The organism is Klebsiella sp. CN_Kp091, from assembly GCF_040065095.1.
In the GTDB taxonomy this organism is placed as follows: domain Bacteria; phylum Pseudomonadota; class Gammaproteobacteria; order Enterobacterales; family Enterobacteriaceae; genus Klebsiella; species Klebsiella aerogenes.
The window spans coordinates 171,750-229,420 of sequence record NZ_JBEAIO010000005.1 but is presented as its reverse complement, the minus strand read 5'-3'; the positions used below and the strand labels follow the sequence as shown (position 1 = coordinate 229,420).

55 protein-coding genes (2 of these 55 cut by a window edge) are annotated in these 57,671 nt (G+C 49.7%); 20 read left to right on the top strand and 35 right to left on the bottom strand.

Annotated features, from left to right (window positions below):
- Positions 1–301 carry the 5' portion of an Lrp/AsnC family transcriptional regulator gene (locus tag ABLV17_RS05625; protein ID WP_015367940.1) on the bottom strand. Its footprint begins 158 nt before the window's first position, so 301 of the gene's 459 nt are visible here — the first part of the coding sequence; its start codon is at positions 299–301; its stop codon lies beyond the left edge, outside the window.
- Positions 302–416: 115 nt separating this feature from the next.
- Between ABLV17_RS05625 and ABLV17_RS05620 the strand changes: the two genes are divergently transcribed.
- On the top strand, positions 417–1,469 hold the full coding sequence (locus ABLV17_RS05620) for a PLP-dependent cysteine synthase family protein (protein WP_316424351.1): 1,053 nt from the start codon (positions 417–419) through the stop codon (positions 1,467–1,469).
- A 44-nt stretch (positions 1,470–1,513) separates the two neighbouring features.
- On the opposite strand, the gene cof is transcribed toward ABLV17_RS05620, so the two are convergent.
- Positions 1,514–2,332, bottom strand: coding sequence for an HMP-PP phosphatase (gene cof / locus ABLV17_RS05615; protein WP_213317109.1), 819 nt, complete (start codon positions 2,330–2,332; stop codon positions 1,514–1,516).
- A 107-nt stretch (positions 2,333–2,439) separates the two neighbouring features.
- On the opposite strand from cof, the gene ABLV17_RS05610 reads away from it, so the two are divergent.
- A complete protein-coding gene (locus tag ABLV17_RS05610; RefSeq protein ID WP_308959033.1) occupies positions 2,440–4,140 on the top strand; it encodes an SgrR family transcriptional regulator in 1,701 nt (566 codons plus the stop codon).
- A 66-nt stretch (positions 4,141–4,206) separates the two neighbouring features.
- Entirely contained in the window at positions 4,207–4,917 is a 711-nt protein-coding gene (gene queC, locus ABLV17_RS05605) for a 7-cyano-7-deazaguanine synthase QueC (RefSeq protein WP_308959032.1), read from the top strand.
- A gap of 291 nt (positions 4,918–5,208) precedes the next feature.
- Here the strand turns inward: queC and ABLV17_RS05600 are convergent, their stop codons facing one another.
- From ABLV17_RS05600 to bolA, 9 genes are all read right to left on the bottom strand, one after another.
- Positions 5,209–5,610: a YbgC/FadM family acyl-CoA thioesterase gene (locus ABLV17_RS05600; protein ID WP_020079469.1), complete on the bottom strand. Its 402-nt coding sequence runs from the start codon at positions 5,608–5,610 to the stop codon at positions 5,209–5,211.
- A 110-nt stretch (positions 5,611–5,720) separates the two neighbouring features.
- Complete coding sequence (locus ABLV17_RS05595) at positions 5,721–6,086, bottom strand: helix-hairpin-helix domain-containing protein (RefSeq protein WP_162750174.1); 366 nt, start codon at positions 6,084–6,086, stop codon at positions 5,721–5,723.
- A gap of 148 nt (positions 6,087–6,234) precedes the next feature.
- Positions 6,235–8,109 (bottom strand): peptidylprolyl isomerase, encoded by a 1,875-nt coding sequence (gene ppiD / locus ABLV17_RS05590; RefSeq protein ID WP_087860375.1) that lies wholly within the window; start codon positions 8,107–8,109, stop codon positions 6,235–6,237.
- A gap of 214 nt (positions 8,110–8,323) precedes the next feature.
- Positions 8,324–8,596, bottom strand: coding sequence for a nucleoid-associated protein HU-beta (gene hupB, locus ABLV17_RS05585; protein WP_002444653.1), 273 nt, complete (start codon positions 8,594–8,596; stop codon positions 8,324–8,326).
- Positions 8,597–8,802: 206 nt separating this feature from the next.
- The gene (gene lon, locus ABLV17_RS05580) at positions 8,803–11,157 is read right to left on the bottom strand and encodes an endopeptidase La (protein WP_015367948.1); all 2,355 of its coding nucleotides are present in this window, start codon (positions 11,155–11,157) and stop codon (positions 8,803–8,805) included.
- Between the two features lie 183 nt (positions 11,158–11,340).
- Positions 11,341–12,615: an ATP-dependent protease ATP-binding subunit ClpX gene (clpX, locus tag ABLV17_RS05575; protein WP_015704591.1), complete on the bottom strand. Its 1,275-nt coding sequence runs from the start codon at positions 12,613–12,615 to the stop codon at positions 11,341–11,343.
- Between the two features lie 134 nt (positions 12,616–12,749).
- The gene (gene clpP, locus ABLV17_RS05570) at positions 12,750–13,373 is read right to left on the bottom strand and encodes an ATP-dependent Clp endopeptidase proteolytic subunit ClpP (protein ID WP_003021624.1); all 624 of its coding nucleotides are present in this window, start codon (positions 13,371–13,373) and stop codon (positions 12,750–12,752) included.
- A gap of 311 nt (positions 13,374–13,684) precedes the next feature.
- A complete protein-coding gene (gene tig, locus ABLV17_RS05565) occupies positions 13,685–14,983 on the bottom strand; it encodes a trigger factor (RefSeq protein WP_015367952.1) in 1,299 nt (432 codons plus the stop codon).
- A 345-nt stretch (positions 14,984–15,328) separates the two neighbouring features.
- Positions 15,329–15,646: a transcriptional regulator BolA gene (gene bolA, locus ABLV17_RS05560; RefSeq protein ID WP_015367954.1), complete on the bottom strand. Its 318-nt coding sequence runs from the start codon at positions 15,644–15,646 to the stop codon at positions 15,329–15,331.
- 370 nt (positions 15,647–16,016) lie between these two features.
- Between bolA and ABLV17_RS05555 the strand changes: the two genes are divergently transcribed.
- The 10 genes from ABLV17_RS05555 (at position 16,017) to ABLV17_RS05510 (ending at position 26,131) form a co-directional block, all read left to right on the top strand.
- Entirely contained in the window at positions 16,017–16,595 is a 579-nt protein-coding gene (locus ABLV17_RS05555; RefSeq protein WP_032705501.1) for a lipoprotein, read from the top strand.
- Between the two features lie 43 nt (positions 16,596–16,638).
- Complete coding sequence (gene ampG / locus ABLV17_RS05550) at positions 16,639–18,114, top strand: muropeptide MFS transporter AmpG (protein WP_087860377.1); 1,476 nt, start codon at positions 16,639–16,641, stop codon at positions 18,112–18,114.
- Between the two features lie 480 nt (positions 18,115–18,594).
- Positions 18,595–19,539 carry a cytochrome o ubiquinol oxidase subunit II gene (gene cyoA, locus ABLV17_RS05545; protein ID WP_015704588.1) on the top strand — a complete coding sequence of 315 codons (945 nt, stop codon included), beginning with the start codon at positions 18,595–18,597 and terminating at the stop codon, positions 19,537–19,539.
- A gap of 19 nt (positions 19,540–19,558) precedes the next feature.
- On the top strand, positions 19,559–21,550 hold the full coding sequence (cyoB, locus tag ABLV17_RS05540; protein ID WP_015704587.1) for a cytochrome o ubiquinol oxidase subunit I: 1,992 nt from the start codon (positions 19,559–19,561) through the stop codon (positions 21,548–21,550).
- Complete coding sequence (locus tag ABLV17_RS05535) at positions 21,540–22,151, top strand: cytochrome o ubiquinol oxidase subunit III (protein WP_087860378.1); 612 nt, start codon at positions 21,540–21,542, stop codon at positions 22,149–22,151. Before cyoB ends, ABLV17_RS05535 begins: the two co-directional genes overlap by 11 nt.
- Positions 22,151–22,480: a cytochrome o ubiquinol oxidase subunit IV gene (locus tag ABLV17_RS05530; RefSeq protein ID WP_015704585.1), complete on the top strand. Its 330-nt coding sequence runs from the start codon at positions 22,151–22,153 to the stop codon at positions 22,478–22,480. The genes ABLV17_RS05535 and ABLV17_RS05530 overlap by 1 nt, the downstream gene beginning before the upstream one ends.
- A gap of 11 nt (positions 22,481–22,491) precedes the next feature.
- Positions 22,492–23,379 carry a heme o synthase gene (cyoE, locus tag ABLV17_RS05525; protein WP_015367961.1) on the top strand — a complete coding sequence of 296 codons (888 nt, stop codon included), beginning with the start codon at positions 22,492–22,494 and terminating at the stop codon, positions 23,377–23,379.
- 260 nt (positions 23,380–23,639) lie between these two features.
- The gene (locus tag ABLV17_RS05520; protein ID WP_047739997.1) at positions 23,640–23,972 is read left to right on the top strand and encodes a hypothetical protein; all 333 of its coding nucleotides are present in this window, start codon (positions 23,640–23,642) and stop codon (positions 23,970–23,972) included.
- A gap of 201 nt (positions 23,973–24,173) precedes the next feature.
- A complete protein-coding gene (locus tag ABLV17_RS05515) occupies positions 24,174–25,541 on the top strand; it encodes an MFS transporter (protein ID WP_271032003.1) in 1,368 nt (455 codons plus the stop codon).
- A 263-nt stretch (positions 25,542–25,804) separates the two neighbouring features.
- Complete coding sequence (locus ABLV17_RS05510; protein WP_087860380.1) at positions 25,805–26,131, top strand: hypothetical protein; 327 nt, start codon at positions 25,805–25,807, stop codon at positions 26,129–26,131.
- A gap of 45 nt (positions 26,132–26,176) precedes the next feature.
- Here the strand turns inward: ABLV17_RS05510 and ABLV17_RS05505 are convergent, their stop codons facing one another.
- The 18 genes from ABLV17_RS05505 to ABLV17_RS05420 form a co-directional block, all read right to left on the bottom strand.
- On the bottom strand, positions 26,177–27,043 hold the full coding sequence (locus ABLV17_RS05505; protein WP_271032053.1) for a hypothetical protein: 867 nt from the start codon (positions 27,041–27,043) through the stop codon (positions 26,177–26,179).
- Between the two features lie 130 nt (positions 27,044–27,173).
- On the bottom strand, positions 27,174–28,103 hold the full coding sequence (locus tag ABLV17_RS05500) for an ACP S-malonyltransferase (protein ID WP_271032002.1): 930 nt from the start codon (positions 28,101–28,103) through the stop codon (positions 27,174–27,176).
- A 13-nt stretch (positions 28,104–28,116) separates the two neighbouring features.
- Positions 28,117–29,448, bottom strand: a complete 1,332-nt coding sequence (locus tag ABLV17_RS05495; protein WP_271032052.1) for a hypothetical protein — start codon at positions 29,446–29,448, stop codon at positions 28,117–28,119.
- A gap of 53 nt (positions 29,449–29,501) precedes the next feature.
- Positions 29,502–30,290: an outer membrane lipoprotein-sorting protein gene (locus ABLV17_RS05490; RefSeq protein ID WP_271032001.1), complete on the bottom strand. Its 789-nt coding sequence runs from the start codon at positions 30,288–30,290 to the stop codon at positions 29,502–29,504.
- Between the two features lie 8 nt (positions 30,291–30,298).
- Positions 30,299–31,609, bottom strand: coding sequence for an ABC transporter permease (locus ABLV17_RS05485; RefSeq protein ID WP_348854123.1), 1,311 nt, complete (start codon positions 31,607–31,609; stop codon positions 30,299–30,301).
- Complete coding sequence (locus ABLV17_RS05480; RefSeq protein WP_228302394.1) at positions 31,610–32,260, bottom strand: hypothetical protein; 651 nt, start codon at positions 32,258–32,260, stop codon at positions 31,610–31,612.
- Entirely contained in the window at positions 32,235–32,951 is a 717-nt protein-coding gene (locus tag ABLV17_RS05475) for an ABC transporter ATP-binding protein (RefSeq protein ID WP_087860385.1), read from the bottom strand. The genes ABLV17_RS05480 and ABLV17_RS05475 overlap by 26 nt, the downstream gene beginning before the upstream one ends.
- 11 nt (positions 32,952–32,962) lie before the next feature.
- The gene (locus ABLV17_RS05470; RefSeq protein ID WP_348854122.1) at positions 32,963–33,925 is read right to left on the bottom strand and encodes an ATP-binding protein; all 963 of its coding nucleotides are present in this window, start codon (positions 33,923–33,925) and stop codon (positions 32,963–32,965) included.
- Position 33,926: 1 nt separating this feature from the next.
- Complete coding sequence (locus ABLV17_RS05465; protein WP_348854121.1) at positions 33,927–35,147, bottom strand: beta-ketoacyl synthase; 1,221 nt, start codon at positions 35,145–35,147, stop codon at positions 33,927–33,929.
- Between the two features lie 4 nt (positions 35,148–35,151).
- Positions 35,152–37,710: a beta-ketoacyl-[acyl-carrier-protein] synthase family protein gene (locus tag ABLV17_RS05460; protein WP_348854120.1), complete on the bottom strand. Its 2,559-nt coding sequence runs from the start codon at positions 37,708–37,710 to the stop codon at positions 35,152–35,154.
- 71 nt (positions 37,711–37,781) lie between these two features.
- Complete coding sequence (locus ABLV17_RS05455; RefSeq protein ID WP_113373741.1) at positions 37,782–38,951, bottom strand: aminomethyltransferase family protein; 1,170 nt, start codon at positions 38,949–38,951, stop codon at positions 37,782–37,784.
- Between the two features lie 29 nt (positions 38,952–38,980).
- Complete coding sequence (locus ABLV17_RS05450) at positions 38,981–39,262, bottom strand: phosphopantetheine-binding protein (protein WP_087860388.1); 282 nt, start codon at positions 39,260–39,262, stop codon at positions 38,981–38,983.
- Between the two features lie 19 nt (positions 39,263–39,281).
- Positions 39,282–39,830 (bottom strand): 3-hydroxyacyl-ACP dehydratase FabZ family protein, encoded by a 549-nt coding sequence (locus ABLV17_RS05445; RefSeq protein ID WP_087860389.1) that lies wholly within the window; start codon positions 39,828–39,830, stop codon positions 39,282–39,284.
- Between the two features lie 3 nt (positions 39,831–39,833).
- Positions 39,834–40,589, bottom strand: coding sequence for an SDR family NAD(P)-dependent oxidoreductase (locus ABLV17_RS05440; RefSeq protein WP_308958229.1), 756 nt, complete (start codon positions 40,587–40,589; stop codon positions 39,834–39,836).
- A 19-nt stretch (positions 40,590–40,608) separates the two neighbouring features.
- The gene (gene acpS, locus ABLV17_RS05435; protein ID WP_308958230.1) at positions 40,609–40,977 is read right to left on the bottom strand and encodes a holo-ACP synthase; all 369 of its coding nucleotides are present in this window, start codon (positions 40,975–40,977) and stop codon (positions 40,609–40,611) included.
- Between the two features lie 18 nt (positions 40,978–40,995).
- Entirely contained in the window at positions 40,996–42,642 is a 1,647-nt protein-coding gene (locus ABLV17_RS05430; RefSeq protein ID WP_308958231.1) for a ShlB/FhaC/HecB family hemolysin secretion/activation protein, read from the bottom strand.
- Between the two features lie 58 nt (positions 42,643–42,700).
- Positions 42,701–45,400 (bottom strand): filamentous hemagglutinin N-terminal domain-containing protein, encoded by a 2,700-nt coding sequence (locus ABLV17_RS05425; protein WP_308958232.1) that lies wholly within the window; start codon positions 45,398–45,400, stop codon positions 42,701–42,703.
- A 735-nt stretch (positions 45,401–46,135) separates the two neighbouring features.
- A complete protein-coding gene (locus ABLV17_RS05420) occupies positions 46,136–46,627 on the bottom strand; it encodes a YajQ family cyclic di-GMP-binding protein (protein ID WP_087860394.1) in 492 nt (163 codons plus the stop codon).
- A 138-nt stretch (positions 46,628–46,765) separates the two neighbouring features.
- Between ABLV17_RS05420 and panE the strand changes: the two genes are divergently transcribed.
- Genes panE through ABLV17_RS05405 form a run of 3 tightly spaced genes read left to right on the top strand, consistent with a single transcriptional unit; the run spans position 46,766 to position 48,762 of the window.
- Positions 46,766–47,677 (top strand): 2-dehydropantoate 2-reductase, encoded by a 912-nt coding sequence (gene panE, locus ABLV17_RS05415; RefSeq protein ID WP_308958233.1) that lies wholly within the window; start codon positions 46,766–46,768, stop codon positions 47,675–47,677.
- Positions 47,640–48,233, top strand: coding sequence for a protein deglycase YajL (gene yajL, locus ABLV17_RS05410; protein WP_308958234.1), 594 nt, complete (start codon positions 47,640–47,642; stop codon positions 48,231–48,233). The genes panE and yajL overlap by 38 nt, the downstream gene beginning before the upstream one ends.
- A gap of 52 nt (positions 48,234–48,285) precedes the next feature.
- Positions 48,286–48,762 (top strand): SRPBCC family protein, encoded by a 477-nt coding sequence (locus tag ABLV17_RS05405; protein WP_308958235.1) that lies wholly within the window; start codon positions 48,286–48,288, stop codon positions 48,760–48,762.
- A gap of 57 nt (positions 48,763–48,819) precedes the next feature.
- Here the strand turns inward: ABLV17_RS05405 and thiI are convergent, their stop codons facing one another.
- Positions 48,820–50,268 carry a tRNA uracil 4-sulfurtransferase ThiI gene (thiI, locus tag ABLV17_RS05400; RefSeq protein ID WP_087860398.1) on the bottom strand — a complete coding sequence of 483 codons (1,449 nt, stop codon included), beginning with the start codon at positions 50,266–50,268 and terminating at the stop codon, positions 48,820–48,822.
- Between the two features lie 234 nt (positions 50,269–50,502).
- Here thiI and xseB point away from each other — a divergent pair, with 234 nt between their 5' ends.
- Genes xseB through ABLV17_RS05380 form a run of 4 tightly spaced genes read left to right on the top strand, consistent with a single transcriptional unit; the run spans position 50,503 to position 54,560 of the window.
- A complete protein-coding gene (xseB, locus tag ABLV17_RS05395; protein WP_015367987.1) occupies positions 50,503–50,745 on the top strand; it encodes an exodeoxyribonuclease VII small subunit in 243 nt (80 codons plus the stop codon).
- Entirely contained in the window at positions 50,746–51,645 is a 900-nt protein-coding gene (gene ispA / locus ABLV17_RS05390; RefSeq protein ID WP_087860399.1) for a (2E,6E)-farnesyl diphosphate synthase, read from the top strand.
- Positions 51,646–51,663: 18 nt separating this feature from the next.
- Positions 51,664–53,526: a 1-deoxy-D-xylulose-5-phosphate synthase gene (gene dxs, locus ABLV17_RS05385; RefSeq protein WP_308958236.1), complete on the top strand. Its 1,863-nt coding sequence runs from the start codon at positions 51,664–51,666 to the stop codon at positions 53,524–53,526.
- Between the two features lie 59 nt (positions 53,527–53,585).
- On the top strand, positions 53,586–54,560 hold the full coding sequence (locus tag ABLV17_RS05380) for an aldo/keto reductase (RefSeq protein ID WP_045381017.1): 975 nt from the start codon (positions 53,586–53,588) through the stop codon (positions 54,558–54,560).
- Positions 54,561–54,598: 38 nt separating this feature from the next.
- Here the strand turns inward: ABLV17_RS05380 and pgpA are convergent, their stop codons facing one another.
- From pgpA to ribD, 5 genes are all read right to left on the bottom strand, one after another.
- Positions 54,599–55,111, bottom strand: coding sequence for a phosphatidylglycerophosphatase A (gene pgpA / locus ABLV17_RS05375; RefSeq protein WP_259678433.1), 513 nt, complete (start codon positions 55,109–55,111; stop codon positions 54,599–54,601).
- On the bottom strand, positions 55,092–56,069 hold the full coding sequence (thiL, locus tag ABLV17_RS05370) for a thiamine-phosphate kinase (RefSeq protein ID WP_087860403.1): 978 nt from the start codon (positions 56,067–56,069) through the stop codon (positions 55,092–55,094). Before thiL ends, pgpA begins: the two co-directional genes overlap by 20 nt.
- A gap of 73 nt (positions 56,070–56,142) precedes the next feature.
- Positions 56,143–56,562, bottom strand: a complete 420-nt coding sequence (nusB, locus tag ABLV17_RS05365) for a transcription antitermination factor NusB (RefSeq protein ID WP_015367993.1) — start codon at positions 56,560–56,562, stop codon at positions 56,143–56,145.
- A 20-nt stretch (positions 56,563–56,582) separates the two neighbouring features.
- Positions 56,583–57,053: a 6,7-dimethyl-8-ribityllumazine synthase gene (gene ribE / locus ABLV17_RS05360; protein WP_001021161.1), complete on the bottom strand. Its 471-nt coding sequence runs from the start codon at positions 57,051–57,053 to the stop codon at positions 56,583–56,585.
- Positions 57,054–57,139: 86 nt separating this feature from the next.
- Positions 57,140–57,671 carry the 3' portion of a bifunctional diaminohydroxyphosphoribosylaminopyrimidine deaminase/5-amino-6-(5-phosphoribosylamino)uracil reductase RibD gene (gene ribD, locus ABLV17_RS05355; RefSeq protein WP_087860404.1) on the bottom strand. It continues 572 nt past the right edge of the window, so only the last 532 of its 1,104 coding nucleotides appear in the window; its start codon lies beyond the right edge, outside the window — the gene reads right to left on this strand; the stop codon is at positions 57,140–57,142.

Here is a 57,671-nt window from a genome sequence, read left to right as displayed (position 1 = left end):
CAGCCATACGCCAGAAACCCAGCACTTCCGCCATTTGCGACACTTCGCTGACAAAACGGCAGTACCAGTCACTGCTGTGGTGCTGGGTTTTTATCAACACAAAGGCGGTTAACCCGAGCCCCAGCTTTTCCGCATCCAGGATGGCCACGCGCTCGCGCAGGATGCCTTCGTCCTCAAGACGCTTGAGCCGTTTCCAGCAGGGCGTGGTGGTCAGATTAACGGCATCCGCCAGCGCCTGCAAAGAGAGGGTGCAGTCAGTTTGCAGCAATGAGAGCAGCTTACGGTCAATTTTATCTAGCATAAGGCCACCAGAGAGAATAATTTACTCCCGTAATTGTAATTGAAAGGCCAAATAGCAACAATTTTTCCCGCACAATCCGCTAAGCTGGGCACAAAATGACAAACAGGAATCCGAGATGAACAGCGCCTGGGTAAAACATGCCATTAGTGAAATTAACGCCGACTATCAGCGTTCCGCCGATACACACCTGATCCGCCTGGCGCTGCCTGGTTTTCCGGGGATCCCTATTTATCTGAAGGATGAAAGTACGCATCCAACCGGTAGCCTTAAGCACCGTCTGGCGCGCTCGCTGTTTCTCTATGGCCTGTGCAACGGATGGATCAAAGAAGGCACCACGATTATCGAATCGTCTTCGGGTTCGACGGCGGTCTCAGAAGCCTATTTTGCTCGCCTGCTGGGCCTGCCGTTTATCGCCGTGATGCCCTCCTGCACGGCGAAGCGTAAAATCGAACAGATTGAATTTTATGGCGGACGCTGTCATTTCGTCGACAACGCCTGCGAAATCTACGCCGCTTCTGAAATGCTGGCGCGCGAGTTGAATGGCCACTATATGGATCAGTTCACCTTCGCCGAGCGCGCCACCGACTGGCGCGGCAATAACAATATCGCCGACAGCATTTTCCGCCAGATGACCCATGAGCCGTATCCGCAGCCGTCGTGGATCGTCATGAGCGCCGGTACCGGCGGTACTTCTGCGACCATCGGCCGCTATATTCGCTGCCAGGGCTACGAAACGCAACTGATGGTCGTCGACCCGCAGAATTCGGTATTCCTTGATTACTGGCAAAGCCGCGACGCCAGCCTGCGCAGCCCGGTCGGCAGCAAGATCGAAGGGATTGGCCGTCCGCGCGTCGAGCCATCGTTTATTCCCGACGTCGTCGATGAGATGCTGCGCGTTCCGGATGCCGCCAGCGTCGCTACCGCCTTGTGGCTGGAAACGCAGCTTGGAAGAAAAGTCGGCGCCTCCACCGGTACCAATATGTGGGGCGTACTGCAGCTGGCCGCACGGATGCGCGATGAAGGACGCAAGGGTTCCATCGTTACCCTGTTGTGCGACAGCGGCGAACGTTACCTCGAAAGCTATTACAGCCCGCAGTGGGTCGCGGCGAATATCGGCGATATTACCCCATGGCAGACGCAGATTATGCAACTGAGCGGCGCACAATAAAAAAAGCCGGATAGAACGCTATCCGGCTTGCTGGTAGGGTCTCTCTATTCGGGGGAATAAGGAAGATCAGGATTATCCAGCCAATGTGTTAAAAAATGGGAAACAGCCTGATGACGGCAGTCTCCGATGATCGGTAGATGCGGCAGTTCAGCTTTGAGCTGCGGCATCGCGTTGCCCATAATGAACCCTCGCCCTACGCTACCAAGCATCTCGCGATCGTTCATTGCATCACCAAATGCCATGCAATCCTGCAACGTAAAACCTAAGTGCTGGCTCAGCACCGCCAGCGCGGCCCCTTTATTACAGCCGACCGGCAGCACCTCCAGACAATCCATCGCCGAGAAACAAAGAAACGCGCGATCGCCTAGCGCTTCATTTAGCTGGATCCGCAGACGGCGCAGATCGTCATGATCGCCGCAGAAACAGATCTTGGTGACGTGATGCGCCGGCATCCGTTTCGGATCGCGCAGTTGATAATGAAAGCCGCTGAAGGCGTGAGCTCGGAGTAGTTCCGGCCTTGCCTGGCCGGTAAACCAGCCGCCATCATTGAAAACGTGCATACTCGCCTGAGTATCCCACACGCTGTGCAGCACCTCTTCCGCCACTTCCGGATTTAGATCCTGGCGATACAGCTCTTCACCTTCCAGTGAATGGATGCGCGTGCCGTTACCGGTAATCAGAAAAGCATCAAGGGAAAACTCGCCGATCACATGGTGCATTTCCAGAGCATGGCGACCGGTGGCAAAGGTCAGGGCGATATCGCGTTCACGCAGCCGTCTCAGCGCCGTCAGAGTCTGTTCTCCGAGACGATGGTCCGGCATCAGCAGGGTGCCGTCCATATCAAATGCCGCTAATTTTGCCATGGTATTTTCCCCGATGTGTGATGGGTTTCGCTTGTGTTGCAGTATCGCCTGAGATATACGGAAGTAATAGTGAATAGATATTTTTTATTGTTCCGGGTTTTCGGCAAATGAGATTATTAAACCGATTAAATCAGTACCAGCGGCTATGGCTGCCGTCGTCCGGCGCACCGCAGCAGGTGACCGTGGGCGAGTTGGCTGAACGCTGCTTTTGCAGCGAGCGTCATATCCGTACGCTGCTGCGTCAGGCTCAGGAGGCCGGTTGGTTAAGCTGGCAGGCCAGCTCCGGGCGCGGTAAGCGCGGGCAACTCAGTTTCCACAAGACCCCGGAAAGCCTGCGTAACGAAATGATGGAACAGGCGCTAAATAAGGGTCAGCAGCAAAACGCGCTGGAGCTGGCGCAGCTGGCGCCGGTTGAGCTGAAAGCGTTGTTGCACCCCTTCCTCGGCGGACAGTGGCAAAACAATACCCCGACGCTGCGTATTCCCTACTATCGTCCACTGGAACCGCTGCGCCCCGGTTTTCTCCCCGGGCGTGCGGAACAACATTTGGCCGGGCAGATCTATTCCGGCCTGACGCGTTTTGACGATAGCGACAGTACGCCGGTGGGCGATCTGGCGCACCACTGGCAGGTATCACCCGATGGACTGCGCTGGCACTTTTATATCCGCTCTACCCTGTGCTGGCATAACGGCGATACCGTGGAAACCTCACAGCTGCGGCAAAGACTACTGTTGCTACTGGAACTGCCGGCTCTCCGCACCCTTTTTGCCAGCATTAGCCGCATCGATGTCACCCACGCCCAATGTTTGACGATTACGCTGCATCGCCCGGACTACTGGCTACCGTTCCGTTTAGCCAGCTACTGCAGCGTGCTGGCGCATCCTGACGATCCGGCGCTCGGTAGCGGTCCGTTCCGAATAAAGCTTTTTGGCCCGGATCTGGTCCGGCTGGAGAACCATCCCCGCTACCATTTACAGCATCCGCTGATCCAGGCGGTAGAATATTGGATCACGCCGCAGCTATTCGAAAGCGATCTCGGCACCAGCTGTCGCCATCCAGTACAGATCACCATCGGCGATCCAGAAGAGCTCAATAATTTGCGCCAGGTGAGCAATAGCATCAGCCTCGGCTTCTGCTATTTGACCCTGCGTCAGAGTCCACGTCTCAGTAAAGCGCAGGCCCAGCGGCTGATTTCGATTATCCACCGCTCGTCGTTGCTGGAAACGCTACCGCTGGATGAAGATCTGATCACGCCGAGCCATGAGGTGCTGCCCGGCTGGTCCATTCCTCAGGGCCCGGAAAACCATGAGGTGCCGCTGCCGCCCCAGCTCACCCTGCTCTATCATTTGCCGGTCGAATTACACACTATGGCTGAGCAGCTCAAACAGCGCCTCGCCACTCTCGGCTGCGAACTGACGCTCATTTTTCACGACGCCAAAAATTGGGACGGCTGCCGATATCTGGCGCAGGCCGATATGATGATGGGCGACCGGCTGATTGGCGAAGCGCCGGAATATACCCTTGAACAGTGGCTGCGCTGCGACACGCTGTGGCCCCATTTGCTGAGCGGGGCGCAATATGCGCACCTGCAGGCTACGTTAGATGCCGTGCAGGCGCAGCCCGAAGCGCGTAGCCGCAACGATGCCCTGCGCAACGTCTTCAATACGCTGATGGATGACGCCATCATGACGCCGTTATTCAAATACAATTACCGCATCAGCGCGCCGCCGGGGGTTAACGGCCTGCGCCTTAATGCCAGAGGTTGGTTCGACTTTACCAGCGCCTGGCTACCGGCATCGTCGACGTGAGAGAGCTGGTCGCCGCGAGCGTCTGACGGTACCATATGGCTCTCACTTATTTAGTCAGGAATTGCCATGAAACGCGCCGTAGTTGTCTTCAGCGGAGGACAAGACTCAACAACCTGCCTGGTGCAGGCACTGGAACAGTATGATGAAGTGCATTGCGTCACTTTTGATTATGGCCAACGCCACCGCGCCGAGATTGACGTGGCTCGCGAGCTGGCGCTAAAACTGGGCGCGGTGGCGCATAAAGTGCTGGACGTTACCCTGCTTAACGAACTGGCGGTGAGCAGCCTGACGCGCGATAGCATCCCGGTACCGGATTACGAGCCGGATGCCGATGGTATTCCGAATACCTTCGTTCCAGGTCGCAATATTCTGTTTTTAACCCTGACGGCGATCTACGCCTATCAGGTTAAGGCCGAAGCAATTATTACCGGCGTTTGCGAGACCGACTTCTCTGGTTACCCGGACTGCCGCGACGAATTTGTTAAAGCGCTGCACCATGCGGTTAGCCTTGGCATGGCGAAAGACATTCGCTTTGAAACGCCGCTGATGTGGCTCAACAAAGCCGAGACCTGGGCGCTGGCCGATTATTGGGGCCAGTTGGATCTGGTTCGCCGCGAAACGCTCACCTGCTATAACGGCATCAAGGGCGACGGCTGTGGCCATTGCGCGGCCTGCAACCTGCGCGCCAACGGCCTGAATCAGTATCTGGGCGATAAGGCCGGCGTGATGGCGGTCATGAAGCAAAAAACCGGCCTGGGCCAAGGGCACGAAGCTTAAGTTCAACGTCCCCGGTGGCGCTTCGCTTACCGGGGCTACGGGTGCACCGCATCCCACCAGCCGGTAGCCCGGAAAAGGCGCGTCAGGCGCCGCCTCCGGGAATCGATTAGCACGAAGCTTCAGTTCAACGTCCCCGGTGGCGCTTCGCTTACCGGGGCTACGGGTTCACAGCATCCCACCAGCCGGTAGCCCGGAAAAGGCGCGTCAGGCGCCGCCTCCGGGAAACAATTGGCACGAAGCCTGAGCTCAACCTCCCCGACGGGTTCACAGCTCTCCTCGGTCCGACTGTTGTTAGCGTAAATTCATCTGGTCGAGCTTTTCGCGCAACTCCCCTTCCAGCGGCTGCGCCTTCTGCGTTTTCAGATCAATGCAGACAAAGGTAATCAACGCATCGGCCACCACTTCACCGTTAGGATTAAGGGTCACCACCTGACTTAGGGTGCCGCTTTTACCGTTCAACTGCTCAAGTTTACTGGTGACGGTAAGCACATCCCCGAGTACCGCCGGGCGACGATAATTGATATTGATGTTGACCACCACAAAAGCAATGTTATGGCTGGTCATCCAGTGAAACGCCGGACTACTCTCCAGCCCATCCCAGCGCGCTTCTTCAAGAAACTCCAGATAACGAGCATTGTTAACGTGCTGGTAAACATCCAGGTGATAACCGCGAACTTTAATTTGAGTCTGCATAGCGCACATGCCTTACTATTATTGTTGTTAATCAGGTAAGAGGTCACACCAGATGATGTAACCTCTTTAGCATGGCAAAGATTTGCCACTGTGCAAAGCAGCGGGTGAAATTAGAGCGTCAGATGTGACAGATTTCTCTCTACCAGTGAACTCCCCATCCCCGGAACCTGTTTAAGATCGTCGAGAGTCTTAAACGGTCCGTACTCTTCGCGGTAGCTGACGATTGCCTGCGCTTTCTTGAGCCCAACGCCGTTCATGGCCTGTGCTAGCTCCTCCGCGCTGGCTGTATTAATGCTGGCCCGCGCGCCGACGTTATCCGTCGTTTTCGCTTCCGCCGGCATTTTCGTTTGCGGAGTCTGAATAGTCTCTTTTGCCGATACCGCCTTACCGCTCGCCGGTGCCGCCAGCGCCCCCTGAAAACCCGCCGTACAAGCCAGCAATACGGCGACAATAACCATTTTCATTCCTCTGTTCATGCTGTTATCTCCTTGTTTGTTGACAGCAAGGTCACGATAGCGGCTGCGAAAAAGGAGTACAAAAGGCAGATTGCGGAAATGGAAAAGGCCGCGAAAGCGGCCTTTGAGTGTTGCATCACGTTACCTCGTTTTGCGAGGCAGCGCGAAATTATTGCTGCTGGTCGACGAGGTCGCCGAGCTTGATTTTGGCTTCTTTACGCAGATTGCTCATCAGCGCTTCGAATGCGATTTGCGCATTATTCTGGGTAATACCCTGCACCATCGCTTTCTTCTGCTCTTCTGGCATAGAACCCGCTTTCACTTCATCCAGCGCCAGCAATACTACGTTGCCTTTGGCATCGCTGCCCACGCCGTAGCTCGCTTTATCTTTCTGCGGCAGCGGCAGAGAGAAGGCCGCCTGGCTCAGCGGATCCTGGCCGGTACGGGACAGGGTCTGCGCGGCACCGAAGCTCAGCCCTGCGGCTTTCATCGCGTCATCGCCCTTGCCCGCTTTCAGGTCGGCCAACAGCTTATCGGCATCCAGTTTCGCCTGCTGTTCCGCTTTATTGCGCTTAACGATATCGGTCACCTGCGCTTTCACTTCCGCCAGCGGCTTAACGCTTTCCGCTTTGTGCTCGCTGATACGCAGAACGAAAGCCCGATCGCCGTCAACGGTAATGATGTCGGAGTTATTGCCCGGCGCGCCGTTTTCACCCACCAGACCACCATTAAAGATAGCATCGGCAACCGGCTTGAAGTTCAGCTCTTCCGGCAGGCTGTCACGACCAAACCAGCCGGTCTCAACCACTTTCAGGCCGGCGACCTGCGCCGCCCCCGCCAGGGATTCGTTATCATTGCTGGCCGCGTCGCTGACCTTCTGCTGTAGCGCGTAGTATGCATCCAGTGCTTTTTCCTGTTTCACTTTTGCCGCGATGTCGTTACGCACGTCGGCCAGCGGTTTTACCTGTGCCGGCTGAACATCGTCAAGACGCGCCACCAGGAAGCCTACGGAAGATTTGATCACCCCGGAAAGCTGACCTTTGTCTTTCAGGCCGGCATCTTTGAGCTCAGGTACGGTGGAAGCTTCTTCCATCCAGCCCATATCACCGCCGTTACGCGCAGAGATGATGTCGGTGGATTTCTCTTTTGCCAGCGTGGCGAAATCGGCGCCTTTTTGCAGTTCGGCCAGTACCGCTTTCGCATCAGCTTCAGTTTTAGTCTGAATCACGCTGTAGCGATTACGCTGCGGCTGAGTGAACTGATCTTTATGCTGGTCGTACCATGACTGGATTTCTTCGTCAGAGGCGTTTTCCTGCATGCTGGCGGCATCCATCTTGATGTAGCTCACGCGGAACTGCTCCGGCGCCATAAAACGGGCCTGGTTCTGCTGCCAGAAAGCGTTAATCTCTTCATCACTAACGGTCTGTTTCGCCGCCAGCGCGTTAACGTCGATAGTTGCTTCACGTACCACACGCTGCTGGGAGACCAGCGCCGCCAGTTGGTCGGACTCGCCCGGCAGCATGAAATCGGTACCGGCTACCGCATTGATCAGCTGTTGCGTCGTCAACTGGTTACGCAGCGCTTGCGCGTATTGATCGGTAGTCATACCCATTTGATTCACGATGCCGCTGAAGCGTTCGTTATCAAACTTGCCGTTCGACTGGAAGGCCTGGGTCTGGAAGATGGCCTGTTTCACCTGGTCGTCGCTGATGCTCAGGCCCAGCTCACGGGCATACTGGTCCAGCAGCGATTCATCGATCAGGCGGTTCAGCACCTGCTGACGCATGGTCTTCATGTAGTTTTCGTTGGCCGCCAGCTCAGAGAACTGATCGCCTAACTGCTGCTGCATGCGGTTACGCTCGCTGGCAACGGCATTTTCAAACTGCGCGCGGCCAATCTCCTGACCATTCACTTTTGCGGCATAGTTGTTGCCGCCGCCAATCAGGTAACCACTCACCCCGGTCAAAATGAACGAGACAATAATGATACCGAAAATAATCTTGAGCACGACGCTGTTGGCGGCCGTGCGTAGGTTGTCCATCATGGTGTAACAACGCTCCGCTGTAGATGACTTTAGCTCGCGCAGCATAGCACGTGATGCCTGCCGCGCGTGAGGACGTATTTTGACAAGAAAACGGGGCAATTGTCAGCCCACAAGTGCGCATAAACACACATAAAGTCGCGTTCTGGACAAATAAAAAAGGCACATCTCGCGATGCGCCCTTGTACTTCGTCACATTCCCTGACGGGAGTGCCGATTAGTTTACCGCGTCTTTCAGCGCTTTACCTGCACGGAAGCCCGGTACTTTAGCGGCAGCAATGGTAATTTCTTTACCTGTTTGCGGGTTGCGACCAGTACGGGCAGCACGCTCTTTAACAGCAAAAGTACCGAACCCTACCAGCGCAACATCATCCCCAGCTTGCAGAGATTCAGTAACAGAAGCGATCAAAGCATCTAACGCACGTCCAGCTGCAGCTTTAGAAATGTCCGCACCCGCAGCAATTTTGTCAATCAGTTGAGATTTATTCACTGTTCTCTTCCTCTCTTTATAATTTATATCGCACCAGAATCCTTCATGGCGCGACCGCGCAGCAGTTATATCAGGACTGTCATGCCCTTACAACAGAGTTGTCGATGACCCCTGCCAGCGATCTAAGTTAGCTACACAAAAAAAGGCTGGCAAGTACGAATTTACTCACCAGCCACACTTTTCTTAACGCTATTTGCGCGATATCACTATTTTGCGCTTACGACCTGCATGCCAAACGGTTCATTTTGCAGAGCAAGTGTCAGAACTTCCTCGATTCGCTGTACCGGGTGGATATCCAAATCGGCGATAACGTTTTCCGGAATTTCTTCAAGGTCACGCTTGTTTTCGTAAGGAATCAGAACAGTCTTAATGCCTCCACGATGCGCAGCCAGCAGTTTTTCCTTCAGGCCGCCGATTGGCAGCACCTGACCGCGCAGGGTGATTTCCCCTGTCATCGCCACATCGGCGCGTACCGGGTTACCGGTCAGGCAGGAAACCAACGCGGTGCACATCGCCGTACCGGCGCTCGGGCCATCTTTCGGCGTAGCCCCTTCCGGTACGTGCACGTGAATATCGCGTTTTTCGTAGAAGTCCGGGTTAATACCGAGCTTCTCAGCACGCGCGCGAACCACGGTCAGCGCAGCCTGAATCGACTCCTGCATGACTTCGCCCAGTGAACCGGTGTAGGTCAACTTGCCTTTACCCGGAACGCAGGCGGTTTCGATGGTCAGCAAATCGCCGCCCACTTCCGTCCACGCCAGACCGGTGACCTGACCTACGCGGTTTTCGCTATCCGCACGGCCGTAGTCAAAGCGCTGTACGCCGAGATAATCGTGCAGGTTTTCACCGTTAATCTCGATATGTTTCAGCGATTTATCAAGCAATAACTGCTTAACGGCTTTACGGCACAGCTTGGAGATTTCACGCTCCAGGCTACGAACGCCCGCTTCACGAGTGTAGTAACGAATAATGCCGATAATGGCGCTATCGTCGACCGTCAGCTCGCCCTTTTTCAGCGCATTGCGTTCGATCTGCTTCGGCAGCAGGTGACGCTTAGCAATGTTCAGTTTTTCATCTTCGGTATAGCCGGAGAGACGAATCACTTCCATACGGTCCAGCAGCGGCGCAGGGATATTCATGGAGTTGGAGGTCGCCACGAACATCACGTCGCTGAGATCGTAGTCCACTTCCAGATAGTGGTCGTTAAAGGCCACGTTCTGTTCCGGATCCAGTACCTCCAGCAGTGCTGAAGCCGGGTCACCGCGCATGTCGGAGGACATTTTGTCGATCTCATCCAGCAGGAACAGTGGGTTTTTCACCCCCACTTTCGCCATTTTCTGGATCAGTTTACCCGGCATTGAGCCAATGTAGGTACGGCGGTGACCGCGGATTTCCGCTTCATCACGCACGCCGCCCAGCGCCATGCGTACGTATTTACGCCCGGTGGCTTTGGCAATCGATTGACCCAGCGAGGTTTTACCCACCCCCGGCGGCCCAACCAGGCACAGGATCGGCCCTTTCAGCTTGTTAACGCGGCTCTGCACCGCAAGGTACTCAAGGATGCGGTCCTTGACTCGCTCCAGACCATAGTGGTCGGTATCGAGGATCTCTTGCGCCTGACGCAGATCCTTTTTGACCTTGCTACGGGCATTCCACGGCACCTGCACCATCCAGTCGATGTAGCCGCGCACGACGGTAGCTTCCGCCGACATCGGGGACATCATCTTCAGCTTTTGCAGTTCCGCTTCAGTTTTTTCTTTCGCCTCTTTCGGCATTTTCGCCGCGTCGATCTTACGCTTCAGCGCTTCGTTTTCGTCCGGGGCGTCATCCATCTCGCCGAGCTCTTTCTGGATGGCTTTCATTTGCTCATTCAGATAGTACTCACGCTGAGATTTTTCCATCTGCTTTTTCACGCGGTTGCGAATGCGTTTCTCAACCTGCAGCAGATCGATTTCAGATTCCATCATCGCCATCAGATATTCCAGACGTTCATTCACGTCGGACATCTCCAGCACGGACTGTTTGTCCGCCAGCTTAAGCGGCATATGCGCAGCGATGGTATCCGCCAGACGCGCGGGATCGTCGATGCTATTGAGCGACGTCAACACTTCCGGTGGGATTTTTTTGTTCAGCTTGATGTAGCCTTCAAACTGGCTGATAGCCGTACGCACCAGCACTTCCTGCTCACGCTCTTCAATGACCGGAGAAGCAAGGTACTCTGCTTTGGCGGAGAAGTGCTCTCCGTTATCAGACAGCGCAGTAATACGCGCACGCTGCAAGCCTTCCACCAGCACTTTCACAGTGCCGTCCGGCAGCTTCAGCATTTGCAAAATTGACGCCACGGTCCCGACGGTGAAAAGATCGTTTACACCCGGCTCATCCGTCGACGCTTCTTTCTGCGCGACCAGCATGATTTTTTTATCATGGTCCATGGCCGCTTCCAGACAACGGATAGATTTTTCCCGCCCTACAAACAGGGGTATGACCATGTGCGGATAAACCACCACATCGCGCAACGGCAATACGGGGATTTCAATGCGTTCAGAACGCTCAGGATTCATAGAGCTCTCTCTTAGTTTAAAGTCCGCCAGGTAGCCGACGACGCCTTCATTAACGCGTCGCCGTTAATATGTAATCCAGTATATGGGGATGTATTCCATACATTCAACGGCGGGAACACAGGAAAAATAAAAGGGGGGATAAAATCCCCCCTTTTTGCTTAACTGCTTGTGTCGATTGGCGAATTATTCGCCAGATGCCTGCTGCGCTTCCGGCTTGCCGTAGATCAGCAGCGGCTTGCTCTGACCTTCGATCACCGACTCGTCAATCACCACTTTTTCGACATCTTCCATGGACGGCAGATCGTACATGGTGTCGAGCAGGGCGGCTTCAACGATTGAACGCAGACCACGGGCGCCGGTTTTACGCGCCATCGCTTTCTTGGCTATCGCATCCAGCGCTTCATCACGGAATTCCAGCTCTGCGCCTTCAAGGCCAAACAGCGCCTGATACTGTTTAGTCAGGGCGTTTTTCGGCTCTTTCAGGATCTGAATCAGCGCTTCTTCACTCAGTTCATTCAGCGTCGCGACAACCGGCAGACGGCCGATAAACTCCGGGATCAGACCAAACTTGATCAGATCTTCCGGCTCGACCTGCGCCAGCAGCTCGCCTTCGCTGGCTTTGTCGGATTTCGCTTTAACCGTCGCGCCAAAACCAATGCCGGAGCCGGTTTCTACACGATGGGAAATCACTTTGTCCAGGCCTGCGAACGCGCCGCCGCAGATAAACAGAATCTTGGAGGTATCGACCTGCAAGAACTCCTGCTGCGGATGTTTACGCCCGCCCTGTGGCGGAACAGCGGCTACGGTGCCTTCGATTAGCTTCAGCAGCGCCTGCTGAACGCCCTCGCCGGACACGTCGCGGGTAATCGACGGGTTATCCGATTTACGGGAAATTTTGTCGATTTCATCGATGTACACGATGCCGCGCTGCGCTTTCTGCACATCGTAATCGCATTTCTGCAGCAGCTTCTGAATGATGTTTTCCACGTCTTCACCCACGTAACCCGCTTCGGTCAGCGTGGTGGCATCGGCCATAGTAAACGGAACATCCAACAGACGCGCCAGCGTTTCAGCCAACAGCGTTTTACCGGAGCCGGTCGGCCCGATCAGCAGAATGTTGCTTTTACCCAGTTCTACGCCATTGCTGGTGTCGCCGTTGCGCAGACGTTTGTAGTGGTTGTATACCGCCACGGCCAGCACTTTTTTCGCCTGTTCCTGGCCGATAACATAATCGTCCAGATGGTGGCGAATTTCGTGCGGCGTCGGCAGCGCGCTGCGCTCGCGGTGCGGAGCGACTTCTTTAATCTCTTCGCGAATGATGTCGTTACATAAGTCAACGCATTCGTCGCAGATATACACGGATGGCCCGGCGATCAGCTTACGCACTTCATGCTGGCTTTTGCCGCAAAAAGAGCAGTACAACAGTTTGCCCGAACCATCTTTGCGTTTATCTGTCATGAGTCCAAACCTCTTCTTAAGTTCTTTGTGCCGCAGATGACGACGCAAATGCCATTCTCAGGCGCAAGTCGCGATCACGCGTTGTGCCGCCCAGTAGTTAAAACAAGTATAGCGGCACCCTTACGCCACGGGCATCAATTACGATGGGTTAAGATGGAATCGACCAGGCCGTATTCCACCGCTTCCGACGCCGACAGGAAGCGGTCACGCTCGGTATCGCGCTCGATCTGCTCAAGGGATTGACCCGTATGATGCGCCATCAGTTCATTCATGCGCCCTTTCACTTTCAGAATTTCACGGGCATGGATTTCGATATCCGTCGCCTGGCCCTGATAGCCGCCCAGCGGCTGGTGAATCATCACGCGGGAGTTCGGCAGGCAGAAACGCTTACCTTTCGCCCCGGCGGTCAGCAGGAAGGCGCCCATTGAAGCCGCCTGCCCCATACAGATAGTGCTGACATCCGGCTTGATGAACTGCATGGTGTCGTAAATTGACATCCCGGCGGTGATCACGCCGCCCGGAGAGTTAATGTACAGGTAAATATCTTTTTCTGGATTTTCCGCTTCCAGAAACAGCATCTGCGCCACGATCAGATTAGCCATGTGGTCTTCCACCTGGCCGGTCAGGAAAATAACGCGTTCCTTGAGCAGACGGGAATAGATATCAAAAGAACGTTCACCGCGTGAGGTCTGTTCAATGACCATCGGCACCAGGGCCATATGGGGTGCAAAGTTATCTCGTTCGCCACTGTATGACATTTCCGTCTCCTGGATTAATTTTGAAAAAACCTGCTGCACTGATTGTAACCTTATGGACGGATTATCAGCCAGAGTTTCTATCCGCAGGGCACTGATACGTTGAGCTGGTCATTATTTCTGACGCTGCGGATGCAGATACGTCCCCCGGTTATGGGGATGGCGCAGCCATAATTCAAGCATAACAACCTTTTGGAGTAACGCTATCACTGAAAATGTGTTTTAGCACTCATCCTAAGCCTATCATTGCAATAAAAAAACCCGCAGCCTTTCGGCAACGGGTTTTTGCGCGAACTTTAAACAGCCGGGCGAAATTACGCCTGCTGGTTCATCAGTTCGTTGAAGGAAGTGGCTTTTTCAGACACTTTAGCTTTCGCCAGCACGGCTTCAACAGCCTGCTCTTCCAGCGCCACGTTGCGCATGTTGTCCATCAGCTCTTTGTTTTTGCTGTAGAACTCAACCACTTCTGACGGATCTTCGTACGCGGAAGCCATCTCTTCGATCAGGCCTTTCACGCGCTCTTCGTCAGCTTTCAGCTCGTTGGTGCGAATCACTTCGCCCAGCAGCAGGCCAACAACTACGCGACGTTTAGCCTGCTCTTCGAACAGTTCGCGAGGCAGTTCCAGAGCCTGTTTCTCGTTACCGCCGAAACGCTGAGCAGCCTGACGACGCAGTACGTCGATTTCGCTGTCGATCAGAGCAGCCGGAACGTCGATGTCGTTCGCTTTCACCAGGCCTTCGATAGCCTGAGATTTAACGCGGTTACGCACGGCGCCTTTCAGCTCGCGTTCCATGTTTTTACGCACTTCAGCGCGCAGACCTTCTACGGAACCATCTTCAACGCCGAAACGTTTGATGAATTCAGCAGTCAGTTCCGGCAGTTCGCGTTCTTCAACTTTTTTCAGGTTGATAACGAACTTAGCGGCTTTACCTTTCAGGTTTTCAGCGTGGTACTCTTCCGGGAAGGTCACGTCGATGGTGAACTCTTCGCCAGCTTTGTGGCCTTTGATACCGTCTTCGAAGCCCGGGATCATACGACCCTGGCCCATCGCCAGTACGAAGTCAGACGCTTTACCGCCTTCGAACTCTTCGCCGTCTACGGAACCGGTGAAGTCGATGGTAACGCGATCTTCAGCGTCAACGGCGCCTTCTTTTTCTTTCCAGTTCGCCTGCTGCTTGCGCAGAGTGTCCAGCATGCCGTCAACGTCAGCGTCGGTGACTTCAACAACCGGTTTTTCAACTTCGATTGCGTCCAGACCTTTCAGTTCAACTTCCGGATACACTTCGAACTCTACCGCGTAGGTGAAGTCTTCGCCCAGCTTGTATTCGCCCGGAACGTAGTTCGGCGCGCCGGCCGGATTAATTTTCTCTTTGATGATCGCGTCAACGAAATGACGGCTCATCAGGTCGCCCAGCACGTCCTGGCGAACGGAAGCGCCATAACGCTGAGCAACAACATTCATCGGCACTTTGCCTTTACGGAAGCCGTCAATGCGAACTTTTTTCGCTACGTTGACCAGCTCGCTTTTGACAGCATTCTCGATGCTGTCAGCGGCGATAGTAATCGTTACACGGCGCCCAAGGCCCTGAGTGGTTTCAACTGAAACTTGCATCTTGTTACCTCAAAAAAATCACAGTGCTCGGTCAACTCTGGAAGCGCGTGTAGGTGGCTTCGCAGAACCGGGATGCCCTCTTCAAATCAGAAACACATTCCCTGTCGTCAGAATCATCCCGAAGACATTCATATATAAGACGCGGCATTATAGCGGCATCACTTTTGTGAGTCGAGAACGGTTGTCACCCACTGCTGCGGGGTTTTTCACATTTCCCGCTCAAATTTGTCTGCAAAAGCGCGAACTTTGCGCATTTTCCAGGCAAAAGAAAACGGCCCGCAGGCCGTTTTTGCTAAATCTTCACGCAACATACTGGAAAAGCGCCAGCGGTTGCAAATGTGATTTTTACGCGATGCTCCCCGCTCCGCGGCAGGGCGGAGAGGCAAAGACGGTATCCTGTAGCCCTTCCCACTCTTTAATCGTATAGGTATGCAGCGCCAGCGCGTGCACGGTGCTTGACAGCTCCTCGGTCAACGTACCGTAAATCATACGATGACGATTAAGGAAACGTTCGCCGGTGAAGCGGTCGCTCACCAACACCACTTTAAAATGACTTTCAGAGCCCGCAGGGACGTTGTGCCGATAGCTTTCATCCACGACTTCCAGATACATCGGGTCGAACGCTGCTCTAAGTTTTGCTTCGATCTGCTCACGTATCATCATGAATTTTCTCCTCCGACAACGCTGAGATGCCGCCTTTCCCTTTAAATGTTAGCCGCTTTTACCGCTTCCATTGGCAGAAAACAACAAAAAATTAGCATTCCTCTGATATTTTCACGCAAAAGTATCAGGTTTACTGATATCTCCAGGCCAAATCGCCACCGGAAATGGGACGAGGTCATAAAACGCACAACACGATGATTTTCCACTCGTAGCCACTTCCCCTCACCGTTGGCGATGTTATGATGGCGGGAATTTTCCTTAAACACCCTAACTACTTCGAGTTGCAGAAAAAAGCGCCCACGATAACCCCGTAGCGCCTGAAACCTGAATTATGACGGGTATAACAACACCGTGCGTTGAGACCCTGAACATGCTGAAGAAAATTCTATTCCCGTTGGTCGCGATGTTTGTACTGGCAGGATGCGCCACTCCACCGACGACCATTGAAGTATCACCGAAAATCACCCTGCCGCAGCAGGATCCGAGCCTGATGGGCGTTACCGTCAGCATTAACGGCGCGGACCAGCGTACCGATCAGGCGCTGGCGAAAGTCACCCGCAACAACCAGTTGGTGACCCTGACCGCCTCTCGCGACCTGCGCTTCCTGCTGCAGGAAGTGCTTGAGAAGCAAATGACGTCGCGCGGCTACATGATTGGCCCGAACGGCGCCGTCGACCTGCAGATCATTGTTAACAAACTGTATGCTGACGTCTCACAGGGCAACGTGCGTTACAACATCGCCACCAAAGCGGATATCGCCATCGTCGCCACCGCCGCTAACGGCAACAAGATGACTAAGAACTACCGCGCCAGCTACTCCGTTGAGGGCGCTTTCCAGGCTTCCAACGAGAACATTGCTAACGCGGTTAATAGCGTGCTGACCGATACCATCGCCGACATGGCGCAGGACACCAGCATTCACGACTTTATCAAACAAAACGCTCGTTAATAAAATAGCAGGCCCGGTTCACTCCGGGCCTGCTCTATATGCCATGTCCAATCACTACTTGCGTATTTTTCAGCAGCCCAAATCAGCTATTTTGCTGATCCTCGGCTTTGCCTCTGGTTTACCTCTCGCACTGACTTCCGGCACGCTGCAAGCGTGGATGACCGTTGAAAATATCGATTTAAAAACTATCGGCTTCTTCTCTCTCGTCGGTCAGGCCTACGTGTTTAAATTTTTGTGGTCGCCATTAATGGACCGCTACACGCCGCCTTTTTTAGGCCGCCGCCGCGGCTGGCTGCTGACGACTCAGCTTGCGCTACTCGTCGCCATCGCCGCGATGGGCTTTCTTGAACCTTCAACGCAGTTGCGCTGGATGGCGGCGCTGGCTGTAGTTATCGCCTTTTGCTCCGCGTCGCAGGATATCGTCTTTGATGCCTGGAAAACGGACGTCCTCCCGGCGGAAGAGCGCGGCGCCGGTGCGGCGATAAGCGTGCTCGGTTATCGTTTGGGAATGCTGGTTTCCGGAGGGTTAGCGCTCTGGTTGGCCGACCGTTGGCTGGGCTGGCAAGGTATGTACTGGCTGATGGCCGCGCTGCTTATTCCTTGTATTATCGCCACGCTGCTGGCGCCGGAGCCCAGCGACGTCATTCCGGTGCCTAAATCGCTTGAGCAGGCCGTCGCCGCGCCGTTGCGCGATTTCTTCGGTCGCAACAACGCCTGGCTTATTCTGCTGTTAATTGTCCTTTATAAGCTCGGCGATGCCTTCGCCATGAGCCTGACCACCACTTTCCTTATTCGCGGCGTCGGTTTTGATGCCGGCGAAGTCGGAATGGTGAATAAAACGTTGGGCCTGTTCGCCACCATTGTCGGCGCACTCTACGGCGGCGTGCTGATGCAGCGCCTGACGCTGTTCCGCGCCCTGCTGATCTTTGGCTTGCTGCAGGGGGCCTCCAACGCCGGATACTGGATCCTCTCGGTCACCGATAAACACCTTTATTCGATGGCGGCGGCGGTATTTTTTGAGAACCTGTGCGGCGGGATGGGCACCGCGGCGTTTGTTGCGCTGTTAATGACGCTGTGTAACAAGTCGTTTTCCGCCACTCAGTTTGCGCTGCTGTCGGCGCTGTCGGCGGTAGGTCGCGTTTACGTTGGGCCGATTGCCGGCTGGTTTGTCGAAGCGAACGGCTGGCCGACGTTTTATCTTTTCTCCGTCGTTGCCGCCGTGCCGGGGATTTTGCTCCTGCTTCTGTGTCGGCGTACGCTGGAATATACTCAACGAACGGAAAGCTTCTTGCCGCGCACGCAATACCCTCAGACTTACGCCCTGGCGCTGGTTATCCTGGCGGTAGGTTGTTTGATGCTGGCGATATGGCTGCTGCTGTTGGCGATGAACGCGCTGGATTACACCTCTTTCTCCTTCCTGCCAGGCCTACTGGAAGTCGCCGCACTGACCGCTATCGGTGGTATTTTGCTCGGCGCTGTTCTGGACTATATGGCGCTACGCAAAACGCAGCTGATTTAATTTTCGCCAAACCGTTAATAGCCGTTTTAATTACCCGAGGTAATTATAACGGCTTATTAGCGATTTTATTTTCCCTGGGAGCTGATTTGTTGTTTTGTGCGTTTTAGATTTCTGGAAATTATTGACAATTTTTACGCGATTCTTTAATTAATTTAACCGATTCAGCAGCGTTACTTTATTTTAACGTTTTCTTTATGTCTTTTATTTGATAATTAATTGTTAATTATTTGTGTTATTTTTACGATGTTTATACTCGTAACTCCATAAGCATTCCCTTTCTTATCCCTTTCGTTATAGATCCAGCGTAAATCAGGCTTTGCAAGCAATTACGTCACATTCCGTAACATATGTGACAATCCAAGCAGAACCCGCTAACACAGAACTGACACAGATCCAATCGTGTTTACAGTAATGCAACCTTACCGTAAAATGCCCATACACTTTAAACGCCACCAGATCCCGTGGAATTGAGGTCGTTCAATGAGACTCAGGAAATACAATAAAAGTTTGGGATGGATGTCATTAATCGCAGGTACTGTATTACTCAGTGGTTGTGATTCTGCGCTCCTTGACCCAAAAGGACAGATTGGACTGGAGCAACGCTCTTTGATTCTGACGGCATTCGGCCTGATGATGATTGTCGTTATTCCCGCCGTCTTAATGGCAGTAGGATTTGCCTGGAAGTATCGCGCGAGCAATAAAGATGCGAAGTATAGCCCGAACTGGTCACACTCCAACAAAGTTGAAGCTGTGGTCTGGACGGTTCCTATTCTGATCATCTTGTTCCTGGCCGTTCTGACCTGGAAAACCACTCACGCTCTGGAGCCAAGCAAACCGCTTGTCCACGACGAGAAAGCAATCACCATCGAAGTTGTATCGATGGACTGGAAATGGTTCTTTATTTACCCGGAACAGGGTATCGCTACCGTCAACGAAATCGCCTTCCCGGCGAACGTACCGGTACACTTTAAAGTCACTTCCAACTCCGTGATGAACTCGTTCTTTATTCCGCGCTTAGGTAGCCAGATTTATGCGATGGCCGGGATGCAGACTCAGCTGCACCTCATCGCTGATGAAGCAGGCACTTATGACGGTATCTCCGCAAGCTATAGTGGCCCTGGCTTCTCTGGTATGAAGTTCAAGGCTATCGCCACCCCGGATCGTGCAACCTTCGATCAGTGGGTAGCAAAAGCGAAACAGTCCCCGAACTCCATGGACTCCATGGCTGCATTCGACAAAGTGGCTGTGCCTAGCGAAAACAACAAAGTGGAATACTTCTCTAACGTGAAACCGGATTTGTTCAAAGACGTTGTTAACAAATTCATGTCTCACGAGAGCATGAACATGTCTAAACCTGAAGGCGAGCACGCTGCGCACGAAGGGATGGAAGGCATGGACATGAGCCACGCGGAAACCGCTCACTAAGGGGCCGAGGAAGAAAACGATGTTCGGAAAACTTACACTGGATGCAGTGCCCTACCACGAACCTATTATCGTGGTAACGGTTGCTGCAATCATCGTCGGGGGACTGGCGATACTGGCAGCGATCACTTACTTCGGTAAGTGGTCCTACCTATGGAACGAGTGGCTGACGTCCGTCGACCACAAACGTCTCGGTATCATGTACGTTATCGTGGCTATCGTCATGTTGCTGCGTGGCTTTGCCGACGCCGTTATGATGCGTAGCCAGCAGGTGCTGGCTTCAGCCGGGGAAGCAGGATTCCTGCCGCCTCATCACTACGATCAGATCTTTACCGCCCACGGCGTTATCATGATCTTCTTCGTGGCAATGCCATTCGTTATCGGCCTGATGAACCTGGTGGTTCCGCTTCAGCTCGGCGCGCGTGACGTTGCGTTCCCGTTCCTCAACAACCTGAGCTTCTGGTTCACGGTTGTGGGCGTGATTCTGGTTAACCTGTCTCTGGGCGTCGGTGAGTTCGCACAGACCGGTTGGCTGGCGTATCCGCCGCTTTCGGGAATTGAGTACAGTCCTGGCGTAGGGGTCGATTACTGGATTTGGGCGCTGCAGCTCTCCGGTATCGGTACTACCCTGACCGGTATCAACTTCTTTGTGACCATTATCAAGATGCGTGCCCCTGGCATGACCATGTTCAAGATGCCGGTATTCTCCTGGGCATCTCTGTGCGCCAACATCCTGATTATCGCCTCCTTCCCAATTCTGACCGTCACCGTCGCGCTGCTGACCCTGGACCGCTACCTGGGCACCCATTTCTTTACCAACGATATGGGTGGCAACATGATGATGTACATCAACCTGATTTGGGCCTGGGGTCACCCGGAAGTGTACATTCTGGTTCTGCCGGTATTCGGGGTCTTCTCCGAAGTCGCAGCGACCTTCTCGCGTAAACGTCTGTTTGGTTACACCTCGCTGGTGTGGGCAACCGTCTGTATTACCGTTCTGTCGTTCATCGTTTGGCTGCACCACTTCTTCACCATGGGTGCCGGCGCGAACGTAAACGCCTTCTTCGGTATTACCACCATGATTATCGCAATCCCGACCGGGGTTAAGATCTTCAACTGGCTGTTCACCATGTACCAGGGCCGCATCGTCTTCAACTCGGCGATGATGTGGACTATCGGCTTCATCGTTACCTTCTCCGTTGGTGGGATGACCGGCGTTCTGCTGGCGGTACCGGGCGCAGACTTCGTACTGCACAACAGTCTGTTCCTGATTGCGCACTTCCATAACGTCATCATCGGCGGCGTGGTATTCGGTTGCTTCGCAGGTCTGACCTACTGGTGGCCGAAAGCCTTTGGTTTCACCCTGAACGAAACCTGGGGTAAACGCGCATTCTGGTTCTGGATCATCGGCTTCTTCGTGGCATTTATGCCGCTGTACGTGCTGGGCTTCATGGGGATGACCCGTCGCCTGAGCCAGGACATCGATCCGCAGTTCCACTCCATGCTGGTAGTTGCAGCATGCGGCGCGGCGCTGATCGCTTGCGGTATCCTGTGCCAGCTGATTCAGTTCTACGTTTCTATCCGCGATCGCGATCAGAACCGTGACCTGACCGGCGACCCATGGGGCGGCCGTACTCTGGAGTGGGCAACCTCTTCTCCACCGCCGTTCTATAACTTCGCAGTCGTTCCTAACGTTCACGAACGTGACGCGTTCTGGGAAATGAAAGAAAAAGGCGAAGCGTACAAGCAACCTGCGCATTATGAAGAAATTCATATGCCGAAAAACAGCGGCGCGGGCATCATCATTGCTGCATTCGCAACGGTGTTTGGCTTCGCGATGATCTGGCATATCTGGTGGATGGCGATTGTTGGTTTCGCCGGCATCGTAGTGACCTGGATTATCAAGAGCTTTGACGAGGACGTGGATTACTACGTACCGGTTGCGGAAGTCGAAAAACTGGAAAATCAGCATTTCGATGAGATTAACAAAGCAGGGCTGAAAAATGGCAACTGATACTCTTGCGCACAATGCCCACGCGCATGAACACGGGCACCATGATACAGGACCGATGAAAGTCTTCGGTTTCTGGATCTACCTGATGAGCGACTGCATTATCTTCGCTACGCTGTTCGCAACCTATGCCGTTCTGGTGAACGGCACGGCTGGCGGCCCGGCGGGTAAAGATATCTTTGAACTGCCGTTCGTTCTGGTTGAAACCGCACTGCTGTTATTCAGCTCCATCACCTATGGCATGGCGGCTATCGCCATGTACAAAAACAACAAGAGCCAGGTCGTTTCCTGGCTCGCCCTGACCTTCCTCTTCGGTGCAGGGTTCGTTGGTATGGAAATCTATGAATTCCATCACCTGATTGTTGAAGGTATGGGTCCGGATCGTAGCGGCTTCCTGTCAGCGTTCTTCGCGCTGGTTGGTACCCACGGTCTGCACGTCACCTCCGGTCTGCTGTGGATGGCGGTGCTGATGGTTCAGGTATCGCGTCGCGGCCTGACCAACACTAACCGTACCCGTATTATGTGCCTGAGCCTGTTCTGGCACTTCCTGGACGTGGTGTGGATCTGCGTGTTCTCTGTTGTTTATCTGATGGGGGCGATGTAATGAGTCATTCTACCGATCATAGCGGCGCTTCTCACGGCAGCGTGAAGAGCTACATGACAGGGTTCATCCTGTCGATCATTCTGACGGCTATCCCGTTTGCAATGGTTATGAGTGGCTCTGCCTCGCATGCAGCGATTCTGGGAACCATCCTGGTCACGGCTGTGGTGCAGATTCTGGTACACCTGGTGTACTTCCTGCACATGAACAGTAAATCAGACGAAGGTTGGAACCTGACCGCGTTTATCTTCACCGTAATCATCATTGCTATCGTAGTTGTCGGCTCCATCTGGATTATGTGGAACCTCAACTACAACATGATGATGCACTAAGAGCGGCGAGTATGTTTAAGCAATACCTGCAAGTAACGAAACCAGGCATCATTTTTGGCAACCTGATCTCCGTGATCGGCGGTTTCCTGCTGGCCTCCAAAGGCCACATCGACTATCCGCTGTTCGTCTGGACGCTCCTCGGAGTATCCCTGGTGGTCGCCTCGGGTTGTGTTTTCAACAACTACATCGACCGTGATATCGATCGTAAGATGGAACGGACGAAAAACCGGGTGCTGGTCAAAGGGCTGATCTCGCCAGAATCATCGCTGGTATACGCCACCTTGCTGGGTATTGCTGGCTTCATGCTGTTGTGGTTCGGCGCCAACCCGCTGGCCTGCTGGCTTGGCGTGATGGGGTTTGTGGTTTATGTCGGCATCTACAGCCTGTACATGAAACGCCACTCCGTCTACGGCACGCTGATTGGCTCACTCTCCGGCGCTGCGCCGCCGGTGATTGGCTACTGCGCGGTAACCGGTGATTTTGACAGCGGCGCGGCGATTCTGCTGGCGATCTTTAGCCTGTGGCAGATGCCTCACTCTTACGCCATCGCGATCTTCCGTTTCAAGGATTATCAGGCGGCGAATATTCCGGTTCTGCCGGTAGTGAAAGGTATCTCCGTCGCGAAAAACCATATCACGCTGTACATCGTGGCCTTTGCCGTGGCAACGCTGATGCTTTCCCTTGGTGGTTATGCCGGATACAAATATCTGGTCGTCGCTGCCGCCGTAAGCGTCTGGTGGCTTGGCATGGCGCTGCGCGGGTATAAAGTGGCGGATGATAAAGTCTGGGCACGTAAGCTGTTCGTCTTTTCCATCGTCGCCATCACCGCGCTGTCAGTCATGATGTCTGTCGATTTCATGGTGCCGGATTCACATAATCTGCTGGCTTACGTCAGATAAGATTACGCTAATGTGAAATGAAAAGAGCCTCCGCTAGTCGGGGGCTTTTTTATGCGCCAACATCGGATTACTTCATTAATACCGCCCTCCCCTCACTTTTCTACTTCATTTTCTTCACTCATCACGCAGCTAAAAATTGAGGAAAAAATTGAGCATCGCTAACCGCCGCCCATCTCGCGCCATTAGCGGAGATGGTGCTAGCCTTGCACGGTAGGCAAACGTCTACAAAAAATATGGATTTTTAATAGCAAGGAATAACAATGAAAGAATTAACATTCAACGAAATGGAATCTGTCTCAGGTGGTTTCAACCTGGTGAGCGCTGCAACCGGCTTCGCCAGCTTTGTCGCTAATTCTGCAGCAGGATTTACCTCATTTGCGCTGACCTCCGGTCTGGCTTTCGCCTCTTTCGTTGGCGATAGCGCAATTGAATTTGGTAAATTCCTCCTTGGACAAGCAAACTGGGAAAGCGTAGTCAGCACCGGTCAGGAAAACTGGGCAAACTTCGTTTCCACTGCTGGAAACAGCTGGAATACTTTCGTGAATAACGCCGCAACCGACTGGAACAGCTTCCTGGATCAGGCTGCGTCCTAATCGGTATAATGATAAGGGCAGGTTTCATTTCTGCCCTTTCTGTTGTTTTAACGCTTTTATTTAGCGCTTCACCATTTTAGCCTCGGGTTCTCATCCCTTCTTCTATTACGCAACACAGTCGTAATATCTGCTAAACAAACATTTATTTACGCGTCCTTATCCCCCCACTACACTAGTCACAGTTTTTATATTGAGGTGGTAATGAACGATAACAAAATGACGCCAGGAGAACTGCGCGCAACCTGGGGTTTAGGGACCGTGTTTTCACTGCGCATGCTAGGCATGTTTATGGTCCTGCCCGTTTTGACCACATATGGCATGGCGCTGCAGGGGGCTAGCGAAGCGCTGATTGGTTTGGCTATTGGTATTTACGGGCTCGCCCAGGCCGTCTTCCAGATCCCGTTCGGCCTCCTGTCTGACCGCATTGGCCGTAAGCCGTTAATTATTGGCGGTTTGCTGATATTTGTTATCGGCAGCGTCATCGCCGCGCTGACCAATTCCATCTGGGGCATTATTCTTGGCCGCGCGCTGCAGGGCTCTGGCGCTATCGCCGCCGCCGTCATGGCACTACTTTCTGATTTAACCCGCGAACAGAACCGTACCAAAGCCATGGCCTTCATTGGCGTCAGTTTTGGCGTGACCTTTGCTATCGCCATGGTGCTCGGCCCTATTGTCACTCACCAGTTAGGATTGCATGCGCTATTCTGGATGATCGCTATTCTGGCCAGCCTCGGTATTTTGCTGACTCTATGGGTAGTACCAAATAGCCACAATCATGTACTGAACCGTGAATCTGGCATGGTAAAGGGCTGCTTTAGCAAAGTGCTTGCTGAACCTAAACTCCTCAAGCTGAACTTCGGCATTATGTGTCTGCACATCATGCTAATGTCGACTTTTGTTGCGCTGCCAGGACAACTGGAGGCCGCTGGTTTCCCGGCCGCCGAGCACTGGAAAATTTACCTGGTGACCATGGTCATTTCCTTTGTCGCCGTGGTGCCATTCATCATCTATGCGGAAGTGAAGCGCAAGATGAAACGAGTGTTCCTGTTCTGCGTCGCCCTACTCCTCATCGCTGAAATCGTACTCTGGGGCGCAGGTGGCTATTTCTGGGAGTTAGTCGCAGGGGTGCAGCTGTTCTTTCTCGCCTTTAACCTCCTGGAAGCATTATTGCCTTCATTAATTAGCAAGGAATCGCCAGCAGGGTATAAAGGCACGGCAATGGGTATTTACTCTACCAGCCAGTTTATCGGCGTGGCCATCGGTGGCGCCCTCGGCGGCTGGGTCGATGGTTTCTTTGATTCACAAACGGTGTTCCTGCTTGGGGCCCTACTCGCAATGTTATGGCTGCTGGTTGCCAGTACCATGAGCGAACCACCTTACGTGAGCAGTCTCCGAGTTGAGATCCCGGACGATGTCATCATTAATGATGAACTACAGCGCCGTCTGTTGTCGAAACCTGGCGTTGAGCAGGTCATGATTGTCGCTGAAGAACGTTCAGCCTACATAAAAATTGACAGCAAAGTAACCAACCGCTTTGAGGTTGAACAGGCTATTATCGCAACTTCGTAATCGTCCCCCATTTCTACGCTCTAAACAATAAGTTGAACGCGCGGCCACACAGAAGATACCTTCGGGTATCTTCTGTTATCAAACATGAATTGACGTAATAAGCCCCCGCACTTTTCTAATTCTGTTTTGTGAAGTTTAATTCACATTAAAACTAATAGATCATTTAAATATTCACTATTATATAAAAAACCCTCTGATTAGTATATTGCCCGGTGTGCATAGGCACATCATTAACAATTCATTAATCTAGGATGGAATTAAAAATGAAAGAATTAACCGCAAACGAAATGGAATATGTCTCTGGTGCAGGCATTATCGACCTGCCTTGCGCTTTGGTTGATTTCACCATTCAATCAGCGCTGGGCCTGGTAGCAGCAGGTATTAATGCTGGTATGATTCTGGCCTCCTCCGCACTGGAAACCACTATTGATTTGGTTTCCAATATTCTTGGCGGTTCGCCATCTAGCCTGGGAAGCATTATAACCGACCATATCAACTCCCTGCTGTATGCTGAATCAGGGGTTTGGTCAAACTTTGTTTATAATGCTGCTACTGACTGGGGTGGTGTTGTCGATGCCCTGCAGAGCTAAATAGCATATGGCCAGTCAGTTTCTGACTGGCCATATTTTTTGATGTTAATTATTATTTTCACCACATCTGAGATACATATCACATGCCGTCATGTAATCATCATGCCATCGCCAGTAAACATGTAAATAAAAATATCCTATCGCAGGTATCATACATAATATGAAATATGCATAAAAATACATTTCCCACCCTAATAATTTCAGTAACAGGCTTAAAGTGAGGATCCATAACAGTTGAAGAATAAAGAGAATAACTAACCGTAACCACAGCGGTTTCCTATAAATCAGGGTAAGTGGAATAGTTTTCGCCAGATTCACATCAAACTCTTTCTGAAAAAGCCGTCCTAAAAAAGTATAGCGTCTGGAGGGATGAGCAAAAATTAAATTGACCACCAGTATCGCTGAACACAGAATCAACATAGCGACTATCAACTTTGCTGAAAAAAAACCATTTGATAAGGAAAAATCCTCATCCGCTACCAACGGACTGACAACCCAAAAACTGGTTAGAAACGTGACGGTAACGTTCAAACAAGCATAGTGGTGGAGATTACGGTATTTAAGCGTATGCACAGTTGCCTGCTGTAACTGCTTGACGTAACAATTCCTGGCGAACCAGCACATCATATAGACCATTATCGGCACAAAGATGACAATACAGGCCATCGCGGCAATGCTTGAAAAAAAGAGTAGAAATCCTCTAACAACCAGGTAGCACCCCAGTAAACAGCAAGCTGTAGCAACGAGCGGATGCCATAGTATTACCTCAAATTGCGAATACTTTTTCCCTTGAAACCATGAAAAGTTAATATTTTTTATCGCATATTTGTATGACCAATAACCTTTAAGCTCATAAACAAAGCTAAACATAGTTAACGAAAAAATGGCGCTTACGGGAAATGCATCTTCCACGGTCAACAGATACCCTCTGTTTTTAACGTAGAATGCAATCAGCAGTGTACAAATAAAGTACAAATAGGGCAGAAGCGACCGATCCTGACGTCGAATAAAAGTTAGATAATCCGGTATCATGATAGCCTCGTTACGCCAACAACATTTTTCGACAATGAATATAATTCTCTGCAGAGAAGTCGTCGAAGTCATTTAGCAATTGTCCAAGATAAGCTTTATTACTGATTTCAACGAACCTGACGAGGGGGATATGTTGTAGAAAGGCAGTCATAGAGGCAGTCCACTGTACCCGGTGGGTCAAATGCAAAGAAAGGTTCTCTCTAATTTGCTGCGGGTTAGATTCTTCCCGTCCGGTGACATTCATCAGTACAGGATAATTTGGCCGTACAATTTCCACCATCTTCAGCGCATCCCGCATGGGTTGAACTCCCTCAGCCATCAGAGGCGTATGCCAGGCTCCGCTTACGCTCAACTTTACCGTTTCCAGGCCTGCTCCCATCAGTACCCCGGTGAATTCACTTAAATCTGGCAGCGTACCGCCAACCACCTGCTGATAGAGGCTGTTATCACAACTCACGACAACCGGGCTCCCGGAGTCGTTAATTAACTGGCTTACCGTTTTAAAATCGGCGCCTCTCACGGCCAGCATTGTACCTTTACGAATTTTGCTTAAATTATCCATGATAGTTGAGCGCGCCAGGATTAACTTGAACACATTCTCCAGCGTTAAAGCGCCGGCTGCATAAAGCGCGCTATATTCACCCACGCTATGCCCACACGAGCCAATAATGTTAGCGTCAGAGAATTGCTCAGCATACAGACTATAGAGCGTGACATTGATAGCCGTCACCGCTGCCTGTTGCGTCGTCGTTTTCACCAGACGATTCATCGGCCCTTTCTGACATAACCGCCGAAGATCCAGCCCTGTTACATCGCTGGCGCAGTCCCAGATTCGCCTGGTGGTTGCGTTTAGATCCCATAAATCTGCCCCCATTCCTACCGTAGGGTTTCCCTGACCGGCGAAAAGAAGTACCGTCGGTTGTTTTGATAACGTTGTCATAGACAATATGTCCTTATAAATAGTATTTAAATCCGACATAGACTCCGAGGGTCTCGCCAAAAAGGGCGAACTCTGAATCACGACGACCTAATGCGCTATAAAACCCCGTATAAATTTCTACCCTTTCACCCAACCCTTTTAGCGGCTTAATGTAATGGGTTCCAATTAAGGAACTACCATCGACTACGTTCATCACCAGATAGGGTTGAAGGGTTGAATGATCTTCATTCTGTAAACTTAACCATGAATTAATATAATGTCGCCCTTGTAACATTCCTTTGTTTCCTGTATTACTTATTTCTGACCCCATTAGATACTTATAATCATCAAATACTTTATCTAATCCGGTAATACCGGTTTTCTTACTTAACAGCCTAATAAAATCAGTTTGCTCCCGCCATGCCGATTTCGAGTACCCTTCACTCTGATAATAGTATTCGATACCCAATACGCTAAAAAGGTCAGTGGTATACTGGCCGCCAACGGCTAATTCATAGTTTGTTTTATCATTCTGTGTATAAAGCGATGAAGGATATTTCCCAGATAATATCTCATCTCGTTTTTCACGGGAAAAATGACGCCATTGTTGCGTTTTGTGTAAAGCCGCCTCGACGTTGACAACAAACTGCGGAGTTAGATTGTAGCTATCTGCCAGAGCCAATGAAGGAGAATCGCCAAGCATCATATCTGCTGCCAGTCGATGATTAACAAGACGATAATCGGTGTAAGTTAATAAATAATACTCACTACTGTTGCCCCGTTGATTGGCCGTCCAGTTACTGGATGACTCATAATATTTATCAATACTCACTAATTTGGGCATGATGGTAAGCGAGAATGCATAATCACGAAACTCTGCTGAAACTCGCCCTCCCCAAAACGGCTCATGATAGGAGGAATTAAACGCCGGGTCGTAAATTCTGGTAGGTTTAAATCCGGCATAATAAGTTGTCAGCAATGCGGCAGGCGACCTCAAATGAAAAGCGCCGGGATCCGGTCTAAGCCTTCCGCCTTCAAGACTGACGCTTTCGGATAACGTTGCGTTCAGTTTTAACCTATCGATTAAGCTTTTAGAGCGACTATCGTCTTCTTCGAATAGCCCGACACCTTTCATTGGTTGATACCCTAAGCCATACAATGAAAGATCCAGTGCCAACACATCATCAATAATGTCACAAGTGCTAGAAGCATTGATTGAAATATTATTGTAGGCATTATCAGTCGTATAAGGATTAGATCCACTGATACGCCATAAAGACTCATTTCTATGCGTAAAGGATATTTGCTCCGTCAAAACCAACTGGCCATTACGCTGTATCTCATCCGCGGAAAGACAGTCAGCCATTACCAACAATGGTATGAACGTTAGAATTAATAGTAATGCAGCCAGAAGCAATTTCACTTTGCTTCCCTCTGAATATACTCCTTCGTGAAGTGAAATTCCGGTAAGGATTCGAGACGAACGTTGCTATACTTCATGACAGAATATCCCTTTTCGTTGCGAGCATTCTGCACAATAATTTCTGTTGGCCGGTTCTTTCCTAATACCATTTGATAGTTTTTATACAAAACACTTTTGAGTAATTGATTATCAAGTGAGTAATACGATGCCTTAAATGGTCGGTACTCTGCATTTTTTTCTACCAGGTAAATCACTTTTGGATAAGTAATGGCCTCCGATTTACGGGTAAGAGATAAGCGATAGCAGACTTTATCACCACAAGGTTCCTCGCCCTCGAGCGTAGAATCATAGGCATATTCGAAGTTCGTTACGATAACATCGCCATTAGAGATCTGGCCTATTAATCGTTGTGAACGCGAAATGGGAACTGGCCTGCGAAGTTCCGGTGTATAAAACCATAAATCATACCAATCAGATAACATAACTTTACCTTTATCTCGCTGAGGATAGATAAAGCGTATAAGTGAACGAGCGTCAGCTTTCTTACCGCTTTCGGGCTTAATAAAACGCATCGAAATATCGAGAGATTGCTTATTTTCGGGTTCCTGCATTCCCTCTTTGAACTCCAACACGGTTACTTCATAGCGGAAAGGTTCATTTGGAGAACGAACCTCATCAGCCTTGCGAATTATTTCCAAAGCCTGCAGGTCAACTTTCGTCGCTTGCGCCGCAGATGAATACAGTAATACTGCCAAAGAGCATAAATACCACACACCAATTTTCATACTAGCCTCTATGAAGATTTAAATGCATCAGTAATATTAAGCCGCGATGCACGATATGCAGGAATAATGGAAGCCACGGCTGATGTTAAAATTGGCAACGTTAAGGTAAACCAAATTAACTCTGCATCATTGGTTATAATAAATGCAGTATATCCAACAGACTGGCCAGGTGAAGGCGGCATCGCAATACCGGAAATATTAATAATTGATGCAATGGCATAGCCAAAAGCAAGACTACCTAATGCACCTAAAATACCTATATATACACCTTCCAACCAAAATAAAAGCGTCACACGGCTGGACTGTAAGCCGATGGCTCGTAGTGTGGTGATCTCTTTAGTCCGTTCAACGATATTCATGGTCATTGAATTACCGATCATGAATACCACGATAAGTGCCACGATAACTTTGATAAAAAAATAGATACCAGATAGCATGCCTTCAACTTGCTGGTAAAAAATAGAACTTTCCTTCCAGTCCTTAACAATGAGAGGTAAATCCTGTTGAGCGATAAACTCTCGCATTTGAACAATAAATGGCGCGACATCATCATGTTTTAATAAAATAACTATTTTACTCACGCCATTGGTTCCCATGATTCGCTGCGCAGTATCAAGAGGTATCTTTAGTACAACATCATCATAATCCTTAATCCCCGACTCAAAAATACCACGAAGCTTTACTGAAATCGCGCCCTGTCCTCCTGACACATTAACCGCCAGGATATCAAGCCAGTCACCATAATGGCTATCAAGAGTTCTCGCCAGACCGCTTCCTATCGTAATTTCATTATGTTTTACGCGAGACAGATCGCTTCCATAAACTATCTTATCAAATGCTCCTAACTTTAGGCCTGGTAATGGCTCAACGCCTTGTGCTGAAAAATAATTTGATGTTTCGCTTTCGTAGTGAGAGATAATCCCGCTAAACTCAAGCTGACCGGAAATTGTCGAAATAGCATTAGAAAAATAGGTGTTTTGCAATATCTTATGTTTTAGTGCACCGTAGTCAGCAATAAGGCTCTTATTCTTATTGGCTGTTTCAAAGTAGGATTTATTATAAATTTGCACATGGCCAATATTCGTTCGTATCGTCTGCTCTTTGAGTATCCAAAAAGAGTATTTGATAAAACCGCCATATAAAAATATCGCACCACCGCCTAAAATAATTGCAAAAACCGTAGACAGTGTTCTACGCTGATGTCGTAGTAAATTCAAGAATGAAAATTTAGCATCACCATAGTTGAAAATGATATTATAAATCACAAAAAGCAATAGCAACACTACAATACCATTAATGAATATCACATCCCTTGACATTTAATCACCTTTAATAACCGGAACAATAACCTGCAAAACTTCAGCCATTTCCCAAGGGGGTGGATTGTTATTTTCATAATCGATTTTAAGGTTTTGGCCCACGCTTCTCAGCTGCTGAAGGAGTTGTTCTTCTTGTTGTTTGTTATGGCACTGGTGGAGCGCTCGTAAACGCATCTCGTTTATCTTTCTAACAATCTCGGCGCTGAATTTATCTTTATTCCTCATCAGCGAGTCGGTATCTTCAATCGTAATCACGCAGCGCCCCAAATTAGCCGGAAGCCACGCATCAACACGCGCACGTAAATATCTGATCAGCAAATTATCTTCATGGGTATCGACCGACTCATCCAGATAGAAAAATCCCGTCTTTGCATATTCAGAAGCGTGAATCAAATCATTAACATTCTGATAATGAGCGGCTTGCCGTAGCATCCCCCATGAATAAAAAATCAGCACACCAACGTTATTAGTGCGTTCATATTCTTTAAACAAATGTGTAGTGATCGATGCTAATGACGCTGGCTCATGTGGAAACCCATCCTGTAACACACGATTGGCCACAGGTGTAGCTACCGATTCAGCGAATGCTGAAAATGTAACCGCGGTTAAACACAGAAGCAAAACTCTACAAAGATTGCTTCGCTGAATCATATATTATTGCTCCATCTTTAATTTCCACTCTCCGACGCGCTCGTTCTTGTAGCTGAGTCGAATGTGTGGAGATAATAAACGTCGTTTCCGTTCGCCGATTAATATCTAACAGGAGGTCGAGAATCGCATCGCCAGTAGCCAGATCCAAATTTCCGGTAGGTTCATCCGCAACAATGATTTCAGGGCTATGTGCTAACGCTCTTGCAATCGCGACACGTTGCTGTTGGCCACCTGATAATTGGCCTGGTTTTCTCTCCACTAAATGGGCTAAATCAACACTATCGAGAAAATGTAAACTCCGCGCTCTCGCCTCTTTTGCACTGAAATGTCCATTTAGCATTAGAGGATAAAAAACATTATCAAATACGCTCAGCACCGGAATTAAATTGAAAAACTGAAAAATAAACCCTAAATGACGACTGCGTAGGGACGCCAAATTCTTTTCAGACAACGCATTTAGATTTTTCCCAAGAAAAAAAACATGGCCCGTCGTAGGTTTATCAATACCTGAAAGTATATTAAGCAGGGTACTTTTACCGCTACCTGAAGGGCCACATAATGCCAGGAACTCACCTTTTACAACATCAAGATTGATATCATTCAGTGCAGGAGTCATATTATCCTGAGATCCATAATATTTATGTATGCCGTACAGAGATATATCGGGTAGTTCTGTTATATTACTGCGCATATAGCCTTCTATTAGTACCAGGTGTCAAAGTAAGCATAGCCAGCGGCGACCCCGGGGATAACGGTTCGAAGACAACCATTATGCAAAGCATGTTGTGTAATGTATTGCCAACTCAAGGCGGGGGTCATGCAGCCACTACAACCATAACGAGTAATGAGATCGATTCCGTTGTTAGAGGGTGGCTTTGATTTATTGATACCACCGGCATAGGCAATAAAGTCAATATCATTATTGTTTTCTGATTGCGATACAAACAAGCTACCTGGCCCATTAGGTATATATGGGCCACAATTCACTCGCAAATGACTTTCCCTTCTACTAAATATAAAGCACCCCACTCTTTCAATAGAAAAATTTACACCTGGAACATACTTATGCGGTTTTTTTGTTTCACAATGGCGAAGGCTTTCTGCCGTAAACGCCAACAAGGGCACCGCACGGTAACCTCCGCAGATCACTACAAAATCAAATACATCCCAAGCAAGATAATCTTGAGCTAATGCCATTGCCTGGAATAGAGAATAGTTTTCACCTCGTATTTTACAAGTCACATTATTAATAGAGAACTTCTTAATTATATTCTTAGGTAAAGTATCAATAGTTGATAAATTAAGGCTACTTATATTGTATTCAAACACGCCTGATTCGCCCCATGAATCAATATAGATAAAGGCGGTGCGTGATTTCAAAAGCAACATTCGCTCTTTTGCTGACAAACTATGTAATGCATCATCCGACACCCTTTCCATAGCATTAATATAAGGTATATGATCTGGCCGCCTTGTGATTTCACGATTATATATTTCGGCTCGTGTGCCAAAGCGTTTAAATCGCCAACCATTTGCTCCCGTGGCCTTCAACGCTGTATTGAATGAATGTGATTCCCAAACATTTAACCAGTTTGGGTAATATAAATAAAACGGTTCTTCAGGTTCAACAAATGAATATGAAGATAAATACATTTTACTATTCATATTAGCCACAGTGCTTATTCAAGTTAGTCATTAATAAAGCGACAACTGAGCCATCGACGCCTAGCCCGGTCTTCAGAAGATGTTTTTTCTCATGTTTTCTCACCCCGCCATCTACAGAGATATGGTGAGCGACGTCATCTATGATTTCATCATTAATAACAGGAAAAATTAACTCACTCGTGATGAGTAAATGATAGCCAATAATCAAGTCTATTAGTCCAGACCCGGTTGCGGTATAACCAATCTGCCCCTTATAGGCCAATATGGGAAGCGGGGTTTCACCAGCAAACATAGCGATCGCTTTTGCTTCAACTTTATCACTGGATGAGGTTCCATTACCATGGGGGATAAACCCACAAAGGTCTTCTTTTCTCACCCCGACATCATTTAATAGTGAATTAATCAACTTGAAAATACTGGTACTTTGCCAGGAAGAGTCATTACTGCGACCAGCATTGATTTGCTTATATGCCGAAGTAATACACACGCCCGGACTTTTTCCGCGCGCCATTCGGTGCTGATGACTTTCCAGTAACATAACGCTATAGCCTTCAGCAAAATGCACACCATTGCTGTTTACGCCGAAGGGTTGGACAATTTCACTATCTAACATCCCCTGACTTGCCAGAAATCCGAGATCCTGATATTTGATTTTTGAGATATTAATGATAAGCCCTAGATCGATTCCCCCACTCTCTATTGCCCTGGTAACCAAATGAATCGCCGTCAGTGACGAGTTACTTGTACAATTCATATTTGGTGGCAAATAGTGCAGTTCATACCTCTGTCCAATCGTATAGGAAACATTATCCTGCGACATATTTTTCACAGAAAGGTTTTTAATGGAGGATGTTACCGAAACATCTTCCATGTCATTGTAATTATAGAAGTTCCTGTAATCCATGACATCAACACGAGGACCTATTCCGGTAATGTATACTCTAACCCTATTACCTTTCAGACTTTCATTACTAAGACCAGCCTGAAGCAAGGCGTCATCGATAAGTTTGTATACCAGTTCAAAAGCGCTATCGTTTTCTCGTTGTAGTTTCGCAATGAATATATTCCCCGCAAATCCACATTCTCTAGCTTGGTTATCTGATATAAACCATGGCGACAAATGCACCCGTTTGCCTTGCTGCAGATTTCGAATTAACAGCGAACTATTCTCAGCATAAGGCAAGCATACACTGAAGCCAGAAATAATAGCTCTCCCACTCACCTTATTATCCTTTAATGACGATAGCGTAATAATTCCCACCTTCGGTAGCGCCAATCAAAAGAACATATTTGATAGTTATTTCTCGCGTTTCATTGACAAAATTAATTCTTTTATCGGCAAAGGTTTGTGTATAAGGAATAGCAGGAACGGATTGTCTTTGAATACAATCAAGAATCACCGCAAGATTTAAAAGCCCTGCAGATGAAGCAACAAAGCCAAAGAATGCGTTATAATTCACTACTGGCACATGTGGATTATGGCAATGGAAAGAATTATAAATCGCATTAATTTCTATTATTGAGCTCACTTCGCTACCATTACTGGTTCCACAGACTAGATCAATTTCCTTTGCGGTAATACCCGCGTCTGCAAGCGCGCGCGCGATCGCCAGAGACATCGCGATAGATTTTTCTTCAATTTGCGTTGCATCAAAGTAGGTATTACTGCATGACTTACCGTAACCCGCAATTTCCCCCAGTACTTCAGCGCCACGGGAAGCAGCGGCAAGCGCGTCTTCCAATAACAGCATACAAGCACCCTCACCCGGAACATATCCATGCGCTTCTTTGGCATATATCTGATAGTCAGCGGCATTCGACGTCATATGAATCTTATTGGTCACCGCATCCATATACAGAGACATCGACGGAAAGTGTTCATCAGCCCCACCAACAATGACCTGCGGCTGTAGTTGCTGACGAACAATTTCGTAGCCATAGGTCAATGCGCCAAGTGCCGCATTTTCACCGGTCGCTAACGTTGTCGTATATCCTTTTATACCTTCTGAAATCCCACAAAACGTCGTCATCGAGTTCATCAGTGAACCAGGGAACTCTGATGTGCGTACTTTGCGCGGGTCAGGTTTTAAACTTTGTAAGTACTTATAGGTAGTTTCTTGCGGTCCACGGGCCATCCCCAGAACCATTCCCAGATCATCGCCATCGCGTTTAATCTTACGTTTCGCCAAATTCAGCGCTTCTGAAAGTGCCATCAGCGCAAACGTACCGCCGCGTGTTGCTTTGCGCGGGTCATAGCGGCGTAGATGTTTACGTGGTTCGAGGTCTTTCACCTGATAAGTTTTAAAGTGCTTTTCTGACTCCGGTTGTTGATAGGCCGCGTCTTGATATTCTGCGCCAAATATTTCCGCAAATTGATGGGTTTTTGCTACAACGTCCAACAGCGCTTTAGCCTCATCGAGAGTGTCATCAGGAAAGACTACGCCGCTCAACTCCACCGTTTTGTCGCCTTCATGGATATAGCGAAGAATTTCATTAAGAGTATGTCCAATAGCCGATACGGCACCTATCCCAGTTATGGCAACACGTTTAGCATCATAGGTGGTAAGAGGAACTGAACATGGTTTCGTACTGACAATCATGCAGCAATTATTACCGCCGAATGCGTAGTTATTCTTCATAAAGATGTTGATATCTTTGTGTCGAAATTCATTCGCAACGTAGTCCAGATCGCAGTTAGGGCGCGGCTGCGAAAAATTCAACGTTGGCAGAACATGCTTCTGCGGAAGGGTGACTAAGCATGCAATGAGCTCGACAATACCGGCGGCGCCAATATTGTGACCAAAATAGGATTTAGTTGAGCTGATCAATATATGTTCGGCGCCAGAGAAAACTTTCTTCATCGCCAGAGTTTCTATTTGGTCATTAGCTTGCGTCCCCGTACCATGCGCATTAACGTAATCAATTTGCTCCGGTTTGAGACCTGCATTCGCCATAGCTTTTTGCATAACCTTCACTGCGCCGCTGGCGCGCGGATCGGGTCCCGTTTCATGATATGCATCACACGAGGTGGCGTAAGAGAGAATTTCTCCGAGAATCGTCGCGCCGCGTGCGACGGCATGCTCATACTCTTCCAGTACTATTGCCCCTGCTCCTTCGCCAATAGACATCCCTGAATGTCCCGAAAATGGCGAACACGATTGCGGGTGCATAACATTCAGAGCATAAAAACCAGCAAAGGTTGGTAAATAAATGGGTTCCGTTCCAATAGCCAGCATAGCCTTGCTTTTGCCATTTTGAATGTAATCAAAAGCCATGCCGACGGCGTTCGGGCTCGCCGTACAAGCTGTTGCGACGAGTTCCACTCCCCCCTTCAAACCCAATAAGGTAGAGGCGCTGGAACAACACGATGAAAAGCTGCCTGAAAAAAGAGCCTTACGTAACGAAAAGTCCTGAATACGCTGCTCAAATAGCGGAAGGAAAGCTTCAGTACCCGCCGAAGAAACGCCAACAATCAGCCCCATCTGTTCCAGGCACGGTCGATTGGTCGCCAGTCCTGCCTGCTCGAGCGCTTCCTTGCCAACTTTGTAGGCCCAAAGCGCAGCATTATCTAGCGATGAGATAACCTCTTTTGATAATTCGGGGCAATGAATTTGATGCAGCATTTCAGCCGCACGAGCGTTCGCAAACCATTTAGAGAAACGCGCACTATCAGCGATGCCATTTTTTTTCTCCAGCAGTGCTTGCCTGAAGTCTGTTATATTGTCAGCCAGAGACGACAAAATCCCCATGCCGGTAATAACCACTCTTTTTCTGCTCGTTTCCATAATTTTATTTTCTATCCCGATTTTTATTCTCTACCGACCGATGCTGGATACAATATTGTCGTCGCTAAATGTTATACCGTGACAAGCGCGCTCTTTGCTTTCGACGCATCAACATAGCTATGTGTTGTTGGGTTAACCAATAAGCTCAAGTTATAAATAAATGGTAAATTTTGTGTTTTTGCGGTGATTTCGCCATTTGCGGTTTTAAGGCTAAAACCTGCAATATCAGCTAACGCATAACCCTCATCAATAAGGGCCAGCGCAATCCATGCTTGCCTTGCCGGAGAATATGCTGCATTGACAATAACTCCAACCTGACATCCATTAACTATCACCAGATCATCTGAGTCGATCCGGCTACATTCATCGCAGGGGGAGATCCCAACAAGCTTACGTTTTGCGCCATTTCGTGATAACTCCACTACTGCATTCTTACCTATGAAGTCCTCTTTGTCATACTGGATAGCCCACTGCATTTGTAGTTCAACAGGATTACTGGAATAGCGAGGATAAATACTTTCATCCCATCCTGTATTTTCAATCCTCACCAAACGTTGAAAATCTAAGCCACCGGTTTTCAGCGAATATCTGGCGCCTATTTCTTGTAATTTCATCCACATCGTAACAAGCGTTGCTTGTGCGCCAATCAATTGATATGCGAATTCGCCATGTTTTCCACAACGAAAAATCATTAGCCCATCATCGGTGTTCATATATTCATAATAAGGCAAGCCAATGATATCAAAACCATAAACCTCAGCCATTACCTCCCAGGCATACGGCCCTTCCAGCATAATGACGCCCCAGTCATCCTCTTCCATCGATTTTATCTCAGGAATTTCCTGGATATCTAAATCATCGGCCTTTATAAGGGTTTCATTCAGGATATCTACAACTTCTTTCGCGGTGAGATTCTCGGATAAAATATAATAACCTTCAGCGGCACACAGAATATAAGCATCACCGCGGATGGTTCCATCTGCGTTGAGCAGCAAAGAATAAATACCCTGTTCATCACGAATGATTGATACATCAGCAGAGACCATATAGTTCACAAGCGCCCATGCATCTTCACCCATCACGCTGGTAATGGACATATGAGAATAATCTACCAACAAGACATTTTCACGAACTGCTTTATATTCTTCAAAAACATCATGATATGAAGATGGTACGCATTGATGATTATAGATTCCCATAACCGCATTGTTTTTAAAATGGAGGTCAGAAAGTAACTTCATAGAATGCCCTTCAATGTAACTGTTTCAATTCAGGATGCTTTTTTCTTTAGTATGAAAGATGCCAGATTATTTATACTTCGCATATAAGCGGGATCATCGCCTTCCGATACCTGGATGTTGAAGGTTTTATCAAGCATAACGATAATTTCCGTTGCATCTACAGAGTCAAGTTTCAATCCGTTACCAAACAACGGCGTGTCATCATCTATTTGATGAGCCTCACGCTGAACATTTAGACGTTGAATAATTTCGCTTTTAATCGTAACGATTATTTTTTTTCTTTCATTGATTTCATCATGGATGTTTGTCACACCGAATCTCCTTGGAAAACTAAATGGTTTCTCTAAAGTTAATAATGACGCCCTGACTAATGACTCTTTTGCCAACGTTGGCTGTAACTAAATAATGTTTAAACCCGCGTTCATCAGAAAATGAGAGTTTACTTACCACTTCAATCGTATCTCCCGGGTAAGCCGCTTCTTTAAACTTCAGGTTCTGTGAGGCTAATACACCCCGTACCTCAGCACGCCTTGTATGTATTATGTTCAACATATCCGGATGCTTGATATAAGTATGGATGTCACGCAATGTCCTGAGCTCTTCTCCCGTGTGATGTTGATAAATGTCACAGATATCAGTGAGGAAAGAATAATACTCGCTTGCCTGGCCAAATATTTCAGAAATGATAGCCCCTGGCATAATGGGGTCTTCTGGAAAATGCCCAAGCAGATAAGGATCATTATAAGTTACATGTTTTATAACTTTGATGAAGCCATTCTCTCCATATTTATAATCGACTATTTTATCTACCATGAGTAGAGGTTGACGCCAGCCGCCCATGGCAAGAAAAATTTTTGGCGGTATCGAATACTTAGACATAAATCACCGCATTACCATGCCACCATCGACCACGATGGTTTGCCCTATGATGTAGCTGGATGCCGTAGAGCTTAAATAAACAATAACGTTGGCTACTTCGTCACATTTCCCGAGTCGTTTTAAGGGAATTGAATTAGTCACTTCACGAACAACTGTACGTGGAACCTTCTTCGCCATTTTGGATTCAATCATCCCCGGCGCAACCGCATTAACGCGTACGCCCCGAGGCGCCAGCTCAGCTGCAAGAGTCCTGGTGAAACTTAATATTGCACCTTTTGATGCGCTATAGTTTGCCTGACCAACGCTTGGTACAAGAGCAGCCACAGATGCGACATTGATAACCACAGGGCTTTCTGCGGAACGTAATAACATTAATGCTTCTTTCGTTAACCGGAACAGGCTAAGTAAATTAATGTTGATAACCGAATAAAAATCATCAAAGGTCATTGATGCAAAAAGGCTATCCTTGACAATGCCCGTGTTATTCACCAGCACGTCCAGTCTTCCGGCTTCGATGGCCAACTGCTTACACAACGCAATGACTTCTTCCTGGCTTGTGAGATCACACGGCAAAATATTAAGTAAATCACCATTAGCATGATGTTCTTTCAGAGAAAGCAAGGGCTCGACATTTGATTTATATAACGCATAAACCGTGCATTTTTGCTCAAGAAATTTCCCACAAATTGCAAGACCTATATCGCCGCTGGCACCAGTAATCAGCACTTTTTTACTTACAAGATCGCTATACCTATACATTTTACATAAATGCCTTTAATTAATAGATTATGGTTGCGGCTATCGCATATGTCCGGCAGTGAGAAATACTTAATGATATATTCATAATCTTTTGCTCGTTAAGTATGTACTTCACCCTCCCTGACAATAGAAACTCAGGTTTTCCATTTTCGTCATGGACAACCTCGATGTCATGGAAACGAATTCCGTGACTAAATCCATACCCAATAGCTTTTACCAGCGACTCCTTAGCAGCCCAAAAGCCTGATACTCGTTCGTAATTAATGGTAGTAATACCAATATCTTTTATTTCATTATCCGTAAATACTCGATGAAGAAATCCTGACTTATCATTAGCAATGGCTTTTTCTATTCTTGCCACTTCAACAATATCTGTACCAATACGCATTACAGAGTTCCCGATGAATTAAATCTGGTACGCAAGATTGAAATTAATTTTATATTTATCGACATCCAAATCATGGGGATAGATAAAGGGTACTGATATCGAACCATCATACTCCAAAGCTCTGACACTCCCTTTGACACCTAAAATACCACCCATTAATTTCTTGCCGCTAAGATTTTGTGAAGGTAACTCACCAATTATTTGACCGTAATCAGCGCCGATATAAGGTATGAGACCTTTATATCCTGTAACAACATTTAGCGTGTTTTGTAAAAAGAAGCCTTTATTGCCATAGATACCATCACTGTTTTGAAAGCCACGTACACTCCAACGATCGCCTATCGTGAATTGATCTTGTAACGTCAAATTATCTGGTGAGTATTGGGCGCTAAAATTAAGTTCATAATAGGCGTTAGTTGGCAGCATTGTTAACCATTTCACGTAATTCACATTAAGGTTCACAATCTGACTTTTCTTACTAACAGTGCCAGTGCGCATATCAGGCGTGTCGGTACCGCCAAAAGCTTTGGTAAACCGCTGCCAGCTCAGCGTTGAGTCCAGCGCAGCTCCGGTAAAGTTTCTCTTATAATTTAAACCTAACCGTACATTACCCATATCACGTTTTTGCAGTACCAGTTCTGTCCCGCCCAATGTGTAGTCATATTTACGTCTGATCAGTTCAGCACTGGTAGACAATTTTGAGTTCACATTGCGGTATAGCATTCTATTGCCCTTGAGACTGAAGTATTCCGTCTCTCCAACATAATCAAAAGTATATGCACCGATATCTATACCTTGATGGGATTTACTTTTACTATAATAAAGACTGAATTCAGAATATCCGAATGGCACACTATAATAAGTACTCACGTTCTTATAACCACCAGTGTGGCTACCTGTTCCTGCCAGATAAAAAAGATCACTCAAGCCTGTAACATTATATAAATAACTTGTCCCACCTATAAGTTCACTACCAGCACTCTTATCCCCGAAATTATTATAAGAAGCCCTTAAGCTCCACTTTTTTTTACGCTGGGGATTTATTAGCACTTTGCTTGTACCATTTTCAGCGCCTGGTAGGATGTTTATCTTGACATCCACTTCAGGGGTTCTCTGGATATTTTCCAGCCCTTGCTCTAAATCTCTGATGTTTAGTATATCGCCATCTGAAAACGGTAAAATCCACCTGCTTACATCATTATCAGCCACAACAATCTCGGAAATTCTTCCTGGAACTACCGTCAGATTTAATTTTTTCGTTGACAAATCCTGTGAGGGAATTTCAACTCTCGTGGTTATATACCCGGCATTTATATAATAATCCTGGAACAGCACAGCGGCCTTTTTGAGCCCATTCATTCCCAGGCATTTACCAATCACCTTATTTTTTATTTCCTTTAATCCATTGTTATCTAAAAAGTCATTACTAAGAATCAATTCATTGATCTGAAAACAAGGTGTTTCTTGCGGGAATGTGCTATCAGTGTGCTTCTTTGTCGTGGCATCAGAATACACATCTTTCTGCTCTATTTTTCTGTCTTGTAAGGACGCATTATCGTTACTTTGCTGTTCTTTTATAAGTCGCCCTAACTGAACATCAGCGGCGGTCACGGGTAGCGTGGCTAAAAAAAGAGAAGCAATGATAAAGGTGTATCGAATATCCATTTCATATCCTGATAATGTGAAAGCAGTAATCCCTTACTGCTTTCACCCACTACCTAATTTATTTACCGACAACGGTACCAAATACGTTTACAACATTGGCTGTAGTCTCAAATCCTTGAGCCCCACCTAATACAGCCCAGAAACCGGTATTGACGATTTTCTTAGCATTGATTACCGCCTTACCCGCTGTATAAAGATTGCCATAGTTGTAGATGTTATTACTTGCAGTGACATTCAACTGGCTATCAGCAACCAGGTTTGACCAGTTTGAGATATTTTTAGCGGTGACATTAGTAGTCTTAGCTGTAATATTCGCGCCGAGATTATTAGTCAAATCATTAGCAGTGGTGATATTAAGCGTATTACCCGCTGCAATGTCGTTGTTATTAGTAATAGTTTTGCCAGTCAGATTTAAATCACCACCTGCATTAAAGGCGTGATTATTTGTCAGGTAACCGGAAGTATTTACTGTCAGATTGCCTGCAGCATTCACCCATCCAGTGTTATTATAGTCACCAGTAATATTAATTAAAATATCACTATCTGAAGAGATGATGCCGGTTGCGGTATTTTTAGCAACAGAACCACTTGCTTTTGATGATATCGCAGTTGCGTCAATCTGCATATTTCCTGAACTATAAATTGTTGCGTAATCAGCAGCCACTTTCTTCGCAGCAATCGTCATCTTCCCTGAATTAGCAACAATCTGCCCTTTGTTACTTGCGAGATCGCCAGTCAGATTAATATTTACATCACCGGTTTGCGCAATGATACGACCTGATTCGTTATTCAGGCTTTTCGCCGTAATATCAACACCCTCGCCGCCAATTAAACCACCTTGTTGGTTTCCATAACCGAAGTATTGGCCGACATAGAAGCCAAACTTGTCGCTATCGGTGCTGGTGATTTTGCCTGCCGCATTAAGCGCTAGTTTTTGATCAGCAACCATCATAGTATACTTAGCATCGATATCAGCTCCGGACTCAATACTGATATTTTTTGCTTTAATGACTGAACTATCTGTGCTCACGGTGTTGGCTTTGATAGTAACATCACCGTTTACTGAAGTTATCACTCCCAATCGGCTGTAGTAATTATCGAGATCGATATTTACACCATCTCCGCCGTTAATACCGGATTGGCTGGTATTTATGTCGCGACCAGTAATTGAAACAGTCTTACTGCTTTCAATTTTACCCATATAGTTATCAATATCACTGGTGGTTTGGATGCTCACATCACCATCTGAGGCAATTTCGCCAGCCCAGTTGAATAAGTAGTCAGCAGCAATCTCGATGCCGTTACCTGAGACGATGCCCAAGGATTCACCGCCCGTGGTATCGGCCGATTTGTTGTCGTTGTTTTTAACTGCTTTAGTTGTCGTTAATTTTACAGCACCAGCACTGGAGCGGATCAAACCAGTTACGTTTTCAATGTTTCCAGTACTTTCAACTTCGACATTGCCCGTTGAATCAATAGTGCCGCCATTATTGGTTAACGATGTATTTTTCAGGCCAACATAGCCAGCATGAATCTGACCGTCGTTATTATTAAAATCACCTGATTCGATTGCAACGACACCCGCCTCAATACCCGCCGTTTTAGCTTTGCCGGTATTGGTAAAAGAATTACCACTGGTATTGACAGCCAGCGTTTGTCCGGCAGCCAGTTTACCATTACTATTATCGAATTTACCGCTGGTAATATAGTTATTAGTGGTTGCTAAAATATTGCCACCGTTGATATTACTAACTTTATTACCCGCAGTATCAATAGCGATCATTTTATCGCTGTTGATTTTCCCTGCGCTATTTTCTAAAACACCGTTGGTGTTCAGGGTGATATCGCCGCTGGATTGAATAACCGCATTGTTGTTAAGCAGTTTACCGTTACTGGTAATCTTAATACCGCTATCCCCGGCAGAAATCGTTCCCAGATTACGTACGCCTACGCCGCTTTCAGTGCTGACAAGGCTAATTTTATTCGCATACATACCACCGAGCTTAGAAACATCCACACCATAGGTACTTGCGTTACCGGTAGGCGTTACGGAGTCGGTGACTACACCGTCGGCGTTGACCGCATTACTCCCCGCGACGATCTTAAGCTCACTGGCAGAAAGCGCGCCATTCACAACGATACTACGCGCCAGGATTTCGGTTGGTGATTCGCTCTGAAATCCACTTACAGTAATCGTTCCGCCATTAACCGAATAGCCATTTAATAACCCATCGTCACCTATCTTTGGCGTACCCGTGGTTAATGTCCCTTTTTCAGCGTTGATGAACCCGCCTCCCTGAGTCGTGATGCCATTAGGGTTGGCAATGATCAAGTGAGCGGAATCACCGGCAACTTCCATCATACCATTAATAGTACTGGCATTCGTTGAAGTCACTTCATTAAGAATAACCATTGCGCTACCGTCCGTAAGGTTCGGGTTGGCCGCAATCTGTCCGGCCAGTACGGACTGTGCTGCGCTTGTCGCGTTATTAAAAATGACGCCTTCAGCGCCAACATTCAGCGTGTCGTATACGTTATGTGAAAGGCCATTGCTATTCGGTTTCGCGATATTAACAATCGGCACCCCATTGGAAGCTTCAGTAACGCTGCCATTTTTAATAGAAATTTCCGCTTGCGCCATTACGGGCATCAGCAGTAATAATGACGCTGCAATCGGGTTTAATTTCACTGACCTTTTTTTGTTTTCGTGGTATTTCATATAAACCTTTCTAAGATAGTATTGATTGAGTGCAGCCATAATGAATAACCTGCACTTATGCAGCGTTACTCACTCTGACTATTTTAAGTACGCGTCATGCGTACAAAATCCCTGTGAAAAGCACGTAAACTCATCAAATGTTATATGCAGCTCTATTCAACAAATTAATTTTAAATACATAAAAATGTATTTCTGCGCCCACCTACGCCGAATGCATATACTTACCTGGAACAAAGAAAGCTGATTCAATTCATACAAAATATGAGACATTCCCTGTCCACGCATCGAGCGTAATAATTCGTTTCAACGCTGGTAGCTCATCATTTCTCATCTCGCCTGCTAAACCAAGTCGGAATATGTTTTAGCGACACACAGTAAACAATGACATACACAACTCCATATCCTTACTCCGTTACAGTTTCCCCGATTAAAATAATGAATAAAAAGTGAATTCGTTCCATACAGAAGCAACTTCCTTTACTTCATGATTGAGATCAATGCTGCATGCCCACTTCCCGCGGGTATTATTCACTCTCAAGTTTGAACCGATCAGTATGAATTCATATTCATGAATTTCAATTTGAGAAAATAATCAGAAAATTTAACCTGGCGTTGATAATGAAACAAATATGCTGAACGCCTTGAGGAAGGATTAAAAAACAGGTCAGAAGAGTTAAGTAGTAAGATTTTTATTTGCCGGAGAACGGCTTAAATCTTCTCCGGCATCGACATCAGCGCAAAGCCTGATGGCATTGCGCCATCAGGCTTTGCGTGTTAATCGCGGAAGTTCTTGAACTGGAATGGCTGGCCTAGGTCGCCACCGCGCACTAAGGCCATAACCGACTGCAAATCGTCACGAGATTTACCAGTGACGCGAATTTCTTCGCCCTGGATCTGCGTCTGTACTTTGAGTTTGCTGTCTTTAATCAGTTTGACGATTTTCTTCTGAATCGCACTTTCAATGCCCTGCTTCAGCTTAGCTTCGACAAACCAGGTTTTCCCGCTATGTACAAAGGCTTCCGGCACATCGAGCGAACTTCCCTCAATGCCGCGCTTGAGTAGCTTGGCGCGAAGAATATCCAACAGCTGATTGACCTGGAAATCAGACTCGCTCAGTACCTTGATGGTTTTACTGGTTTCGTTCAGCTCAAAGGTGGCTTCAACATTACGAAAATCAAATCGTGACTCGACTTCGCGGCTTGCGTTTTCGACCGCATTACGCGCTTCCTGAAGATCGACTTCAGAGACAATATCGAAAGATGGCATCTTTTCCTCTCCTTCCGTTTCTTTTGCGTTGCATAATACCCACAACGCGGCATAACTCAACTTGTTATCCCGGAAGCTTAGCTGATAACGCTATACTTTAGCTACAAGCGCCTGGGAAGTCGCAGGTGAGGAGGAATAATGAAAGTAACCGTACTGGGATGCGGTGCACTGGGACAATTATGGTTAACCGCGCTGTATAAAAACGGACATGAGGTCCAGGGCTGGTTACGCGTCCCGCAACCATTTTGTAGCGTTAATCTTATTGAGACTGACGGTAGTAATTTCAATGAATCAATGACCGCTAACGATCCTGATTTTCTCGCCACCAGCGATTTGCTACTAGTGACGTTAAAGGCATGGCAGGTTTCGCAGGCGGTGAAAAATCTGGCCGCTATATTACCGGCTTCAGCCCCTATTTTGCTTATTCATAACGGCATGGGCACCTTGAATGAATTAAAAAGCATCAAGCAACCTCTGTTGCTGGCGTCCACCACCCACGCCGCACGCCGCGATGGCAATGTCATCATTCACGTCGCGCAGGGGACTACCCATATCGGGCCTGCTAAAAGCTATAGCCAGGATTACAGCGGCCTCGCTGACATCCTGCAAAACGTACTGCCGGATGTCGCCTGGCACGACAACATTCATCCGGCATTATGGAGTAAGCTGGCCGTCAACTGCGTCATTAACCCCCTGACCGCGCTGAAAGATTGCCGAAATGGCGATCTGCGTGATTTCCCGCATGAGATCAATGCCATTTGTCAGGAAGTCGCAGCGGTAATGGAGCGCGAAGGAATTCATACATCGGCGGAAAACCTGTTATTGTATGTGAATCAGGTCATTGAAAGTACTGCAGATAATATTTCATCGATGTTGCAGGACATCCGCGCGCAGCGGCATACGGAAATCGACTATATCACTGGTTTTCTGCTTAATCGCGCACGCGCCCACGGCCTGCCTGTGCCGGAAAATGCCCGTTTATTTGAACAGGTAAAGCGAAAGGAGAATATTTATGAACGCGTCGGCACTGATTTGCCTCGCCCCTGGTAGCGAAGAGACCGAAGCGGTCACCACTATCGATTTATTAGCGCGCGGCGGCGTGAAAGTGACCACCGCCAGCGTCGCCAGTGATGGCAATCTGACCATTATCTGCTCGCGAGGCGTGAAGCTCGTCGCGGATGCGCCGCTGGTCGAAGTCGCCGATGGCGATTTTGATATCATCGTTTTGCCTGGCGGTATTAAGGGCGCCGAGTGCTTTCGCGACAGCCCTTTGCTGGTAGAAACCGTACGACAATTTCATCTATCCGGGCGCATTGTGGCGGCTATCTGCGCCGCGCCAGCGACCGTTCTGGTGCCACATAATCTGTTTCCTATCGGCAACATTACCGGTTTCCCGGCGCTAAAAGAGCAAATCCCCGCCGAACAGTGGCAGGATAAGCGCGTCGTTTGGGATCCAAGGGTTAATTTGTTGACCAGTCAGGGTCCAGGAACATCCATTGATTTCGCTCTCAAAATGATTGACCTGCTGGTTGGCCGTGAAAAAGCGCATGAAGTTGCTTCGCAGTTGGTCATGGCTGCTGGCATCTATAATTACTACGAATCCTGATAGCCGGTCCGCGCAGCGGACTGGCGCCCCTTATTTCCTGAGGAGCCGTAGCATGTCCCGTAGCGCAACCGATTCTCGTGACCTCGTCATCAGCCGCTGGCTCAGCGCCCCCACTGCAGCTCTCTGGCGCGCGTGGGCCGATCCGGCATTACTCAAAACCTGGTGGTGCCCGAAACCGTGGTATACCGACGTCCTGGCTTTTGATTTGCGTCCTGGCGGGGCTTTCCACACCGTGATGCACGGCCCTGACGGTGAACGTAGCGATAACCCCGGCTGTTTTCTTGAAGTCATTCCGCAGCAAAAAATAGTTATGACCTCAATGCTAACTGAGAACTTTCGGCCGGCCGTTACCCCTTTTGCCATGACGGCTATTATTACCTTTGTGGATGAAAACGACGGTTGTCGCTATACGGCAACGGTACTGCATGCGGACGCGGAAACCCGAGAGCAGCATGAAAAGATGGGATTTTTTGAAGGCTGGAATATCGTTATCGATCAGTTGAATGCACTGGCGATGACGCTACGCTAACCCCCAGATGTAAAAAAGCCTTCCCTTAGGGAAGGCTTTTTCATAAGTACAGGCGAATTACGGACGATACACTTTCACGTTAGTAAAGCCCTGCTCGCGCAGGTATAGCGCCTGCAGACGGCTCATCACGCCGCGTTCACACCACAACAGCCAGGTTTTACTCTGATCGAGATTGCCAAATTGGGTGCTCAGTTTATAGAACGGCAGCGAAACAACATCGACGCCTTCCACTTTCAATGGCTTATCATCCTGCTCATCGACAGAACGAATATCGAGAATCACGTCGTTCGCGCTGAAGCCGCTGACGGTTTCGACTTCCACCACGTCCTGCTGCGTTTGCTGAGCGATGTCGCGAATGTCGATGTTATTCGCTTCCTCAACCACTTTATCCAGAATGCTAAAATCGAAGTTTTCTTCTTCCGCTTCGATCTTCGCTTTTACCGCTTTCACGGTTGGGCTCTTCGAGATAACGCCGCAGTATTCCGGCATGGTGCGGGCAAAATCTTCCGTACCGATTTCGCGTGCAAGATTGATGATGTGTTCTTTATCATGCGAAATCAGCGGACGCAGGATCAGCGTGTCGGAGACATTGTCGATAAGACGCAGGTTGGTCAGCGTCTGACTGGATACCTGGCCCAGCGCTTCGCCGGTCACCAGCGCCTGCACGCCATAACGCTCAGCAACTTTCGATGCCGCACGCACCATCATACGTTTGAGCACCACGCCCATCTGGCCATCATCGACTTTTTCAAGGATTTCGCCAACCACCGGCTCAAAATTGATTGCCACGAAGCGAACACGATGAGAACTGCCGAAGCGGTTCCACAAATAGTGCGCCACCTGGCGAACACCGATTTCATGCGCGGCGCCGCCGAGGTTGAAGAAGCAGTAGTGTACGCGACAGCCGCGACGCATCAGCATATAGCTGGAGACGCCGGAGTCGAAGCCGCCGGAGATGAGCGACAGCACATCTTCCTGAGTACCGATAGGGAAGCCGCCAATACCTTCATAGCGCCCTTTCACCAGCAACAGACGATCGTTTTCGATCTCCAGATTAACCGTCACGTCCGGGTCGGTGAGCTTCACGCGCGCCGATTCGATATGCTGGTTCAGGCCGCCGCCAACGTAGCGCTCAACCTCAATTGAGGTGAATTCATGTTTACCACGGCGCTTCACACGTACGCAGAAGCTTTTGCCTTCGAGCTGCTCGCGCCACAGCGGTAATGTCTGCTCAAAAATATTGTGCAGCGAGGTGAAAGGAACGTCTTCCACTTCCAGAATATGGTGAATGCCCGGGATACGGGTCAACGCGTCGCGAATAGCCGGTCGCTGGTTTTCGTCTTTCGCGCGAACTTCGATATGATCCCAATGACGAACGACGGCGAGCGTCTCATCATAGTTTTTGAGAACGTTACGAATGTTCCCGGTTAAAATTTTAATAAAGCGCAACCGCACAGATTGGCTTTTGATGGTGATTTCCGGGAACAATTTAATGATAAACTTCATAGCGACATTAGTTCGTTGGCAAGCCCGACGGGGCTTTAAGCAAAAAAATTGTACAGGCGCAACACAGCGTCTGCATCCAGGGCGCGGAGTATACCATCATTGTTCGCTTTTCGCCTGGCATTGCGCATTTTCGCAAAAATGTATCCGTAGGGTGAATGCCGCGAGTTTGCTTAACCGCCCGACTCCGTTACCATACTGATAGCCATCGAGACATAACAAGAGTCTATATTCACTATGCCAAAGAAAAATGAGGCCCCGGCCAGCTTTGAGAGCGCTTTAGGCGAACTCGAGCAGATCGTTAATCGTCTGGAAAGCGGCTCACTACCGCTGGAAGAAGCGCTCAGCGAATTTGAACGCGGCGTGCAGCTCGCGCGCCAGGGGCAGACGAAACTGCAACAGGCCGAACAGCGTGTCCAAATCCTGCTGGCCGATAGCGAAGATGCGCCGTTGACTCCCTTTACGCCGGACGCTGAATAAATGGACTTCCCGCAACAATTACAGGCCTGTGTCTCCCAGGCCAATGACGCGCTGCGCCGTTTTATCTCTCCGCTGCCGTTTCAGAACACTCCGCTGGTTGAAGCCATGCACTATGGCGCATTATTAGGCGGTAAACGCCTGCGCCCTTTCCTGGTTTACGCCACCGGCGAGATGTTCGGCGTTAGCCGTTCTACGCTGGATGCCCCAGCCGCCGCCGTCGAATGTATTCATGCCTACTCGCTGATGCATGACGATCTGCCGGCGATGGACGACGACGATCTGCGCCGCGGTCAACCCACGTGCCACATCAAGTTTGGCGAAGCGAACGCAATTCTTGCCGGCGACGCCCTGCAAACGCTGGCATTTTCTATACTGAGTGATACGCCGATGCCGGAAGTGCCGGATCGTGACCGTCTGGCGATGGTTTCCGAACTGGCCCAGGCCAGCGGCGTCGCCGGAATGTGCGGCGGTCAGGCGCTGGATCTCGAGGCGGAAGGCGAACAGGTCAATCTACAGGCGCTGGAGCGAATTCATCGCCATAAGACCGGAGCGCTTATCCGCGCGGCGGTTCGTCTTGGCGCGCTGAGCGCCGGCGAGCGTGGCCGTCAGGCGCTGCCAGCGCTCGATCGCTTCGCTGAGAATATCGGCCTCGCCTTCCAGGTGCAGGATGACATTCTCGATGTGGTAGGTGATACTGCGACTCTTGGCAAACGTCAGGGTGCCGACCAACAGTTAGGCAAAAGTACCTATCCGGCGCTTTTGGGTCTTGAGCAAGCCCAGCAGAAAGCGCGCGATCTGATTGCCGATGCCCGCCAGGCTTTAGATGAGCTGGCAGCGCAATCGCTGGATACCACGGCACTGGAAGCGCTCGCTAATTACATTATTCAGCGCGATAAATAAACAATAAATGAGTCTCTGATGAGTTTTGATATTGCCAAATACCCAACCCTGGCGCTGGTAGATTCCACCCAGGAGTTGCGCCTGCTGCCAAAAGATAGCCTGCCTAAGCTTTGCGATGAGCTGCGCCGTTATCTTCTGGACAGCGTGAGCCGCTCAAGCGGCCATTTTGCCTCTGGCCTTGGCACGGTTGAACTGACCGTGGCGCTGCACTATGTCTACAATACGCCTTTCGACCGCTTAATCTGGGACGTCGGCCATCAGGCTTACCCGCACAAAATTCTCACCGGCCGTCGCGATAAAATCGGCACTATTCGCCAGAAAGGCGGGTTGCATCCGTTCCCGTGGCGCGGCGAAAGCGAATATGACGTACTGAGCGTCGGTCACTCCTCTACCTCTATCTCCGCGGGTATTGGGGTCGCTATTGCCGCCGAAAAAGAAGGCAAGCAGCGGCGCACCGTTTGCGTCATTGGCGATGGCGCGATCACCGCCGGGATGGCATTTGAGGCGATGAACCACGCGGGCGATATCAAACCAGACATGCTGGTCGTATTGAACGACAATGAAATGTCGATCTCAGAGAATGTCGGCGCGTTGAACAACCATCTGGCGCAGCTGCTGTCCGGCAAGCTGTACTCTTCGCTACGTGAAGGCGGCAAAAAAGTCTTCTCCGGCGTACCGCCGATTAAAGAACTGCTTAAGCGTACCGAAGAGCATATTAAAGGTATGGTGGTGCCCGGCACGCTGTTTGAAGAGATGGGCTTTAACTACATCGGTCCGGTAGATGGCCACGATGTACTGGGTCTGGTCAATACGTTGAAGAATATGCGCGATCTGAAAGGACCGCAGTTCTTGCACATCATGACCAAAAAAGGCCGTGGATATGAACCGGCTGAAAAAGATCCCATCACCTTCCACGCGGTACCGAAATTCGATCACACCAGCGGTGTGCTGCCAAAAAGCAGCGGCGGCCTGCCAACCTATTCGAAAATCTTTGGCGACTGGCTGTGCGAAACCGCGGCGAAGGATGACAAACTGATGGCCGTCACCCCGGCGATGCGTGAAGGTTCGGGCATGGTCGAGTTCTCGAAGAAATTCCCCGATCAATATTTTGATGTCGCCATTGCCGAACAGCACGCGGTCACCTTTGCCGCCGGGATGGCAATTGGCGGCTATAAGCCGATCGTGGCGATTTACTCAACCTTCCTGCAGCGCGCTTACGATCAGGTGATCCATGATGTCGCCATTCAAAAGCTGCCGGTACTGTTTGCAATCGATCGCGCGGGCATCGTCGGCGCCGACGGTCAGACGCACCAAGGGGCATTCGATCTCTCCTTCCTGCGCTGCATTCCGGAAATGGTGATCATGACCCCGAGCGACGAGAATGAATGTCGCCAGATGCTCTACACCGGATACCACTATAACGACGGCCCTAGCGCAGTACGCTATCCGCGAGGCACAGGTACTGGCGCAGAACTGGCACCACTGGCGTCGCTGCCGATCGGGAAAGGCGTGGTGAAACGTAACGGCGAGAAGCTGGCAATTCTTAACTTCGGGACTTTACTGCCGGAAGCCACTCAGGTTGCGGAAAAACTCAATGCGACGCTGATCGATATGCGTTTTGTGAAACCGCTTGATGAGGCGCTGATCCTGCAGCTTGCCGCCGATCACGATGTGCTGGTCACGCTTGAAGAGAACGCCGTCATGGGCGGCGCTGGCAGCGGCGTCAACGAGCTGTTGATGGCCCACCGTCGCGCGGTACCGGTGCTGAACATCGGCCTGCCGGACTTCTTTATCCCGCAGGGGACTCAAGAAGAAGTTCGCGCCGACCTCGGCCTGGATGCCGCCGGTATCGAAGCCAAAATCCGCGACTGGTTGGCATAATTGCCCATACCGCTCCTGCTATGCTTAAAGGATTCCCTTTAAAGTAGCAGGAGCGTCTTATGCACTACATCCCTCTTGGCGATACCCATCTTCGCGTTTCCCGACTCTGTCTCGGCTGCATGACCTTCGGCGAGCCTGACCGCGGCAATCACGCCTGGACGCTGCCCGAAGAAAGTAGCCGTCCACTGATTAAACGTGCGCTGGAAGGCGGAATTAACTTCTTTGATACCTCGAACAACTATTCCGATGGCAGCAGCGAAGAGATCCTTGGCCGCGCGCTGCGGGAATATGCTCGCCGCGATTCGGTGATCGTCGCCACCAAAGTTTATCATCAGGTCGGCGATCTGCCGCAGGGGCTGTCACGCGCGCAAATCATGCGATCCATCGACGATAGCCTGCGCCGTCTGGGAATGGACTATGTCGACCTGTTGCAGATCCACCGCTGGGATTACGCCACGCCCATCGAAGAAACGCTGGAGGCGCTCAGCGATGTCGTTCGCGCCGGGAAAGCGCGCTATATCGGCGCATCATCTATGCATGCCCGACAGTTCGCCCAGGCGCTCGCTCTGCAGGAACAGAACAATTGGGCGCGCTTCGTCACCATGCAGGATCACTACAACCTGATTTATCGCGAAGAAGAAAACGAGATGTTGCCGCTATGCCAGCGCAAAGGAATTGCGGTCATGCCGTGGAGCCCGCTGGCGCGCGGCCGTTTGACGCGGCCATGGGGAGAAACGACTGCACGCCTCGTCTCCGATGAGTTCGGTAAATCGCTGTATAGCGCCACCGACGCCAATGATGAGCAGATAGCGCAGAAGCTGGAGGAAGTGGCTGAAGAATTAGATGCCAACCGCGCACAGGTGGCGCTGGCCTGGCTCTTAAGCAAGCCCGGCGTGGCTGCGCCGATTATTGGCGCCTCGCGTCAGGAACAGCTGGATGAGCTCCTGCATGCCGTCGATTTAACCCTGACGCCGGAACAGATCGATAAGCTGGAAGCGCCCTATCGGCCCCACCCAATCGTCGGCTTCAAGTAACACCGCAATTTAAACCCCGGCCGTGCCGGGGTGCAGATTTAAATTAGACCTATCGGCCAGTGGTGGCCTATCAGATAAAGTACGCCGGCGGAGATCACCCCGGCGACGATATCGTCGACCATGATCCCCATTCCGCCATGGATGTTGCGGTCGAACCAACGAATTGGCCATGGCTTCCACATATCGAAGATACGGAAAATAACGAAACCGGCAGCCACCCACTGCCAGTCCATCGTCGGTAACGCCATCAGGGTGATCCACATCCCGACAAACTCATCCCAAACGATGCTGCCGTGGTCATGGGTGCCCATATCTTTGGCCGTACGGTGACAAAGATAGACGCCGATACAGATGCTCATCATCACCACCAGCGAATAGAGCTGCCAGGGGAGAAAGGTCATCAGATACCAGAACGGAATCGCCGCCAGCGACCCCATCGTTCCCGGAACCACCGGACTCAGCCCGCTACCGAACCCGGTCGCCAGCAGGTGCCAGGGATTGCGCATATTAAGGCGGCTTTTCGCCTCGTCTCTACTGCGTGCCAAAATGATCGTACCCCTTTAAATCCAATTTAATCGGCTTACCCTCACGGGTAAACTGCAGTCCATCTGCTTCCGCCACGATCTGGCCGATACAGGTAAAACGCGCGCCTAGCTGACCAATCGCGACATCGAGCGCCCCGCGGTTGAGCTCAGGTACGGTAAAGCACAGCTCATAATCTTCGCCGCCGGCGAGCGCCCAGCGCAGCGCCTGCTCAGGATCAACCTGGCGCAGCATGGCATCGGAATACGGCATCGCATCGAGATCGATACGCGCGCCGCAGGCGCTGGCCTTCAGGATATGACCAAGGTCAGAAATCAGACCGTCAGAAAGATCGATCGCTGAATTGGCCAGATCGCGCAGCGCCTGGCCCTGCAGTACGCGGGGCATCGGACGCAAATGGCGCGCCAGCAGGTAATCGGCATCCGCTGGCGAATCAACCGTTAACCGGTCCTGTAAAAGCGCCAGCCCGGCGGCGCTATCACCGGGCGTGCCGGTGACATAAATCCAGTCGCCTGGCTTGGCACCGGAACGCTTCATCGCGCGGCCCGGCGGTACAAAGCCGTGGATACCCAGCGTCATCGATAGCGGCCCACGCGTGGTGTCGCCGCCGATTAGCTGCATATCGTAATAGTTAAGCTGGACAAACAGACTGTCGCTAAAGGCTTCAAGCCACGCTTCGTCTGCTTCCGGCAAAGTGAGCGCCAGCGTCAACCACGCCGGTTCCGCGCCCATCGCCGCCAAATCGCTCAGGTTCACCGCCAGCGCTTTATAGGCCAGGTCGGCAGGGTCGATGTCGGCTAAAAAGTGGTTGCCCGCCACCAGGGTGTCGGTGCTGATTGCCAGCGTTTTTTTCTCAGGGATATTCAGGAGCGCGCAGTCATCGCCGATGCCGGTTTCAACATCAAGGCGGGCGCTTTTAACGCGATCAAAATAACGGGCAATCAGGGAAAATTCGCCGCATGCCATACGTTATGCCTCAGCAAAGAAAAGAATAAGGCCGGGTTCGCAGGATCTGATCCTACAAAGCCCGGCCTGCAGTTTACTTTTTGCGGGGACGGATTACCGGGGCCGCTTTATCCAGCACGCCGTTGACAAACTTGTGGCTATCTTCAGCGCCGAAGGTTTTCGCCAGCTCGATAGCTTCGTTGATAGCCACTTTATACGGCACGTCGTCACGCTTCGACAGCTCAAACAGCGCAATACGCAGTACCGCTTTTTCTACCTGACCCAGCTCTTCCAGCTGGCGCGACAGGTATGGCTTCATCAGACCGTCGAGATACGCGCTGTTAGTCGCCACTCCGGACAGCAGTTCACGGAAATACAGAACGTCTACATCTTTTACATCCTGTTCCGCCAGGAACTGGTATTCAACATCAGCGATGTCGTTCTGGGACAACTGCCAGGAGTAGAGCGCCTGGACGGCACACTCACGGGCGCGGCGACGAGCAGCAGGTTTCACGGAATTCCCCTTACAAAAAATCAGGCCTTGATGGCTTTCAATACGTTAATCATTTCCAGCGCGGTCAGCGCGGCTTCTGCGCCTTTGTTACCGGCTTTGGTGCCAGCGCGTTCGATGGCTTGTTCAATACTTTCAGTAGTCAGAACACCGAAGGCTACCGGGATTTCACTGTCCTGAGCGACGTGCGCCAGGCCATTGCTTGCACCGCCAGCCACATATTCAAAGTGGGCGGTACCGCCGCGAATCACCGTACCCAGCGCGATCACCGCGTCATATTTACCGGTTTTTGCCAGTGCGCCAGCCGCCAGCGGCAGCTCATACGCGCCTGGAACCCAAACAACGGTGATGTTTTCATCTTTTACCTGACCAATGCGCTTGAGGGCGTCAATCGCGCCTTCCAGCAGGCTGTCATTGATAAAGTTGTTGAAACGCGCAATGGTGATGGCGACGCGAGCGTCCGGGGTAGCAACGTTAGCTTCAATAATGTTCATACTCTTCCTTCGGGTTCATGTGCCCCGCAAGGGGGGCGGATTTTATCATAATATTCTGGGCGCTGCTTCCTAATATTAGGAATACATCACGCAGTCGTTAAATGCAGGCAGACATCGGGTCCGACCTGACGTATCTCGTTGAATTTGAAATGGGGGGCCTGGCTCAGTTTCTCAAGCCCCGGCAGCGCGCATAAACCGCGCGCGTCACTGCCTAACAGTTTAGGCGCAATGTAGACGATAAGCTCATCCACCAGCCCGGCCTGTAGCAAAGCGCCGGCCAGCGTCGGCCCCGCTTCCACCCAAATGCTGTTCACCTGCTGTTTACCAAGCTGCATCATCAGCAGCACGAGATCGAGATGGCCGTTATGTTCCGGCACCAGCAAGGTACGCACATTGTCAGGCCAGGTACGTTCATCGGCATGGGTGCGGGCAAACAGGGTTTCACCTTGCTGATGAACAATTCGATGCTCAGGCGTGACGCGGTTTTGGCTATCGATGACGATACGCAGCGGTTGACGCAGATTTTCCTGCGGATAGAGCGCCTGCGTATCGGCGCTCAGCTCTTGCCAGCGCACGGTCAACGCCGGATCGTCCGCCAGCACGGTCGCGCTGCTGGTC

Bases quoted from the DNA above. Each gene is read 5' to 3' on its own strand.
- ABLV17_RS05620 (WP_316424351.1), top strand. From the start codon at position 417: ATGAACAGCGCCTGGGTAAAACATGCCATTAGTGAAATTAACGCCGAC.
- cof (WP_213317109.1), bottom strand. From the start codon at position 2,332: ATGGCAAAATTAGCGGCATTTGATATGGACGGCACCCTGCTGATGCCG.
- ABLV17_RS05610 (WP_308959033.1), top strand. From the start codon at position 2,440: ATGAGATTATTAAACCGATTAAATCAGTACCAGCGGCTATGGCTGCCG.
- queC (WP_308959032.1), top strand. From the start codon at position 4,207: ATGAAACGCGCCGTAGTTGTCTTCAGCGGAGGACAAGACTCAACAACC.
- ABLV17_RS05600 (WP_020079469.1), bottom strand. From the start codon at position 5,610: ATGCAGACTCAAATTAAAGTTCGCGGTTATCACCTGGATGTTTACCAG.
- ABLV17_RS05595 (WP_162750174.1), bottom strand. From the start codon at position 6,086: ATGAACAGAGGAATGAAAATGGTTATTGTCGCCGTATTGCTGGCTTGT.
- ppiD (WP_087860375.1), bottom strand. From the start codon at position 8,109: ATGATGGACAACCTACGCACGGCCGCCAACAGCGTCGTGCTCAAGATT.
- lon (WP_015367948.1), bottom strand. From the start codon at position 11,157: ATGAATCCTGAGCGTTCTGAACGCATTGAAATCCCCGTATTGCCGTTG.
- clpX (WP_015704591.1), bottom strand. From the start codon at position 12,615: ATGACAGATAAACGCAAAGATGGTTCGGGCAAACTGTTGTACTGCTCT.
- clpP (WP_003021624.1), bottom strand. From the start codon at position 13,373: ATGTCATACAGTGGCGAACGAGATAACTTTGCACCCCATATGGCCCTG.
- tig (WP_015367952.1), bottom strand. From the start codon at position 14,983: ATGCAAGTTTCAGTTGAAACCACTCAGGGCCTTGGGCGCCGTGTAACG.
- bolA (WP_015367954.1), bottom strand. From the start codon at position 15,646: ATGATGATACGTGAGCAGATCGAAGCAAAACTTAGAGCAGCGTTCGAC.
- ABLV17_RS05555 (WP_032705501.1), top strand. From the start codon at position 16,017: ATGCTGAAGAAAATTCTATTCCCGTTGGTCGCGATGTTTGTACTGGCA.
- ampG (WP_087860377.1), top strand. From the start codon at position 16,639: ATGTCCAATCACTACTTGCGTATTTTTCAGCAGCCCAAATCAGCTATT.
- cyoA (WP_015704588.1), top strand. From the start codon at position 18,595: ATGAGACTCAGGAAATACAATAAAAGTTTGGGATGGATGTCATTAATC.
- cyoB (WP_015704587.1), top strand. From the start codon at position 19,559: ATGTTCGGAAAACTTACACTGGATGCAGTGCCCTACCACGAACCTATT.
- ABLV17_RS05535 (WP_087860378.1), top strand. From the start codon at position 21,540: ATGGCAACTGATACTCTTGCGCACAATGCCCACGCGCATGAACACGGG.
- ABLV17_RS05530 (WP_015704585.1), top strand. From the start codon at position 22,151: ATGAGTCATTCTACCGATCATAGCGGCGCTTCTCACGGCAGCGTGAAG.
- cyoE (WP_015367961.1), top strand. From the start codon at position 22,492: ATGTTTAAGCAATACCTGCAAGTAACGAAACCAGGCATCATTTTTGGC.
- ABLV17_RS05520 (WP_047739997.1), top strand. From the start codon at position 23,640: ATGAAAGAATTAACATTCAACGAAATGGAATCTGTCTCAGGTGGTTTC.
- ABLV17_RS05515 (WP_271032003.1), top strand. From the start codon at position 24,174: ATGAACGATAACAAAATGACGCCAGGAGAACTGCGCGCAACCTGGGGT.
- ABLV17_RS05510 (WP_087860380.1), top strand. From the start codon at position 25,805: ATGAAAGAATTAACCGCAAACGAAATGGAATATGTCTCTGGTGCAGGC.
- ABLV17_RS05500 (WP_271032002.1), bottom strand. From the start codon at position 28,103: ATGACAACGTTATCAAAACAACCGACGGTACTTCTTTTCGCCGGTCAG.
- ABLV17_RS05495 (WP_271032052.1), bottom strand. From the start codon at position 29,448: ATGGCTGACTGTCTTTCCGCGGATGAGATACAGCGTAATGGCCAGTTG.
- ABLV17_RS05490 (WP_271032001.1), bottom strand. From the start codon at position 30,290: ATGAAAATTGGTGTGTGGTATTTATGCTCTTTGGCAGTATTACTGTAT.
- ABLV17_RS05485 (WP_348854123.1), bottom strand. From the start codon at position 31,609: ATGTCAAGGGATGTGATATTCATTAATGGTATTGTAGTGTTGCTATTG.
- ABLV17_RS05480 (WP_228302394.1), bottom strand. From the start codon at position 32,260: ATGATTCAGCGAAGCAATCTTTGTAGAGTTTTGCTTCTGTGTTTAACC.
- ABLV17_RS05475 (WP_087860385.1), bottom strand. From the start codon at position 32,951: ATGCGCAGTAATATAACAGAACTACCCGATATATCTCTGTACGGCATA.
- ABLV17_RS05470 (WP_348854122.1), bottom strand. From the start codon at position 33,925: ATGAATAGTAAAATGTATTTATCTTCATATTCATTTGTTGAACCTGAA.
- ABLV17_RS05460 (WP_348854120.1), bottom strand. From the start codon at position 37,710: ATGGAAACGAGCAGAAAAAGAGTGGTTATTACCGGCATGGGGATTTTG.
- ABLV17_RS05455 (WP_113373741.1), bottom strand. From the start codon at position 38,951: ATGAAGTTACTTTCTGACCTCCATTTTAAAAACAATGCGGTTATGGGA.
- ABLV17_RS05445 (WP_087860389.1), bottom strand. From the start codon at position 39,830: ATGTCTAAGTATTCGATACCGCCAAAAATTTTTCTTGCCATGGGCGGC.
- ABLV17_RS05440 (WP_308958229.1), bottom strand. From the start codon at position 40,589: ATGTATAGGTATAGCGATCTTGTAAGTAAAAAAGTGCTGATTACTGGT.
- acpS (WP_308958230.1), bottom strand. From the start codon at position 40,977: ATGCGTATTGGTACAGATATTGTTGAAGTGGCAAGAATAGAAAAAGCC.
- ABLV17_RS05430 (WP_308958231.1), bottom strand. From the start codon at position 42,642: ATGGATATTCGATACACCTTTATCATTGCTTCTCTTTTTTTAGCCACG.
- ABLV17_RS05425 (WP_308958232.1), bottom strand. From the start codon at position 45,400: ATGGCTGCACTCAATCAATACTATCTTAGAAAGGTTTATATGAAATAC.
- ABLV17_RS05420 (WP_087860394.1), bottom strand. From the start codon at position 46,627: ATGCCATCTTTCGATATTGTCTCTGAAGTCGATCTTCAGGAAGCGCGT.
- panE (WP_308958233.1), top strand. From the start codon at position 46,766: ATGAAAGTAACCGTACTGGGATGCGGTGCACTGGGACAATTATGGTTA.
- yajL (WP_308958234.1), top strand. From the start codon at position 47,640: ATGAACGCGTCGGCACTGATTTGCCTCGCCCCTGGTAGCGAAGAGACC.
- ABLV17_RS05405 (WP_308958235.1), top strand. From the start codon at position 48,286: ATGTCCCGTAGCGCAACCGATTCTCGTGACCTCGTCATCAGCCGCTGG.
- thiI (WP_087860398.1), bottom strand. From the start codon at position 50,268: ATGAAGTTTATCATTAAATTGTTCCCGGAAATCACCATCAAAAGCCAA.
- xseB (WP_015367987.1), top strand. From the start codon at position 50,503: ATGCCAAAGAAAAATGAGGCCCCGGCCAGCTTTGAGAGCGCTTTAGGC.
- ispA (WP_087860399.1), top strand. From the start codon at position 50,746: ATGGACTTCCCGCAACAATTACAGGCCTGTGTCTCCCAGGCCAATGAC.
- dxs (WP_308958236.1), top strand. From the start codon at position 51,664: ATGAGTTTTGATATTGCCAAATACCCAACCCTGGCGCTGGTAGATTCC.
- ABLV17_RS05380 (WP_045381017.1), top strand. From the start codon at position 53,586: ATGCACTACATCCCTCTTGGCGATACCCATCTTCGCGTTTCCCGACTC.
- thiL (WP_087860403.1), bottom strand. From the start codon at position 56,069: ATGGCATGCGGCGAATTTTCCCTGATTGCCCGTTATTTTGATCGCGTT.
- ribE (WP_001021161.1), bottom strand. From the start codon at position 57,053: ATGAACATTATTGAAGCTAACGTTGCTACCCCGGACGCTCGCGTCGCC.